A 51,529-nucleotide genomic window follows, 5' to 3' on the forward strand; every position below is an offset into this window, starting at 1 on the left:
AAACGCCGGACGGGCCGGAATGTCGCCGGAGTTGGGATGCCGCCGGTGTGGGAATGCGCCGGCGTCGAGTGTCAGCGGAAGTCGTCCACGTGGTCCTCGGCCCAGGTGGCGAACGTGCGCGCCGGGGTTCCCGTGAGTCGCTCCACCGTGGTGGTGATCTCCGGAGGTACGTCGACGGTGGCCGCGAAGACCTTGAGCAGGCCGGCGAGCATGTGGGGCGGGACGTGCGGGAAGAGTTCGGGGCCTGCCTGGTCCGGGGGGACCTCGACGAAGTCGAGTGGGCGGCCGAGGGCCTGGCCGAGGGCCGCGATCTGTTCGCCGTTGCTGATCGACTCGGGGCCGGTGAGACGGTGGGCGAGGCCTTCGTGGCCGTCGTCGAGGAGGACGCGTTCGGCGACGGCGGCGATGTCGTCCTCGTGGATGGGGGCGGTGCGGCCGTTGGCGAAGACACCGCGGACCGTGCTCCCGGTGCGGATCTGCGGGGCCCACTGGAAGGCGTTGGCGGCGAAGGCGTTGGGGCGCAGGAAGGTCCAGGCGAGGCCGCTGTCGCGGATGTGCTGTTCGGCGGTGGCGTGGACGATGTGGATGGGGTGGGTCTCGTCGTCGGAACTGCCCTTGATGATCCCGGAGGAGAGCAGGACGACGTGCCGTACGCCGGCCCGGCGGGCGGTGTCGAGGAGGCCGGGGTCGGTGGCGTGGGCGTAGACGAAGAGTCGGGTGACTCCGGTGAACAGGGTTGCGGGGTCGTCGAGTTGGAAGCGCACGGTCTCGGCCCGAGCGGGCAGGCCGGCCCGCTCGGGGTCGCGGGTCAGGGCCCGTACGGGGCTGTCCGCGGCGACGAGTCGGTGGGCGAGGGCGCGGCCGACGTTGCCGGTGGCGCCGATCACTGCGATCACGAGGAGTCCTCCTGGGGGCTGACCGTCCTTGGCGGCATCGAGCCTAGGAAGGTCGGTCAGCCCGCCGCATCGTCGGCAGGGAGGATCACCCCGGGTTGCGATTATGCCTCCCGTACCCGCAACGCCCGCTCCAGGTCGTCGAGTTGGTCGACGAGCTTGCGGCGCAGGGACGGGGTGAGGTCGGCGGCGCGGAGGCATTCCTCGCCGAGGCGGAGGGTTTCGGGGTCGACGGCGTGGGTGGGGAAGGCCCAGCGGCCGGCGGCGTCGGCCATGGCGGGGCCGCGGCGGGCGGCGAGGGCTACCGCGTCCTCGTAGAAGCGAGGCACGTACTCGCTCACCAGGTCGGCCTGTTCGGGTTGCCAGAAGCCCTGGGCCGTGGCGGTGAAGAGGTAGTTGGAGAGGTCGTCCGTGGTGAACATCGCGTCCCAGGCCGTGCGTTTGGCCTCGGGGTCGGGGAGGGCGGCGCGGCAGCGGGCGGCGCCTTCCTGGCCGGTGGCGGACGGGTCGCGTTCCAACTCGGCGGCGATCGCGGGCTCGTCGGTGGCGCCGAGGACGGCGAGGCGGGCCAAGACGCGCCAGCGCAGCTCGGGGTCGAGTTCCGGGCCGCCGGGGACGGTGCCTTCAACGAGCCAGGCGGCGATGGTGTCGGGGTGGGCGGCGACGTCGATGAAGTGGCGTACGGCGATGAGGCGCAGGCCGGGGTTGGAGCCGTCCTCGGTGCGGCGGATGAGGTCGCGGCACAGGGCGGTGAGGGTGGCGAGGGCGACCGGGCGGGCCTCGGGGGTGAGGTAGCGGTCGGTGACCTGGGCGGAGGCGAAGGCGAGGACGCCCTGGACGAGGGCTAGGTCCGTCTCGTGCGGGAGGTGGGCGCGGGCGGCGTCCAGGTAGGCGGAGGCGGGGAGTTGGCCGTCGCGCACGCTGTCGCGCAGGGCGTTCCAGACGACCGCGCGGGTGAGGGGGTCGGGGAGGCCGGAGAGGCTGGTACGGACGGTTTCCAGGGACTCGGCGTCGAAGCGGATCTTGGCGTAGGTGTAGTCGCCGTCGTTGAGGAGGACGAGGGCGGGGCGGGGGCCCATGGTGCTGGTGATGCTGCCGCCGGGGGTGGCGGCGAGGTCCTTCTCGATACGGCCGCGCAGGACCAGGCGGCTCGCGTCGTGCAGGTCGTGGTCGTAGAGGCCGATGGTGATGCGGTGCGGGCGGGTGCCGCCGGTTGATACGAGGGTGCTGAGGTGGGTGAGTCCGTCGTGGTCCAGGGAGGGGTCGCGCTTGGACAGGGCTCCCGGGCTGCCCTCGTGCCGGATGGTGTAACTCCAGTGGCCGTCACCGGCGTCGACTTCGGGGGTGAGCGTGTCCACGCCCGTCGTGCGCAGCCAAGCGTCCGCCCACGCGTGGACGTCGCGTTCGGTGCCCGAGGCGAGGGAGTCGATGAAGTCGGCGAGGGTGGCGTTGCCGAACTTGTGGCGGGCGAAGTGGGTGTTGATGCCGGCGAGGAAGTCCTTCTCGCCGAGCCAGGCCACCAACTGCCGTAGCGCGGAAGCCCCCTTGGCGTACGAGATGCCGTCGAAGTTGAGGAGGGCGGAGGCGGTGTCGTCGACGTTCTCCGGGGCCACGGGGTGGGTCGAGGGGCGCTGGTCGGCGTCGTAGCCCCAGGCCTTGCGGACGACTCCGAAGTCGGTCCAGGTGTCGGTGAAGCGGGTGGCCTCGGTGAGGGTCTGGTAGCCCATGTACTCGGCGAAGGACTCGTTCAGCCAGATGTCGTCCCACCACTGGAGGGTGACGAGGTCGCCGAACCACATGTGGGCCATCTCGTGGGCGATGACCATGCCGCGGGTCTGCCGCTCGGTGTCGGTGACGGCGGAGCGGTAGATGAACTCGTCGCGGAAGGTGACGAGGCCGGGGTTTTCCATGGCGCCCGCGTTGAACTCGGGGACGAAGGCCTGGTCGTAGGAGTCGAAGGGGTAGGGCTCCTCGAACTTCTCGTGGTAGCGGTCGTAGCACTGGCGGGTGATGTCGAGGATCTCGTCGGCGTCCGCGTCGAGGTGGGGGGCCAGCGAGCGGCGGCAGTGGATGCCGAAGGGCAGGCCGCGGTGTTCGGTGCGCACCGAGTGCCAGGGACCGGCGGCCACGGCTACGAGGTAGGTCGAGATGAGGGGGGTGGGGGCAGCCTGCCAGCGGCCTTCGCCGAGGTGTTCGGTGATGCCGTTGGCGAGGACGGTCCAGCCTTCGGGGGCCGTGACGGTGAGGTCGAAGACGGCCTTGAGGTCGGGCTGGTCGAAGGCGGCGAAGACGCGCTGGACGTCCTCCATGAAGAGCTGGGTGTAGAGGTAGGTCTCGCCGTCGGTGGGGTCCGTGAAGCGGTGCATGCCCTCGCCGGTGCGGGAGTAGCGCATGCTCGCGTCGACGCGCAGTTCGTGCTCGCCGGCGGTGAGGCCGGGCAGCGGGAGCCGGTTCTCGACGAGTTGTTCCGGGTCGAGGGGGTGGCCGTCGAGGGTGACGGAACGCAGCTCGGCGGGCTTGAGCTCGACGAAGGTGTCGGTGCCTGCTTGATCCCCGCGAACGGTGAACGCGATGACGGTGCGGGAGTCGAAGGTGTCTTCGCCCGTCGTCAGATCGAGTTCGATCGTGTAGCGGTGGACGTCGAGGAGCCTGGCACGGGTCTGCGCTTCGTCGCGCGTCAGTACGGACATGGTGGACATGCTGCCTGATGGCACTGACATGGCACAGAGCAGGTCGCGTACGCGGCTTATGTCCGGTCGGGCGCGGGGGCGGATGCCGATGTGGATGCGGGTGTTGATGCGGATGCGGGTGCGGGTGCGGTGTTCTGGGCGTCGCGCCGGCAGGGCACGCGCGCGTCCGGGTGGGGTAGCGCGGGGCGGGGTTCCCGGGGGTCCTTGAGGAGGGCGCGGAGTTCGCGGACCTCCTGTTCGAGGGCCTGGTGGCGCCGGTGGGCTTCGTAGAGGTAGCGGACCTTGGTGCGCAGGGTCCAGGGGTCGACGGGTTTGGTGACGAGGTCGGCGACGCCCAGGGCGAAGGCGGCGGCGGTCAGTTCGGGGTCGAGGCCGAAGCCGGTGAGGAGGATGACGGGGATGTGCTGGGTCTGTTCGAGGCGGCGCAGATAGCGGACGACGTCGAGGCCGCTGACGCCGGGCATGCGCACGTCGAGCAGGAGGAGGCCGACCCGGCCGCGGAGCACCTGCTTGAGCGCCTCGTCGCCGCTGGTGGCGCGGGCGAGCGGACAGTCCAGCGGGGCCAGGGCACTCTCCAGCGCGTACAGCGTGTCCTCATGGTCGTCGACGATGAGGATCTTGGCATCCGACGGCATGGCCCGACGTCCCTCCCGCGTGGGACAACCAGCTTATGGCGCAGGCGCTGACGGGGCGTGCCCGTCGGCTGACATGGAGTGCACAAGGAGCGCACAGCGCAGCATGGCTCCGAACTCGCCCCGCTGTCACGCCCCTTGCGGGACCCGGGAGGTCAGTTCGCCGTGGGTGAACCGCCGTTCACGGCGTCCTCGGCGATGCGCTCGTGGTGCCGGATCACCTCGGCGATGATGAAATTCAGGAACTTCTCAGCGAACGCCGGGTCCAGCTTGGCGCTTTCGGCCAGCGCGCGGAGGCGTTCGATCTGGCGGGCCTCGCGGGCCGGGTCGGCGGGCGGCAGCCGGTGGGTGGCCTTGAGGAAGCCGACCTGCTGGGTGGCCTTGAAGCGTTCGGCGAGCATGTGGACGACGGCCGCGTCGATGTTGTCGATGCTGTCGCGCAGCCGGGCGAGCTCCTCGCGCACGGCGGGGTCGACGTCACCGGTTCCATTGGTGCTGGTGGTCATGGGCGACCACCCTACGTGGCGTGCGACCACTCGATCATCGGCCCCTGTGTGGGGTGCGGCTATGTGGCGTGCGGTCATTCGACGATCGGGCCTGCGTGATGTGCGGCCATATGGTCGTCGACCCCTATGTGGTGTGCGACCACTCGATCGTCGGCCCTATGTGGCGTGCGGCCACGCGATCGTCGGCCCTACGTGGTGTGCGGCCACTCGATGATCGGTGGATCGGCCGGGTCGGGGACCTGGTCGCTCCAGCCGCCGGGGACGGTGCGGCCCTGTTGGGCGCGGAAGCGGACGGGGGGCATGCCGACGCGGCGGGTGAACAGGCGGGAGAAGTAGGCGGGGTCGTCGTAGCCGACGCGGCGGGCGACGGCGGCGACCGGGAGTTCGGTGGCGGCGAGGAGTTCCTTGGCGCGGCCCAGGCGGATGCCGAGGAGGTAGTCCTTGGGGCTGCATCCGGCGCCTCGGCGGACGGCGGCGCGCAGGGCGGCGGGGGTCATGCCGTGCCGGGTCGCGTGGTCGGCGACGGTCAGCGGCAGACAGGCGTCCCGGGCGAGGGCCTGGAGGACCGGGTCGCCGTCGGGGGCGAGATCGGCGCGGGCGCGGCGCAGGGCGACCAGGAGTTCGTGGACGGCCGCGCCGGTCTCCACCTCCAGGAGCGGGTTGCCGCGCCGCGCGGCGCGCGCCATCCGCCCGATGACCGCGCGGGGACCGGCCGCGTCCGAGAGGGGCACCACGGGCCGTTCCGGCTCGATGTAGCCGAGTTCGGTGTACGTCGTCGTCGCGGGCCCGGTGAAGTCGACGAACCCCTCGTCCCAGCCGGCGCCGGCGTCGGGCGCGTAGTGGTGCGGGACTCCGGGGGTGAGCCACAGCAGCGCGGGCGCGGTGACGGTCGTACGGCGGCCGTCGGGGGCCAGGTACCAGCCGCCGCCCGCGCTGATCACGACGGCCACGTGGTGGTCGAGGGTGCGGGGGCCGACGGTGGGCAGGGCGCCGTACTGGAGGCCCACGCCGAGGCAGGCGAGGCCGAGGCGGTGATGGGCGGGTGTGGGGGTGAAGAAACGCATCCAGGTGTGGTACATCGACGCCCCCTCACACAGTGTTCGGTCCGCTCGGTCCAAGTAACGGTGATCCTTGTCCGTGACTCCTCCCCGGCGTAAACACCGGGACTTCTCGCTATGCCGGTTGGGCGTCGCGACGGACCAGCCCGGCCCGTAGAACGTTCAGGGCGCCCACCGTGTCAGCGTGCGCGCTGTGGCCGCACGAGACGCAGTGGAACTTCTCCTGGGTGGGCCGGTTCTCCGCCGAGACATGCCCGCAGGTGGGGCAGGTCCGGGAGGTGTTGCGGGGGTCCACAGCGATCACTTCCCGTCCGGCGCTCTCAGCCTTGGCGTGCAGGATCGTCAGGAACACCCCCCATCCGGCATCCGAGATCGAGTGGTTCAACCCGGCTTTGGCAGCAGCCCCGTTGGGCAGGAAGCCGCCCGGCCGGTCAGGGTCCGGCTTCGGGGTGGGGGCCTTGACCATATTGCGGATCTTGAGGTCTTCGTGCGCGATGAAGTCGTGCTCACGGACCAGAGCGAGAGCGGTCTTGTGCGCGTGGTCGAGCCGCTGGAGACGTACCTTGCGGTGGAGTTGGGCGACCTTCTCCACGGCACGCCGGTGGTTGGCTGTGCGCTTGTCCCGGCGAACCCGGGGGAAGCGGGACAGTGCCTGCTGTGCGGCTTCGAGCTTCGCGGCAGCGCGACGTCCGTACCGGGGATTCGGCACGAACTCACCGCCCGAGTCGGCGAGGAAGTTGGCTATGCCCATGTCGATACCGACCGCGCTGCCGGTCGGCGGCAGCGGCTCGGGCTGGACCTGCTCGGCGGTCAGCACGACATACCAGTGCCTGCCCTCGCGCTTGACGCTGACGGTCTTGACCGTGCCGGCCACCGGCCGGTGCTGGTTGACCTTGACGTGTCCGATGCCCTGGAAACGGACCCGGGTCACGGGGTCGTGTGGGGTGGAGTTCCAGCGGCAGCCGTCACCGTCTTTGGGGAAGCCCACCGTGTCGAACGAGTTCACCCCTCGAAAACGCGGATACCCGGGCGCATCACCGGACTTGACCCGGCGGAAGAACGCCGCGAACGCCTTGTCCAGACGGCGCAAGGTGGCCTGCTGCGAAGAGAACGACCAGCGGCCCTGACGCTCCGGGTCAAACGCCCGGATCTCCTTGAGCTGCGCGGACTGCTGCCCGTATGTGATGCCCGTCTTCGAGGCATGCCGGTAGGCGTCGCGCCGTTCCTGCAACGCCCCGTTGTAGAGGGAGCAGTGTTCCCGCAGCATCTCGCCGAGCGCGGCCTGCTGGCCCACGGTGGGCCGGATGAGGAACTTGTACGCACGGATCATCCGGCCCACCCCCCTTCGGCTGAGTTCGCTTGATCATAATACACTTGGCGAATGTCACCACGCTGGGAACCAGACCCCGATGTCCGTAGGGGAAATCATGTCGAGTACCACCTGCATGCCCACTTGGTATTCGTCACCAAATACCGGCGCGAGGTCTTCAACGACGAGATGCTGACGCGCTGCGAGGCGATCATGCGGGACGTGTGCGAGAGCTTCGGCGCGGAGCTGGCCGAGTTCAACGGCGAAGGCGATCACACCCACCTGCTGGTGCACTACCCACCGAAGATCGCCCTGTCCAAGCTGGTCAACAGCCTCAAGGGGGTCAGCTCCCGCTACCTGCGCGCCGAGTACACCGGGCGGATCAACCGCATCGGCACGGGGTCGGTGTTCTGGGCACCCTCGTACTTCGTGGGGTCGTGCGGCGGCGCACCACTGAGCATCGTCAAGGACTACATCGAGAACCAGAAGCGCCCCGCCTGACCACCACCGCCGAGACACGGAGAACTCCGGCGCTACACACCTCCGGGCCGAGGATCGCATTCCCGCCCGGCCTGAAGGCCGGGATTCCTGCGAAGATCAAGGGATGGACGTGATCGGCGCCAAGGGGTGAGAGTCGGGGCATGAGCGAGTTCACCGTGGGCGACAGGGACTTTCTGCTGGACGGGCGGCCGGTGCGGCTGCTGTCCGGGGCACTGCACTACTTCCGGGTGCACGAGGCGAGTTGGGGGCACCGGCTGGCGATGCTCCGCGCGATGGGCCTCAACTGCGTGGAGACGTACGTCCCGTGGAACCTGCACGAGCCGGCGCCGGGCGACTTCCGGAACGTGGCGGCGCTGGGCAGGTTCCTGGACGCGGCGCGGGAGGCGGGCCTGTGGGCGATCGTGCGCCCGGGGCCGTACATCTGCGCGGAGTGGGAGAACGGCGGACTGCCGCACTGGCTGACCGGCGAACTGGGGGCACGCGCGCGTACGCGTGACGCACGTTTCCTGGGCCACCTGGAGCGCTGGTTCCGGGAGTTGCTGCCCGAGGTCGTGTCCCGGCAGCTGGACCGCGGCGGCCCGGTGATCATGGTGCAGATCGAGAACGAGTACGGGAGTTACGGCTCCGACGCGGTGTATCTGCGGCGCGTGGAGGAGCTGTTGCGCGACCAGGGGGTCACGGTCCCGCTGTTCACCTCGGACGGTCCCGAGGACTTCATGCTGAACGGCGGTTCGGTCCCCGGTGTCCTCGCGACGGTGAATTTCGGGTCCCACGCGCGCGTGGCCTTCGAGACGCTTCGAAGGCACCGCACCGAAGGCCCGTTGATGTGCATGGAGTTCTGGTGCGGCTGGTTCGACCACTGGGGCGGCGAGCACGTCGTACGCGATGCCGGGGACGCGGCGGACGCGCTGCGCGAAATCCTGGAGTGCGGTGCTTCGGTCAACCTCTACATGGCGCACGGCGGCACCAACTTCGCCGGCTGGGCGGGCGCCAACCGGGGCGGCGGTGCCCTGCACGAGGGCCCGTTGGAGCCCGATGTGACGTCGTACGACTACGACGCGCCGATCGACGAGTACGGGCGCCCCACGGACAAGTTCTGGCGCTTCCGCGAGGTACTGGCCGGGTACGCGGACGGCCCGCTGCCCGAACTCCCGCCCGCACCGGACGTGTTGGGCGCCCCGGCCGAGGTGAGCCTGACCGGCTGGACGTCCCTGGCCGACGTACTGGAGGCACGCGGCGGTCCGGAGACCGAGGGCCCCGTGCCGCCGAGCTTCGAGGAACTGGACGTGGACCGCGGAATCGTCCGCTACGAAGTGACCGTTCCGGGACCGCGCGCGCCCTGTCCGCTCACCGCGCGCGGGCTGCGGGACCTCGCGGTGGTGTACGTCGACGGAGAGCGGGCCGGGGTCCTCACGGAGGGCGACGAGCAGCTCAAGGAGCCCGTCGCCGGGCACGCGCGTGTGCAGTTGTGGGTGGAGTCCCTGGGGAGGGTCAATTACGGGCCGCGGCTCGGGGAGGCGAAGGGGATCACCGGGGGGCTGTTGCACGAGCGGCAGTATCTGCACGACGTACGCGCGCGTGGGCTGCGGTTGGACGCGCTGGACGACGTCACGGGGGTGCCGTCGCGGGAGCTGCCGTCGGACGGCTCCCCCGGGCTGTACCGGGGCACCGTCGAGGTACGGGGTGTCGGGGACGCCCTGCTCGAACTGCCGGGCTGGACACGGGGGTTCGTATGGATCAACGGGTTCAATCTCGGGCGGTACTGGTCGGCCGGACCGCAACGGGAATTGTACGTCCCCGGTGCCGTCCTGCGGGAGGGCGTGAACGAGGTGTGGGTGCTGGAGCTTCAGGAGGCGCCGTTCGCCGGTGAGTCCGTCGTCCTGCGTGGTCACCGGGAGACGGGGGCGGACCCGATCTCGACGACACGGGCCCAGTCGGGCGGTGTGTCCGGCACGTAGTCGGGGTCGTCCTCGGCGTACGACCCGCCGTCGTGCCGGCGCGGGAACAGCCCGACCACCGTCCGGCACGGCGGTCGGGACTCCGGCCAGGGTGTCTGACCGTCGGTGAGGACGACGACGGCGTCGGGCCGGCCGCGCAGGGCCTTGGCGAAGCCGGTGCGCAGGTCTGTGCCGCCGCCGCCCAGCAGCTCGATGCCCTCGGCGCGGCACAGCGGTTGCGCGACCCGGGCCGCCGCGTCGCAGGACACCACGGAGACCAGGTCGCGGCGCCCGCCCACGGCCCGTGAGATCGCGGCGACTTCGAGGAGCGCACTGCCCAACTCGGCGTCGCTGACCGACCTGGAGGTGTCGATGACCACACACACCCGGGGCGGTCGGCGGCGCAGGCTCGGCAGCACGATGCCGGGCAGCGACACCGAGCGGCGCGAGGGCCTGCCGTAGGTGTAGTCCTCGCCCACACCCGGAGCGGAGACCGCCGAGCGGACCGCCGCGCCCAGCAACTCCCGCCACGGCTGCGGCGGATGGAACGCGTCCTCCGCCCACCGCCGCCACCCGCTGGGGGTGCTGCCCGGGCGGCCCTTGATGGCCTGCGCCACCCGGAAGCGGACGGCGTCGCGCTGCTGCTCGCTGAGCCCGTGCGCGCCGTCCGGCCCCAACTCCCAACCCCGGTCGAGGCCGTCGGCACCGCTGCCGCAGTCCAGCCACGCCAACTCCTGGGTGCGCGGACCGAGTTGGAACCAGCGCAGGTAGTCCTCCATCAGGTTCCCGGCGGGCAGCCCCAACGTCTCCGGCCGGACCGCGCCTTCGGGGGTGACCAGGCCGTCGCCGTACGCGTCGTCGTTGATCTCCATGTCGGCGGCGATGTTCATCCGCAACCGCTCCCCCGGGCCGGTCAGTTCGCGCTCGCGGGCGACGCGGTCGCTGCGGCCGTGGTGGTCGCGGAGGAGATGGGACACCTCGTGGACCCAGACGCCGGCCAGGTCCTCGACCGACATCCGGTCCACGAAACCCGGCGAGACATAGCAGCGCCAGTGCCGGTCGACGGCCATCGTCGGGACCTGCCGCGACTCGACCGTGTGGAGGGCGAACAGGGCCGTGGCGAGGTAGGGGCGGGCGCGGGCGGCGTAGAGCCGGGCGGCGAAGAGCTTGTCGAGGTCGAGAGTGCCCACCCCATTGGCTTCGGACGTGTTCATCGGTGGGCCTTCGCTGCCTCGGCGGCGCGGTCCGCCCGCTGCGACAGGGTGACGACTCCGGCGAGTTGCTCGATGGCCGGGGGTACGTCCCAGTCCTCGCGGCGCAGCGAGGCGAGGGTGGTCGCGGGCACGACGACCAGGTCCGGGGCGCCGGTCTCCAACGCCCGGACCAGCAGCGCCCAGGCCGCGTCCCAGCGGGCCCGGTCGGGACGGTTGCGGACCGCGGCCACCACGCCGTCGAGCACGGCCTGGCGCAGATCCCCGCGCGCGGGCAGCTCACCGGCCGTCGGGTCGGCGAGGAAGATCTCCGGGTCGGGAAGGTCCATCCGGTCCACATTGGCGAGCAGTTCCAGGCCGGGGCCGTCCCCCACCGTGCCCCTGACCAGCAGGGACAGCACCTCCCGGGAGGAACCGGCCGCCGTCGCGAACGCGATCAGGCTCATCGCCATCTCCCAACTCCGGGGCGAGGGCCAGGCACCGCCGCGCCGCGTCTCGCTGCTGGGCAGTTGGTGGACCAGCTTGGGCCGCCCGGTGAGCAACCCGCACACCGCGCGGCGCGCGAAGTCCACGGCCTCGGGCAGCTTCTCCGGGTCGAGCCGCGGCAGGGTCGCCCGGGGCCAGGTGCCACCGAGGCCGCGTACGACGACCTCGTGGTCGTGCGTCCACTGAAGGTGCACGAAGCGGTTCGCGAGCGGCGGGCTCAGCTCCCAGCCGTCGGCCGCCGAGGACCGCGGGTTGGCGGCGGCCACGATCCGCACCCCGGGCGGCAGCCGCAGCGCGCCGATCCGCCGCTCCAGCACCAGCCGCAGCAGCGCGGCCTGCACGGCGGGCGGCGCGGTGGACAACTCGTCCAGGAACAACAGCCCCCGTCCCGCCCGCACGAGCCGTACGGCCCAGTCCGGCGGGGCCATCGGAACGCCCTGCTCGGCGGGATCGTCGCCCACGACGGGCAGCCCGGAGAAGTCGGACGGTTCGTGGACGCTGGCGATCACCGTGGTCAGCGGCAGGTCCAGGGCGGCGGCGAGTTGGGTGAGGGCGGCCGTCTTGCCGATACCCGGCTCGCCCCAGAGCAGGACGGGAAGGTCGGCGGCGACGGCCAGAGTCAGGGCCTCCAGTTGGGTGTCGGGACGGGGTTCGGTGGTGGTGTCGCGCAGGAGGGTCAACAGGTCCTCGGCGACGTCGAGTTGGGCGGGTGAGGGGATGGGGTCGGCGGGGTTGAGGGCGGCGTACAGGGTGCGTGTGGGCATATGTGGTCACCTTTGGGGTCGAGTTGGGGTGAGGTGAGGCGTGCGTGGGTGAGGGCGGGGGCCGAAGGCCCTTGCGGTCAGCGGCTGGTGGTGCGGCGGGGCCGAAGTCCCGTGCGGTCAGCGGCCGGTGGTGCGACGGGGGCGGGGCTTCCGAGGGTGCGGACGTCCCGAGAAGAAGTGGCCGGACCGTGGGCCGGGTTCGGCCAGGCCCGCCCTGAACAGCCCGTACCTGAGCCGCCGTTCGGCCGCCGCCTGGAGTTCGTCCCGCAACGCGCCACCGCGCAGCACCGCGTCCGGACCGAGCAGTCCTTCTACGACGGCCAGCGCGCCGGCGGTGTCGCCGTGGATGAGGCGTTCGCGCACGCCGGTGAGGCAGTCCGGGCGGCGGTGGGCCTCGTCGATGACCTGGAGGCAGGGCAGCGGGGTGCCGGTCAGCGCGACCAGCAGTTCCTCGCGACGGATCTCGGCCGGATCGTGGTCCAGGGGTGCGAGTACGCCGTCGACCAGGCCGATCCGGTGCTGGGCGCCCCGGCATTCGATCAGGTGCGGTTGGCCTCCCTGTTCCGGCACCGGCGTGGAACCGTCCGACCGGGGGCGATCCGGTACGAGGGCGGCGGCGACCAGTGGATGCAGGTGGTCGGCGTCGATCGCGCCGGTGCGGAGCAGTTCCAGGTCGGGCAGGGTCCAGGTCGCCGCGTAGGGGAGGACCGGCAGGGCGGTGGCGGTGCCGTCCGTCGGTGCCGGTGCGATCCGCAGGGTGCCCGGGACCGGATCCAGGGTCAGGAGGAACCGGTGCCGGGACCCGAACCGCACGACGACCGGACCGGCGCCGCGCCCCTCGGCGCGGAGCACGATCGCCGCCTCCGCGGCCCACCGGTCGACGGCGCAGTTCCGCACGTCGGGCACCCTGTGCAGGTCCGCGATCGGCGGAGGTTCGACACCGGGTGGCCGATCGGAACCGGACCGGTCCCGCAGCTCACTGCTCCTCCCCGCGTCCCACAGATGTCGGTGCAGGTCGAGGCGGAACCAACGGCTGGGCCGGGGATGCGGATGCCGACGGGCGTCGGCGGCACGGCGGGTGCCGTCCCACAGCGCGAGGCTGATCCGCTGGCCGCCGTCCGCCCAGGCAGGTGGAGTCCGGACCACCAGATGCGGCGGGCCCGTGGCATCGTCGTCGCCATCGTCGCCGTAGCGGGCCAGGGTGAGGGTCAGTCCCGGGCGCAGCAGGCCGTCCGGCGCGATCCTCGGCAGATGCCATCGGAGCAGGTCAGGGGCGAGTCGGCGGAGATCGGCGCGGACCTTGGCGGCCAGTTCCCGGCCGTGGGTGCGCGCTACGGACCGTAGATCGAGATCGAGGTCCACGCCCGCGGCGGCGCAGGCGCCCGCCCAGTCCCCGGCACGCCGACGGGCCGTGGCGGTCTCGATCATGGAGGGCGGCACGGCGAACTCGCGCACGCGCAGCCAGAAGGAAAGTCGGGAATCCCCGTTCGCGGTGTGAGGGAGCATCAGCGCTCACCTTGCGCGGACGGGACCCCCGATCTCTGTACGGAGTGAACCATCGTCGTCGTCATCGCGGGGAGCATAACCTTCCCGGCCGCGATCTGTCAGGGGTATTTCAGGGGCGTGCGTTCGTGCGCATCGGCATACAGTGGATGCGGGTTCAGGGCGTCTCTGGGGGTTGTGGACGTGGCGGACGACGGACCGGTCGAGCACGGCTACCCGCACCTCGATACGGTGCGGGACGCCATCACCGCGCTCTACAAGCGGTTGTCCTACGACACCGTCCAGACGTTCGCGACCAGCGTGGCCCCCGTCGACGTGGCGTTCGGCGACACGGACGACCTGCATCTCGGCGCGCAGCGGGTGGCCCGCGAGATGGTCCGGCACTACCGGCTCCCGGACGCGCGGCCGATCATCAGCTTCCGTGAGATGACACATGCGGCGAACGTCGAACTCACCGCAGGGCCCGAGTACTTCATCGAGTTGAACGACCGGTTCCGCACCCATCGGCGGGACATCGGCGCGGCTCTCGCGCACGAGGTGATGCACGTGTATCTGCACCGCCTGGACCTGTCCTTCCCCGGCACCCGCGAGAACGAGATCCTCACGGACACGGCGGCGACGTATCTGGGGGCGGGGTGGCTGTTGCTGGACGCGTACCGGGAGGACGCGGCGTCCTCGCAGAAACTCGGCTATCTCACCCCGGAGGAGTTCGGATACGTCCTCGCCAAGCGGGCCCTGGTCTTCGGCGAGGATCCCTCCGTGTGGTTCACCAGCCCGCAGGCCTACACGGCGTACGTCAAGGGCATGGCCCAGGCCCGGCGTGACGAGCAGCAGCCGCCGTTGACTGCGGCGGGGTGGGCTGGGCGTCGCCGGTACGCCCATGACCGGCGGCACGCACCCGGACCGGGTTCTCCGTCAGGCGTGCCGTACGCCTTCAGCGGGGACCAGGGTGGCAGCCTTCGGGTGTCCTTCCCGTGCCCTACGTGTCATCAGCGCATCCGGGTGCCGGTGCGGGGGCGGGTACGGGCGAGGTGTTCGCTGTGCCGGACGGTACTGGAATGCGACACATAGCTTGAAGTGCCGGGTGTGCTCCGGGTGTTGACGCGGCCGAGCGGCGTCGCAGTGAGCGTCCTTGGGGGCTCCGCCCCCAGCCCCCCGGGCCTATGCCCACCCACCGCCCGTGCGGGTCGGCTGAGAAGTGGCCCAAGAAACACCCTCTCCGCCTACACCCCGTAAACCGCCCCCGGAATCCCCGCCTCCGCAAGGAGTTTCACCACCGTCTCCCCCACTTCCCCCACCCCCCACCGCGCCCCCTTCTCCGCACTGGGCCCCGCCCGCCACCCCTCCATCACGGTGATCCGCCCGCCCTCAGCCTCGAAAACCCGCCCGGTGACCCCGGCCCCCTCCCCTGACCCGAGCCACACCACCAACGGCGAGACATTCTCCGGCGCCATCACATCGAACCCGGAGTCGGGCGCGGCCATGGTCTCCGCGAAGGTGTGTTCCGTCATGCGGGTCCGTGCCGCGGGGGCGATCGCGTTGACCTGGACACCGTAGCGGGCGAGTTCGGCCGCCGCGACCAGGGTCAGGCCGATGATGCCGGCCTTGGCGGCGCTGTAGTTGCCCTGCCCGACAGAGCCCAACAGCCCTGCCCCGCTACTGGTGTTGATGATCCGGGCGACCGGAGTACGGCCGGCTTTCGTCTCCGCCCGCCAGTGCGCCGCCGCGTGTTTCAGCGGCAGGAAGTGCCCCTTCAGATGGACCCGCATCACCGCGTCCCAGTCGTCCTCGTCGAGGTTGACGAGCATCCGGTCGCGCAGGTAACCCGCGTTGTTCACAAGGGTGTCGAGCCGGCCGTAGGTCTCCAGGGCGGTGGACACGAGGGACGCGGCACCGTCGGCCGTGGCGATGTCCCCGCCGTGGGCCACCGCCTCGCCGCCCGCCGCGCGGATCTCGGCGACGACCTGCGCGGCCGGGCTGTCGGGGTCCGGGGTGCCGTCGAGGCCGACGCCGAGGTCGTTGACGACGACCCGGGCGCCCTCGGCGGCGAAGGCGAGGGCGTGGGCGCGGCCGAGACCCCGCCCCGCGCCGGTGACGACGACAACCCGCCCATCACAGATTCCGCTCATGTCGATCACCCTTCAACTCACTTACCCTTATTGGCAGTTGCCGCGTCCAGGAACGCCGGTCGCTCCCCGCCCCCGTGCACCAGAAGGCTCGCCCCGCTGATGTAGGCGGCGGCGGGGGAGGCCAGAAAGACCGCTGCCGCGCCGATGTCGGAGGGGTCGGCGAGCCGGCCGAGCGGGACGGTTCGGGAGACGGCGTCGATGGCGTCCTCACCGCCGTAGTGGAGGTGGGCCAGTTCCGTGCGGACCATGCCGACGACGAGCGTGTTGACCCGGATGTCCGGCGCCCACTCCACCGCCATCGAACGGGCCAGGTTCTCCAACCCGGCCTTGGCCGCCCCGTACGCCGCCGAACCGGGCGAGGGCCGGCTGCCGCTGACGCTGCCGATCATCACGACCGAGCCCTTGGCCCGCTTGAGGTGTTCGTACGCGGCGAGGGAGGTCGTGAGCGGGGCGAGAAGGTTCAACTCGATGATCCGCGCGTGCCGTTCGGCCTCCGCGTCGACGAGTGGGCGGTACGGCGCGCCGCCCGCGTTGTTGACGAGTACGTCGAGTCGGGGCAGCTCGGCGAAGAACTCCCGTACGGCGTCCGGGTCGCGCAGGTCGAGGGGCCTGAACTCGGTTCCCTTGACCGGGTCTTCGGGCGGTCGGCGCGCACAGGTCAGCACCTCGGCACCGGCCTCGACGAAGGCCCGTGCGATACCGGCGCCGACGCCTCGGGTGCCACCGGTGACGAGGACGGTTCTGTCGGCGAGCGGGGCGTCGCGCGAGTTGTCCACAGGGCGATCGTCGGCAGGGTGGTTATCCACAGGGCCTCCCGCTCGGATTCTCCGGCTGCTAGCTTCGAAGCCTCGCACCTAACAAATGTTTGGTGGAAAGGTAGCTGATGCGTCCATGGGTGTCTCCACCTCGCCCTCGAAAAAGGGGCCCGAAAAAAATGGCGTCGCCGTCGTCACGGTCGACTACCCGCCGGTGAACGCGCTGCCGGTGGACGGCTGGTTCGCCCTGGCCGACGCCGTGCGCACGGCCGGGCGCGACCCGGACGTCCGCTGTGTGGTGCTGGCTGCCGAGGGGCGGGGCTTCAACGCGGGCGTGGACATCAAGGAGATACAGGCGCGCGGGCAGTCGGCCCTGGTCGGGGTCAACCGGGGCTGTTTCGAGGCGTTCGCGGCGGTGTACGAGTGCGAGGTGCCGGTCGTCGCGGCCGTGCAGGGTTTCTGCCTCGGCGGGGGCATCGGGCTGGTCGGCAACGCGGATGTGATCGTGGCGAGCGAGGACGCCACCTTCGGCCTGCCCGAGCTGGACCGGGGCGCGCTGGGCGCCGCCACACATCTGGCCCGGCTGGTCCCCCAGCACCTGATGCGCGCCCTGTACTACACCTCACGCACGGCGACAGCGGCCGAGCTGCACGCGCACGGCTCGGTGTGGCGGGTCGTACCGCGCGCCGAACTCCTCCCCGCAGCCCTGGAGTTGGCGACCGAGATAGCCGCCAAGGACGGCGAGCTGATCCGCCTCGCCAAGTCCGCGATCAACGGCATCGACCCCGTCGACGTCCGCCGCAGCTACCGCTTCGAGCAGGGCTTCACCTACGAGGCCAACGTCAGCGGCGTGGCCGACCGGGTCCGCGACACCTTCGGAAAGCCCGAAGTGACCGGCGAGAAGGCAAGGAAGGGGGCGTAGGTGACCGACAAGACGATGACGGCCGACGAGGTCGTCGCCCGGCTGCACAGCGGCATGACCCTCGGCATCGGCGGCTGGGGCTCGCGCCGCAAACCCATGGCCCTGGTACGGGCGTTGCTCCGCTCGGACCTCACCGACCTCACCGTCGTCTCGTACGGCGGCCCGGACGTCGGCATGCTCGCGGCGGCCGGCCGCATCCGCAAGCTGGTGGCCGCCTTCGTCACGCTCGACTCGATCCCCCTCGAACCGCACTACCGCGCGGCACGCGAGAGCGGAGCCTTCGAGCTGATGGAGGTCGACGAGGGCATGTTCATGTGGGGCCTGCGCGCCGCCGCGAACCGGCTGCCGTTCCTGCCGGTGCGCGCGGGGATCGGTTCGGACGTGATGCGGGTCAACCCCGGCCTGCGGACGGTCACTTCGCCGTACGACGACGGGGAGACGTTCGTCGCGATGCCCGCGTTGCGGCTGGACGCGGCCCTGGTGCACGTCAACCGCGCCGACCGGCTGGGCAACGGGCAGTACCTGGGCCCGGACCCGTACTTCGACGACCTGTTCTGCGAGGCGGCGGACGCGGCCTACGTCTCCTGCGAACGGATCGTGGACACGGCCGAGTTGACGAAGGAGGCGCCGCCGCAGTCCCTGCTCGTGAAGCGGCTGAGCGTGACCGGAGTCGTCGAGGCCCCCGGCGGCGCCCACTTCACCCCGTGCGCTCCCGACCACGGCAGGGACGAGGCCTTCCAGCGGCTGTACGCGACGACACCCTGGGCGGAGTTCGCCGAGCGCTTCCTGGCCGGTGACGAAGAGGCCTACCGGTCGGCAGTGCGCAACTGGCAGGAGGAGCAAGGGTGATGGACGTATCGCGTAGGGACGTACCGCGGATGGACGTACGGCGTTCCGAATACTGCGTGATCGCCTGCGCGGAGGCGTGGCGTGACGCGGGTGAGATCTTGGCCAGCCCGATGGGCCTGATCCCCTCCGTCGGGGCCCGGCTGGCCCGGCTCACCTTCGCGCCGGATCTCCTGCTCACCGACGGCGAGGCGATGCTCGTCCGTCCGGACGGGACACCGGAGGGCTGGTTGCCGTACCGGCAGCACCTCGCCCTGGTGTCCGGTGGGCGGCGGCACGTGATGATGGGCGCGAGCCAGATCGACCGGTACGGCAACCAGAACATCTCGTGCGTCGGCGACTGGGCGCGGCCGAAGCGGCAGTTGCTCGGGGTGCGCGGGGCGCCGATCAACACCCTGAACAATCCGACGAGTTACTGGATACCGCGGCACTCCCGGCGGGTGTTCGTGGAGAAGGTCGACATGGTGTGCGGGGTGGGCTACGACCGGGTCGCCGAGCATCCGGGGACGGCCCGCTTCCACCGTATCCCCCGGGTCGTCTCCGACCTCGGTGTCTTCGACTTCGCGACCCCCGACCGCTCGATGCGGCTGGCCTCGCTGCATCCGGGGGTGAGTGTGGAGCAGGTGCGGGAGGCGACCGGCTTCGAGCTGACCGTCCCGGACGAGGTGCCGTCGACCCGTGAACCCACCCCGGACGAGTTGCGGCTGATCCGTGAAGTGATCGACCCGGCCGACACCCGGCTCAGAGAAGTGAGTTCGTGATGGAGACCGCGCTGACCCGGCTGGTCGGGGTCCGGCATCCGATCGTGCAGACGGGCATGGGGTGGGTGGCGGGACCGCGCCTGGTGTCGGCCACGGCGAACGCGGGCGCGCTGGGCATCCTGGCCTCCGCGACCATGACCACCGACCGGCTCCGGGACGCGGTCCGCGAGGTCAAGTCCCGTACGCGGGAGCCGTTCGGGGTGAATCTGCGCGCGGACGCGACCGACGCCGGCGACCGGGTGCGGATCATCATCGAGGAGGGAGTACGGGTCGCGTCCTTCGCGCTCGCGCCGTCCGCCGAGCTGATCGCGGAGTTGAAGGAGGCGGGCGTGGTCGTGATCCCGTCGATCGGGGCGCGGCGGCACGCGGAGAAGGTCGCGGCGTGGGGCGCGGACGCGGTGATCGTGCAGGGCGGGGAGGGCGGCGGGCACACCGGGGAAGTGGCGACGACGGTGTTGTTGCCGCAGGTCGTGGACGCGGTGGACATACCGGTCGTGGCGGCCGGCGGCTTCTTCGACGGGCGGGGGCTGGTCGCGGCCCTTGCCTACGGGGCGGCGGGCGTCGCCATGGGCACCCGCTTCCTCCTCACCTCGGACTCGACGGTCCCGGACGCGGTGAAGGCGGCGTATCTGGCGGCGACGGTCAAGGACGTGACGGTCACGAGGGCGGTCGACGGCCTGCCGCACCGCATGCTCCGTACGGAACTGGTCGACGCCCTGGAGAACTCCGGCCGTACGAGAACCCTGTTCCAGGCGGTACGCCGGGCGGCGGGCTTCCGCCGGCTGTCCGGACTGACCTGGCGCCGGATGATCCGCGACGGCCTCGCCATGAAGCACGGCAAGGAGCTGACCTGGAGCCAGGTCCTGTTGGCCGCGAACACGCCGATGCTGCTCAAGGCGTCGATGGTGGACGGTCGGACGGACCTCGGGGTGATGGCGTCCGGGCAGGTGGCAGGGGTGATCGAGGACTTGCTGTCGTGCGCGGAGCTGGTGGCGCGGGTGATGAAGCAGGCCGACGAGGCGCTGTGGACGCTGGTCCGGGCCGACGCCTGAACTGAGGGGGCGGGGGCAGGTGGCAGGTGGCAGGGGCGGGGGGTGCCCCTAATCTCTTCGGTCAAGCCGTCTGGGCGTCCGCGGGAGTCCCCGGTGCGAGCTTCAGTTGTCCGTGGCTGTGTCGGCCCCGGTGTATTCGTAGATCCAGCCGGCGGGAGCATCGGGGGAACGGACGGGTGTGTAGATGTGCCGGGCGGCAGGGTTCCAAGGTCTCTGTCCCCGGCCGCCGCGAGCACGGAGGCGTGAAGGTGGAAGCGCGTCTTGATCGAGCTGGACGATCTTGGTCCGTCCGTTGAACGGGCCGCCGGTCAGCTTGATGCCGACGGTGTTGTTGACCACTTCGCCGGCCAGCCAGCGGCGGATGACTTTCATGTGCTCGGAATCCTCGGCCCCCATCTCCGAAGCTGATCACGCGCCTGTCCGGAGGACAAGGAGGTCTCAAGTCGCCGCGGCGGGCTGGGGTTCGTAGAAGGTGCCGTCGCGGAGCATTGCGAAGAGGACGTCGGCTCGTCGTCTGGCGAGGCGGAGCAGGGCCTGGGTGTGGTGCTTGCCCTGAGCGATCTTCTTGTCGTAGTAGGCCCGCGATGCCGGGTCGCCCAGGGCGGCGTAGGCGGCGAGGTGGCCTGCGGTCGGGAAGGTGCTGCCGTCGCCGACCTCGATCAGGATCCGTGCTCCGGTCCTGACGCCCCCCCCGGATCATCAACAACAGGAGGGGGAGGGCCCCCGGGGGCGCAGGCAGCTAGGGCGTGGCCCGGGTCGGTCAGAGCCGTTCGATGATCGTCACGTTGGCCTGGCCGCCGCCCTCGCACATGGTCTGGAGGCCGAACCGGCCGCCGGTGCGCTCCAGTTCGTGCAGGAGGGTGGTCATGAGCTTGACGCCGGTCGCGCCGAGGGGATGGCCGAGGGCGATCGCGCCGCCGTTGACGTTGACCTTCTCCGGGTCGGCGCCCGTCTCCTTCAGCCAGGCGAGGACGACGGGTGCGAAGGCCTCGTTGATCTCGACGAGGTCGATCGCGTCGATGGACAGGCCGGTCTTCTTCAACGCGTGGGCGGTGGCCGGGATGGGTGCCGAGAGCATGCGGATCGGATCCTCGCCCCGGACGGAGAGGTGGTGGACGCGGGCGCGGGGCGTCAACCCGTGCTCCCGCACCGCCCGTTCCGAGGCGAGCAGCATCGCCGCCGCGCCGTCGGAGACCTGGGAGGAGCAGGCGGCGGTGATGGTGCCGCCGTCGACGACCGGTTTCAGGCCGGCCATCTTCTCCAGCGAGGTGTCCCGGCGCGGGCCCTCGTCGACCGCGACCGCGCCGTAGGCCACCGTCTCCCGTTCGAAGCGGCCCTCGTCGATCGCGCGCAGGGCACGCCGGTGCGAGCGGAGGGCGAACTCCTCCTGGTCCTGCCTGCTGATCCCCCACTTCGCGGCGATCATCTCGGCCCCGGCGAACTGGTTGACGGGCCGCGTCCCGTACCGCGCGCGCCAGCCCTCGCTGCCCGCGAAAGGACCGTCCGTGAGTCCCAGCGGCAGGGCGGCCTGGCGGGAGGCGAAGGCGATGGGGATGAGGGACATGTTCTGGACGCCGCCCGCGACGACGAGGTCCTGGGTGCCGGACAGGACGCCCTGCGCCGCGAAGTGCACGGCCTGCTGCGAGGACCCGCACTGCCGGTCCACCGTCACGCCCGGCACCTCCTCGGGGAGCCCGGCCGCCAGCCAGGCGGTCCGCGCGATGTCCCCGGCCTGCGGCCCGACCGCGTCCAGGCATCCGAAGACGACGTCCTCCACGGCGGCGGGATCGATCCCCGAGCGCGCGACCAACTCCTTGAGCACATGCGCCCCGAGGTCGGCCGGATGCACCCCGCTCAGCCCTCCCCCGCGCCGCCCGACGGGCGTACGGACCGCTTCGACGATATAGGCCTCGGCCATGTCAACTCCCCATACAGACACGTGAGTTATGTGCGTACGGCGATCCCGTCCAGCACCATCGACAGGTACTGCCGCGCGATCTCCTCCGCGCTGTGCTGTCCACCCGGCCGGTACCAGGACGCGGCGACCCACACCGTGTCGCGGACGAACCGATAGGTGAGCCGGACGTCGAGGTCGGCGCGGAAGACCTGGGCGGCGACCCCGCGCTCCAGCGTGGACAGCCACGCCTTCTCGAACTTGCGCTGCGACTCGGCGAGGAACGCGAACCGCTCCTGCGCGACCAGGTGCTTGCTCTCCTTCTGGTAGATCGCGACGGCGGCACGATGCCGGTCGATCTCCCGGAACGACTCGGTGACCAGGGCCTCCAGCGTCTCGCGCGGGCTCAACTCGGCGTCCAGGACGGTGTCGTAGCCGCCCCACAGCTCGTCGAGGAAGGTCCGCAGGATCTCCTCCAGCATCGATTCCTTGGAGTCGAAGTGGTAGTAGAGGCTGCCCGCGAGCATGCCCGCGTGGTCGGCGATCTTCCGTACGGTGGTGGCGTTGTACCCCTGCTCGGCGAAGACCTCGGCCGCCGTGTCGAGGAGTTCACGACGGCGGGCCGGAGCGGCGGTCACCGGGGGTTTCTTCTTGGTCGGCACGGACCCATTGTCGTGCCCCGGCCCCGGCTTCCCGTGCGGCCCCTCGCCCACGCCCTCCCGCCGCTAAGCATGCTGGCTGCTCACGGAGACGACCTCGCCGGTCATGTAGGACGAGTAGTCCGAGGCCAGGAACACGATCACGTTGGCCACCTCCCAGGGCTCCGCGTACCGCCCGAAGGCCTCGCGCGCGGTGAGTTCGGCGAGCAGCTCGGGCGTCGTGACCTTCACCAGGTGCGGGTGCATGGCGAGGCTCGGCGAGACCGCGTTCACCCGCACCCCGTACTCGGCGGCCTCGATCGCCGCGCACCGGGTCAGCGCCATCACGCCCGCCTTGGCCGCCGCGTAGTGCGCCTGCCCGGCCTGGGCACGCCAGCCGACGACGGAGGCGTTGTTGACGATCACCCCGCCGCCGCTCTCGCGCATCGCGCGCAGGGCGGCCCGGGTGCACCGGAACGTGCCGTTCAATGTCACGTCCAGCACCTTCGACCACTGCTCGTCGGTCATGTCGACGAGGTCCGAAGTCCCGCCCAGGCCCGCGTTGTTGACGACGACGTCCAGCCGCCCGTGCGCGGCGACGGCCGCGTCGAACAACCCCTGCACCTGCGCCTCGTCGGTGACATCGCACGGCAGCGCGGCGACCGACTCCGACCCGAACTCCCCGGCCAACTCGGCCTCGTACTCCTTCAGCCGTCGCGCGTGCGCGTCGCTGATCAGCACGCGCGCACCCTCCTGGAGGAAGCGGCGTGCGGTGGCCCCGCCGATCCCCGCGCCGGCGGCGGCGGTGACGACGGCGGTGCGTCCCTTCAGCAGCCCGTGCCCGGGGACGTATGCCGGACTCTCGACGCCTGTCATGGGCCCACGCTAACCTACCAAACACTTGTTAGGGAAGAACTGCCGAAGACTCAAAGGCTCTTGGGGAAGGACTCCCGCCGATGGACCTCGACTTCACTCCCGCCCAGGAGGCGTTCCGCGCCGAGGCCCGCTCCTGGCTGCACGCACACGTACCGGCCGCGCCCCTCCCCTCCCTGGAGACCGAGGCGGGCTTCGCCGCGCACCGCGCCTGGGAGGCCCAACTCGCCGCGGACCGTTGGTCGGTGGTGTCCTGGCCGGAGGAGTACGGCGGCCGGGGCGTGGACCTCGTGCGGTGGCTGGTCTTCGAGGAGGAGTACTACGCGGCGGGCGCACCGGGCCGGGTCGGCCAGAACGGCATCAACCTGCTGGCCCCGACCCTCTTCGACCACGGCACGCGCGAGCAACGCGCGCGCGTGCTGCCCCCGATGGCGACCGGCGAGGTGGTGTGGGCGCAGGCGTGGTCGGAGCCGGAGGCGGGATCCGACCTGGCCTCGCTCACCTCGCGCGCGGTGCGCACGGGCGGAGGCTGGCTGCTGAGCGGCCAGAAGACATGGTCGTCGCGGGCGGCCTTCGCGGACCGCGCGTTCGGCCTGTTCCGCAGCGAGCCGAACACCCCGAAGCCCCAACAGGGCCTGACCTACCTGATGTTCGACCTGCGCGCACCCGGCGTCACGGTCCGCCCGATCGGCCGCCTGGACGGCAAACCGGCGTTCGCGGAGCTGTTCCTGGACGAGGTGTTCGTCCCCGACGACGACGTGATCGGCGAGCCGGGCCAGGGCTGGCGGGTCGCCATGTCGACCGCGGGCAACGAACGCGGACTCACCCTCCGCTCCCCCGGCCGCTTCCTCGCCGCCGCCGACCGCCTGCTCAACCTCTGGCAGGCGCAAGGAAGTTCACCCACGACCAGGGACCGGGTGGCCGACGCCGTGATCGGCGCCCGCGCCTACCAGCTCTTCACCTACGCCAACGCCTCCCGTTTCCTGGACGGCGAGTCCATCGGCCCGGAGTCCAGCCTGAACAAGATCTTCTGGTCCGAGTACGACATCGCGCTGCACGAGACGGCACTCGAACTGCTCGGCGAGGAGGGCGAGTTGGCGGACACGGACTGGGCCGAGGGCTATGTCTTCTCTCTCGCGGGCCCCATCTACGCCGGTACGAACGAGATCCAGCGCGACATCATCGCCGAGCGCCTGCTCGGCCTGCCGAAGGGCCGCCGCTGATGCGCTTCCTCCTCGACCCCGAACAGCGGGCGTTCGCCGACTCGTTGAACGCGATGCTGACGGCGGCGGACACTCCGTCGGTCGTACGGTCCTGGAGCCGCGGCGAGCATGCGAGCGGGCGGGCGCTGTGGCGCCGTATCGCTGAAGCCGGGGTGTTCGCGCTGGCGGTGCCCGAGGCGTACGAAGGGTTGGGACCCCGGCCGGTCGAACTCGCCGTGGCGTTCGTGGAGTTGGGGCGGCACGCGGTTCCGGGGCCGCTCGTGGAGACGGTCATGGCGGCCGCGCTGTTGACCGAACCCGGCTCGGCCAAGCGCCTGTTGCCCGCGCTGGCCTCGGGCGAGGTGATGGCCACGGCGGCGCCGACGGGATCGTACGCACTGGACGGTGACGTGGCGACGACGCGCCTGAGCTGGGACGGGGACGGGAACGGACTGCGGATGGCCCCTGGGCACGGGCCGGTGCGCACATCTCTGGACCCAGCACGCCGACTCACCCACCTCCTCCCCGGCGGTGAACTCCTCACCCCGGACCCGCCCTTGGTCCATGCCCTCACCTGGGCGCGTCTCGCCACCGCCGCTCAGGCCCTCGGCGTCGGACTCGCGCTGCTCGACAGGACGGTCACCTACGTCAAGCAGCGCACCCAATTCGGTGTCCCCATCGGCTCGTTCCAGGCGGTCAAGCATCAACTGGCCGATGCGAAGATCGCGTTGGAGTTCGCGCGGCCGATGGTCTTCGGCGCCGCGCTCACCATGACGGAGGCGGACGTGGCCGCGGCCAAGGTCATGGCGTGCGAGGCGGCGTACCGGACCGCCCGCACGGCTCTTCAACTCCACGGCGCGATCGGTTACACCGCCGAGTACGACCTGTCGCTGTGGCTGACCAAGGCCCGTGCTCTGCGCACGAGTTGGGGCAGCCCGGACGCATGCAGGGCGGCCGTACTCAGCGTTCCCGGTGACGTCAGTGCTGATGGTCGCCGCTCGTGAGTTCCTTGTACTCCTCCGTCGTCGGCTTCGGGATGCGGGCCTCGGATCCGAACATCGCCTTGGCGAGCCGGGCCCGTACCCGCTGCCCGCCCTTGACCTGCCGCTCTACGCCGTTCGCGTCGACGAGCGGGCCGATCGCGTACGGCGGTTCCTGTTCGTGCTGGGTGAGCCTGAACCGCTCGCCGGGGGCGAGGGGTTCATGGACCTCGACGTACTCGCCGTGCGGCAGCATTTTGATGAGGCCGGACTCGCGGCCGTGCAACACCTTGTCCTTGTCCCGGCGTTGGAGCCCCAGGCAGACGCGTTTGGTGATCAGGAACGCGGCGACCGGCATGAGGAAGAAGGAGACCCGTACGAACCAGGTGATCGCGTTGATCGATAGGTTCAGATGCATGGCCACGACGTCGTTGCCGCCGCCGATCAGCAGCACCGCGTACAGGCTGAGCCAGGCCACTCCGAGTCCGGTGCGCACAGGCATGTTGCGTGGCCGGTCCAGGATGTGGTGTTCGCGTTTGTCGCCGGTGATCCAGGCCTCGATGAACGGGTAGGCGCCGATGGCGGCGAGGATCAGCGGGAAGAGCGTGAAGGGGATGAAGACGCCCAACTCCAGTGTGTGGCCCCAGGCGTTGATCTCCCATCCCGGCATCACCCGGATCAGTCCCTCGGAGAAGCCGAGGTACCAGTCGGGCTGGGCGCCGGTCGTCACCAGGTCCGGCCGGTACGGTCCGAAGGCCCATACGGGGTTGATGCTGGCGATCCCGCCCATGATCGCGAGGACGCCGAAGACGAGGAAGAAGAAGCCGCCGGCCTTGGCCATGTAGACGGGCAGGAAGGGCATGCCGACCACGCTCTTCTGGTTCCGTCCGGCGCCGGGGTACTGCGTGTGCTTGTGGTAGAAGACCAGGATCAGGTGCGCGACCACCAGGCCCAGCATGATCCCCGGCAGCAGCAGGACATGGATCGGGAAGAGCCGCGAGATGATGTCGTGCCCCGGGAACTCCCCGCCGAACAGGAACATCGACATGTACGTGCCGACGATCGGCACGGACAGCATCGCGCCGTCCGCGAAGCGGATGCCGGTGCCGGACAGCAGGTCGTCGGGGAGCGAGTAGCCGGTCAGTCCGGTGAGGATGCCGAGGAACAACAGGGTCCAGCCGAACACCCAGTTGAGCTCGCGCGGCTTGCGGAACGCGCCGGTGAAGAACACCCGCATCATGTGGATGAGCATGCCGGCGATGAAGACGACGGCGGCCCAGTGGTGGATCTGCCGGATCAGCAGCCCGCCGCGCACGTCGAAGCTGATGTCGAGCGTGGACTCGAAGGCCCGGGTCATCGGGATGCCGTTCAACGGCGCGTACGAACCGTGGTAGATGACCTCGACGCCGCTGGGCTCGAAGAACAGGGTGAGATAGATGCCGGTGAGGATCAGGATGAGGAAGCTGTAGAGGCAGATCTCCCCCAGCATGAACGACCAGTGGTCCGGGAAGACCTTGCGCATATTGGACTTGGCGAGCGCGTACAGCCCGAGCCGCCCGTCCGCCCAGTCGGCGAGCTTCTCCCCTTTGCCGGCCTCGCTCGGCCGTCCGGTGCCCACCGCTCCGTTCACCGATCGTGTGCCGTCCATACGCTGGCCGCCCTCCCCGTCGGATCACCCCACAGGGTGCCACGAGGTCCGGGCTAAGCCAACGGTGCGTCAGCAGGCAATGACAGCCCGATCGCGGCGGTACGACCCCGGGCGTGCAGCACCGCGTCCTCGGCGCCCAACTGCACGGCGTCGTAAGGCCCGAGGGTCAACCCGGCCACTTCGGCAGCCCCGTCGAGCGCCACGACCAGAGCACCCCCGCCCAGCCGCAACCGCCCCCGCACGACAGCCACCGTAGGAACAACAGCCGTAGAGACCGCGCCCCGGCGCCACATGACGTTGAGGTTGACGACAGGACCGTCCAGCAACCTGCAGTCGGTCGGTACGTCACCCCTGAAGTCCCGTGGTTCGTAACGAGTGTTGACCAGCCACCGTTCGCCACCCACCGTCAGATCCATGCCCGCGCCCTCGACGACGGTGAGGGTCCGGTCGACGTCCGGGAAGGCCGAGAACGGCCCGTCCGCGCCGACCTCGGCCAGGCTCACCCGCCACGCGAAGTCGTCCATGCCCGCCCCCTCGGGCCAGGCGGCGATCTCCCGCGTCACACCGCCACCGTTCTTCCAGGGCACGGCAGTTCGCGCCGAGGCGGGCAGGAACTGGATCACTGGACGATCCCCCGCTCCTGGGCGGCCGCGAGCCACTGCGGGAACTCGCCCATCAGCCGGTCGTACAGCTCGTCGTCGGACATCTTCCGGGGATCCGAACCGGCCGGGAAGAAGCCTGCGTTGTCGATCACCCGCTTCTGCGGCACCGCCAACTCGTCCAGCCTGCGCAGGAATTCGAACTGCTTACTCCGCGCCTTGCCGAATCCGACGAACTGCCAGAACAGCGGAAGCCTCGCCGCCTTGCACAAGTACCGTTCCGCGGCGGCCTTGTTGCTGGGGCCGCCGTCGGTCTGGAAGACGACGAAGGCCGGGTCCTTCGCGCCACTGTCGAGGTAGTGGTCGATGACGGCATCCATGGCCAGGTGGTAGCTGGTCTGCCCCATGTGCCCGAGCCCGGAGACGATCCGCTCGATCCGCCCCTGGTGGTCGTCCAGGGCGATGTCCGTGACGGCGTCGATGTCCGTCGAGAAGAAGACGACCGGCACAGTCCCGTCGTCGTCCAGGTGCGCCGACAGCCCGAGCACCCGGTCCGCGAGCGCCTGCACACTGCCGTTCTTGTAATACGGCCTCATGGACCCCGAATAGTCGACCACGAGATAGACGGCCGCCCGCTGCCCGTCCAGCCCGTGCTTGCGCAGCGAGACCCCGGCGCTCTTGTACAGGCTGACCAGCGCGGGTGCGGTCTCCTCGACCTTGCTGAGCGAGATCGCGGCCACAGGGGCTCCCTTCGGATCAAGGCGAAAAGGCAGAGATTACGCCACGACGGTGCCACGAGAGCAATGTCCTCCCAAGCCCGGAATAACGGACGTAACCGCCCCTACGCTGGAGCCCATGAAACGCGTCGGCGTCCTGATCCTCGCCGCCGTACCCGTCGTCCTCGCAGCGACGGCCTACGGCTCCTCTCCCACCGCCCATGACGACCCGCGGCCCGGGCCCCCGTCGGCCGCGTCGCAGCGGAGAGCACCCGAGGGACTGGCTGCGCCGACCATGAAGAACCTCGCGCAGAAGCTCGTCGCCAGCGCCGAGAACTCCACCCTCGACTGGCACAGCGCGTACGCCTACGTCCAGGACATCGGTGACGGACAGGGCTACACCGCGGGCATCATCGGCTTCTGCACCGGCACCCACGACCTGCTCGTCCTGGTCGAGCACTACACCGCGGCCCACCCCGACAACGGCCTCGCCCGCTACCTCCCCGCCCTGCGCAAGGTCGACGGCACGGCCTCCCACGCGGGCCTGGACCCCGGCTTCCCGGCCGCCTGGCGCACCGAGGCGAAGGTCCCGGCCTTCCAGGCGGCGCAGGACGCGGAGCGCGACCGCATCTACTTCGACCCGGCGGTCAGCACCGCCAAGCGCGACGGCCTGGGCCTGCTCGGCCAGTTCATCTACTACGACGCGATCGTCTTCCACGGCCCGGGCACGGACGGCTTCTACGGCATCCGGGAGCGCGCGATGCGGCAGGCCAAGACCCCGGCCGAAGGCGGCTCCGAGAAGGCCTACTTGAGCGCCTTCCTCGACGTCCGGCGCGCCACGATGCGGGCCGAGCATCCCGGCATCGACACCTCCCGCATCGACACGGCCCAGCGGAAGTTCCTGAAGGAGGGGAACCTGGAGCTGCGGACGCCGTTGGTGTGGAAGGTGTACGGGGAGACGTACAAGGTGCCGTAGGGGGGGCGGGAGTTGGGCCCGAACATGCGGCGGCGCCTGCCGGGTCCGGTCGGGGACAAGGCAAGCGCCGTCGGGGGGTCTGAGGGTCTCCCCTCAGATGACCCGCCCGTACGCCTTTGTACGGGACGTCTTTTGATGAACCGTCAGACGGCGAACCGTCGGACCATGAACCGTCAGACCATCAACGCCCGGTCCGTCGGCCGGATCGGCGCCGGCAGTTCGCTCGCGCCGGTCAGGAAGCGGTCGACGCCGCGCGCGGCCGAGCGGCCCTCCGCGATCGCCCACACGATGAGGGACTGGCCGCGGCCCGCGTCACCGGCGACGAACACGCCGGGGACGTTGGTCTGGAAGTCGGCGTCGCGGGCGATGTTGCCGCGCTCGTCGAGGCCCAGGGCGAACTGGTCGATGAGGCCGTTCTGGCGGTCGGGGCCGGTGAACCCCATGGCCAGCGTGACCAGTTGGGCCGGGATCCTGCGCTCGGTGCCCGGCTTCTGGGTCAGCTTGCCCTCGACGAACTCGACCTCGACGAGGTGCAGCCACTGGACGTTGCCGTCCTCGTCGCCCTCGAAGTGGGTGGTGTTGACGGAGTAGACCCGCTCACCGCCCTCCTCGTGCGCGGAGGTCACCTTGTAGAGCATCGGGAAGGTCGGCCAGGGCTGCGCGACCGCGTTCCGCTCGTCGCCCGGCCGGGGCATGATCTCCAACTGCGTGACGGAGGCGGCCCCTTGGCGGTGTGCCGTACCGACACAGTCCGCGCCGGTGTCGCCGCCGCCGATGACGACGACGTGCTTGCCCTCGGCCGAGATCGGGGCGGTGACGTAGTCGCCTTCCTGGACCTTGTTGGACAGGGGCAGGTACTCCATCGCCTGGTAGACGCCGGTCAACTCCCGTCCGGGGACGGGGAGATCACGCGCGGTGGTGGAGCCGGCGGCGATGACGACCGCGTCGTAGCGCTTGCGCAGGTCGGTGGCCTTGAGGTCGATGCCGATCTCGATGCCGGTGCGGAAGCGGGTGCCCTCCGCGCGCATCTGCTCGATACGGCGGTTGATGTGCCGCTTCTCCATCTTGAACTCGGGGATGCCGTACCGGAGAAGGCCGCCGATGCGGTCCGCGCGCTCGTAGACGGCGACGGTGTGGCCGGCCCGCGTGAGCTGCTGGGCGGCGGCAAGGCCCGCCGGGCCCGAGCCGATGACCGCGACGGTCTTGCCGGAGAGGCGCTCGGGGGCCTGCGGGGCGACATCGCCCGTCTCCCACGCCTTGTCGATGATGGAGACCTCGACGTTCTTGATGGTGACCGGCGGCTGGTTGATGCCCAGCACACAGGCCGCCTCGCACGGCGCGGGGCACAACCGCCCGGTGAATTCAGGGAAGTTGTTCGTCGCGTGCAGACGCTCCGACGCGGCCGTCCAGTCCTCGCGGTAGGCGTAGTCGTTCCACTCGGGGATGAGGTTCCCCAGCGGACAGCCGTTGTGGCAGAACGGGATGCCGCAGTCCATGCACCGGCCGGCCTGCTTGCCGATGATCGGCAGCAGCGAACCGGGGACGTAGACCTCGTTCCAGTCCTTCAGACGGACGTCCACGGGGCGGGACTTGGCGACCTCGCGCCCGTGGTTCAGAAAGCCCTTCGGGTCAGCCATTGATCGCCGCCTCCATCATCTTCTCGGTGATCTCGGTCTCGGAGAGACCCGCTTGCTCAGCGGCGTCCTTGGCGGCGAGCACTGCCTTGTAGGCGCTGGGGATGATCTTGCTGAAGCGCTCCACGGACACGGTCCATTCGGCGAGCAGCTTCTCGGCGACCGTGGAAGCGGTCTCCTCGGCGTGCCGGCGCACCACGTCGTGCAGCCACTGCTTGTCGTCCTCGTCCAACTCGTGGACGGCGCCCGCGTTTCCGACGTTCACGTTGTCGGGGTTCAGGTCGATGACGTAGGCGATGCCGCCGGACATGCCCGCCGCGAAGTTGCGGCCGGTCTCGCCCAGGACGACCGCCCGGCCGCCGGTCATGTACTCGCAGCCGTGGTCGCCCACACCCTCGGAGACCACCGTGGCACCGGAGTTGCGGACACAGAACCGCTCGCCGGTACGCCCGCGCAGGAACAGCTCGCCGCCGGTCGCGCCGTAGGCGATGGTGTTGCCCGCGATGGTGGAGAACTCGGCGAGGTGGTCGGCGCCCCGGTCGGGACGGACGATGACCCGGCCGCCCGAAAGGCCCTTGCCCACATAGTCGTTGGCGTCGCCCTCCAGGCGCAGCGTGACACCGCGCGGGAGGAAGGCGCCGAAGGACTGGCCGGCGCTGCCGGTGAAGGTGATGTCGATGGTGTCGTCGGGCAGGCCCGCGCCGCCGAACTTCTTCGTCACCTCGTGGCCGAGCATCGTGCCGACCGTGCGGTTGATGTTGCGGATCGCGACCTGCGCGCGGACCGGCTGGGCGTCGGTGGCGCTGGACGCGGCGAGGGCATCGGCGGCGAGCTTGATCAGCTCGTTGTCGAGCGCCTTCTCCAGGCCGTGGTCCTGCTTGATGACCTGGTGGAGGGCGGCGCCGTCCGGGAGTTCGGGGACGTAGAACAGCGGGGCGAGGTCCAGGCCCTGCGCCTTCCAGTGGTCCACAGCGCGCTCGACGTCGAGCGTTCCGGCCTTGCCGACGGCTTCCTCGATGGTGCGGAAGCCCAGCTCGGCGAGGATCTCGCGGACCTCTTCGGCGATGAACTGGAAGAAGTTCACGACGTATTCGGCCTTGCCCGCGAACCGGTCGCGCAGCACCGGGTTCTGGGTGGCGATGCCGACCGGGCAGGTGTCGAGGTGGCAGACGCGCATCATGACGCAGCCGGAGACGACGAGCGGCGCGGTCGCGAAACCGAACTCCTCGGCGCCGAGCAGCGCGGCGATGACGACGTCACGGCCGGTCTTCAGCTGGCCGTCGGTCTGAACGACGATCCGGTCGCGCAGGCCATTCAAAAGGAGCGTCTGCTGGGTCTCGGCGAGCCCCAACTCCCAAGGTCCGCCGGCGTGCTTGAGAGACGTCAGCGGGGACGCGCCCGTACCGCCGTCGTGGCCGGAGATGAGCACGACGTCCGCGTGCGCCTTGGACACACCCGCGGCGACCGTGCCGACACCGACCTCCGAGACCAGCTTCACGTGAATCCGCGCCTGCGGGTTCGCGTTCTTCAGGTCGTGGATCAGCTGGGCGAGGTCCTCGATGGAGTAGATGTCGTGGTGCGGCGGCGGCGAGATGAGCCCGACACCGGGGGTCGAGTGACGCGTCTTGGCGACCCACGGGTAGACCTTGTGGCCGGGCAGCTGGCCGCCCTCGCCGGGCTTGGCGCCCTGGGCCATCTTGATCTGGATGTCGTCCGCGTTGACCAGGTACTCGGAGGTGACGCCGAAGCGGCCGGAGGCGACCTGCTTGATGGCGCTGCGCCGGGCCGGGTCGTAGAGCCGGTCCGCGTCCTCGCCGCCCTCACCGGTGTTGGACTTGCCGCCCAGCTGGTTCATGGCGATGGCGAGGGTCTCGTGCGCCTCCAGGGAGATGGAGCCGTACGACATGGCGCCGGTGGAGAAACGCTTGACGATCTCGGAGACGGGCTCGACCTCGTCGATGGAGATCGAGGGCCGGTCCGACTTGAAGCCGAACAGCCCGCGCAACGTCATCAGCCGCTCGGACTGCTCGTTCACGCGGTCCGTGTACTTCTTGAAGATGTCGTAGCGGTTGGTGCGCGTCGAGTGCTGGAGGCGGAAGACCGTCTCCGGGTCGAACAGGTGCGGCTCGCCCTCGCGGCGCCACTGGTACTCGCCGCCTATGTCGAGGGCGCGGTGCGCGGGCGCGATGCCGCTCGCCGGGTACGCCTTCGCGTGCCGGGCGGCGACCTCCTTGGCGATGACGTCGATGCCGACGCCGCCGATCTTGGTGGCCGTACCGCTGAAGTAGGCGTTGACGAACTGCTCGTCCAGGCCGACCGCTTCGAAGACCTGGGCGCCCCGGTAGGAGGCGACCGTCGAGATGCCCATCTTGGACATGACCTTGAGGACGCCCTTGCCGAGCGCGTAGATCAGGTTGCGGATGGCCTGCTCGGCCTCGATGTCGGTGAGGAAGGTGCCCGCGCGGACGAGGTCCTCGACGGACTCCATCGCCAGGTACGGGTTGACGGCCGCGGCGCCGAAGCCGATGAGCAGGGCGACGTGGTGGACCTCGCGCACGTCACCGGCCTCCACGAGCAGGCCCACCTGGGTGCGCTGCTTGGTGCGGATGAGGTGGTGGTGGACGGCGGCGGTGAGCAGCAGCGAGGGGATCGGCGCGTGCTCGGCGTCGGAGTGCCGGTCCGAGAGGACGATCAGGCGGGCGCCGTTCTCGATCGCGGCGTCGGCCTCGGTGCAGATCTCGGCGAGGCGGGCGGCGAGGGCGTCGCCGCCGCCGGAGACCCGGTACAGGCCGGAGAGGGTCGCGGCCTTCATGCCGGGCATGTCGCCGTCGGCGTTGATGTGGATGAGCTTGGCCAGCTCGTCGTTGTCGATCACCGGGAAGGGCAGGGTGACGCTACGACAGGACGCGGCCGTCGGCTCCAGCAGGTTGCTCGCGGGGCCGAGGGACGAGCGCAGGGAGGTCACGAGCTCTTCCCTGATGGCGTCCAGCGGCGGGTTGGTGACCTGCGCGAACAGCTGGGTGAAGTAGTCGAAGAGCAGCCGCGGGCGGGCGGAGAGCGCGGCGATCGGCGAGTCGGTGCCCATCGAACCGATGGGCTCGGCACCGGCCTTGGCCATCGGCGCGAGGATGACGCGCAGCTCTTCCTCGGTGTAGCCGAAGGTCTGCTGGCGGCGGGTGACCGAGGCGTGGGTGTGCACGATGTGCTCACGCTCGGGCAGGTCGGACAGCTCGATCTCGCCGGCTTCGAGCCAGTCGGCGTACGGCTTCTCGGCGGCGAGGCCGGCCTTGATCTCGTCGTCCTCGATGATGCGGTGCTCGGCGGTGTCCACGAGGAACATGCGGCCGGGCTGGAGGCGGCCCTTGCGGACGACCTTCGCGGGGTCGATGTCGAGGACGCCGACCTCGGAGCCGAGGACGACGAGGCCCTCGTCGGTGACCCAGTAGCGGCCGGGGCGCAGGCCGTTGCGGTCGAGGACCGCGCCGACCTGGGTGCCGTCGGTGAAGGTGACGCAGGCCGGGCCGTCCCAGGGCTCCATCATCGTGGCGTGGAACTGGTAGAAGGCGCGGCGGGCCGGGTCCATGGAGTCGTGGTTCTCCCACGCCTCCGGGATCATCATCAGCACGGAGTGCGGCAGCGACCGCCCACCGAGGTGGAGCAGTTCGAGCACCTCGTCGAAGGACGCGGAGTCGGAGGCCTCGGGCGTGCAGATCGGGAAGATCCGGTCGATCTTCTCCTGGTCTCCGAAGAGGTCGGAGGCGATCTGGGACTCGCGGGCCGCCATCCAGTTGCGGTTGCCCTTGACCGTGTTGATCTCGCCGTTGTGCGCGACGAAGCGGTACGGGTGGGCGAGCGGCCACGACGGGAAGGTGTTCGTGGAGAACCGGGAGTGCACGAGCGCGATCGCGGAGGCGAAGCGGCGGTCGGACAGGTCCGGGAAGAAGGGCTCCAGCTGACCGGTGGTGAGCATGCCCTTGTAGACGATGGTCCGCGCGGACAGCGAGGGGAAGTAGACGCCGGCCTCGCGCTCGGCGCGCTTGCGCAGCGCGAAGGCCTTGCGGTCGAGGTCGATGCCCTGGGTCTGCCCGTCGCTCACGAAGACCTGACGGAACAGCGGCATGGTGGAGCGGGCCGTAGCACCAAGGAGTTCGGGCGCGGTCGGAACCTCACGCCACCCGAGAACCGTGAGGCCTTCTTCTACGGCGATCGTCTCAACCTGCGAGACGATCGCGTCGGCGCCGTCCTCGGGCAGGAAGGCGATGCCGACCGCGTATCCACCGGCGGCGGGGAGGTCGAATCCGGCCACCTCGCGGAAGAAGGCGTCCGGCACCTGGGACAGGATGCCCGCGCCGTCGCCGGAGTCGGGCTCGGCACCGGTGGCACCGCGGTGCTCCAGGTTGCGCAGCACGGTGAGCGCCTGCTCGACCAGCGCGTGGCTCGCCTCGCCGGTGAGGGTGGCCACGAAGCCGACGCCACAGGCGTCGTGCTCGTTGCGGGGGTCGTACATACCCTGCGCGGCAGGGCGAGCATCCATGAAGGACCAGTTCTGGCCATTCGCGGTGTGCTGGGACGGCTGGCGCGGCGTACGCATCGGCTCTCCCGTCGTCGTCGTGGCATATGCATGGGCATAGGGACGACGTTGGCCCTCTGCGGGTAAGCGCAAAATTTCGTGCAGGTTACATGATGGAACGGTTCTCGGGAACCGGATACTCCGTTCCAACATGCGGACGCCACGGGGTCGCGGCGGTGCACCGCACAAGCGGTGGAGGTGAAGGGGACCAAAGCGGACAGATCGATGTCCGTCGGTCCATGGCAGAGGGAGCGTCGTAGCCCATCCCGCGGGTGCGCCGCGAGCGTCATTGCCCACAGCGCTTACGGCTCATGCCCAGTGGTTAAGCGTTCGAAACCAGCGAGTAACGGCTACTTATGCGACCCAGCGCATAAGTGCGCGTCGAGCTATCCTACGACCGTTCCGAACAAGGTGCCCAGGGCGTACGTCACACCGGCCGCCGCACCCCCCAGCGCGAGCTGCCGCAGCCCGCTGAACCACCAGGTCCGCGCGGTCACCCGGGCCACCACGGCACCGCACCCGAACAGCCCGACGAACGCGAGCATCAGCGCCGGCCACAGCGCGGTCGCCCCGAGCAGGAACGGCAGCACGGGAAGCAGCGCACCCAGCGCGAACGCCCCGAAGGACGAGACGGCGGCGAGGAGCGGCGAGGGCAGATCACCGGGGTCGATCCCCAGCTCCTCCCGGGCATGTATCTCCAGAGCCTGCTCGGGATCGCGCGAAAGCTGCCGGGCGACTTCACGGGCGAGCGCGGGCTCGACCCCGCGGGACACATACAGAGAGGCGAGCTCCCCTTCCTCGTCCTCCGGGTGCTTGCGCAGCTCGCGCCGCTCGACCTCCAACTCGGCCTCGACCAGCTCGCGCTGGGAGGCGACGGAGGTGTACTCGCCGGCCGCCATGGAGAAGGCACCGGCGGCGAGCCCGGCCAGCCCGGTGATGACGACGGTCTGATGACTGACGGCGCCGCCGACGACACCGGTCATCAGGGCGAGGTTGGAGACGAGACCGTCCATGGCGCCGAACACGGCGGGGCGCAGCCAACCGCCGTTCACATCACGGTGGGTGTGATTGTCGCGGTGCGCCTCATGGAGCGTCGCTTCGGTCTCGATGATGGCCATGCGGTGATCCCCCTGGAGGCTGAGAGTCAGCTGACGGATAGCTGACAGGCAGCTAAGGCGAGGCTAACTTTAGACATGTTCCACTCTTCGACAACACTCAACATACGCCTTTCATTTCCCGCCCTCCAGCAAGGAAAGGCTGCGCTAACCTGCACCTTTACCCTCGAACGCTCATCCGTGCGGTTCGCCAATCAAATGTCGACCGGGTGACGCTGCACTCCGTCAGGCTCTGCCGAAGGCCTCCCGTGGGACAAATCCGCAAAGGGTTCCGCGCCCTGAGGCGCTCTGAGGGAACCCCGTAGGAGAGGCCGCGTATGGCATCGATCGCCTGCATTCCCCCGGTCCCGGCGCCCAAGAACGCCACCGAACTCCGCGAACGAGCGCGCGGCGCGCTGCTCGGCCTGGCGGTAGGGGACGCCCTCGGGGCACCAGCGGAAAACATGAAGCCTTCGGAGATCCGCGCCCGCTGGGGCCGCATCACGGGCTACGTCGCGGAGAACCCGGCCGGCACGGACGACACGGAGTACGCGATCTTTTCGGGCCTCCTCCTGGCCCGCCACGGCTCGGCGCTCACGCCGACCCACGTGGAGGCGGCCTGGCACGAGTGGATCGCGGACCGCGACGAGGGCCCGTTCCGGGGAGCGGGCTTCAGCGAACGCGGCACCCTGGAGAACCTCCGCCGGGGCCTGGCCGCCCCCATCTCGGCACAACACCGCCACGCCTGGAGCGACGGCCTGGCGATGCGCGCGGCCCCCTTCGGCGTCTTCGCGGCGGGCCGCCCGGCGGAAGCGGCCCGTCTCGTCGCGATCGACGGTTCGGTGAGCCACGAGGGCGAGGGCATCTACGGCGGCCAGGCGGTCGCGGCGGGTGTGGCGGCGGCGATGGCGGGAGCGCCGACGATCGCGGTGGTGGCATCAGCCCTGGCGGTAGTCCCGGACGACTCCTGGACGGCCCGCTCCCTACGCCGAGCGGTGGCGGTGGCCCACCGAGGCGAACGAGCGGTCCGCTCCGCGGTGGTCATCGGCGGCTACCCGTGGACCGACCTGGCCCCCGAGGCGGTGGCGCTGGCCTTCGGCGCATACGCGGCGGCGGACGGCGACTTCGTGGAGTCGGTCCTCACCGCGGTGAACATGGGGCGGGATGCGGATACGACGGCTGCGGTGGCGGGGGCGTTGGCGGGCGCGACCCGGGGCGCGTCGTCGATCCCGCCCGACTGGGCGTCGGCGATCGGTCCCGCGCGGGGGAGTTGCCTGCCGGCGATGGCTGGTCATCATGTGCTGGATATCGCGGAGTTGCTGGTTCCGGGGGAGGGCGGGAAGTGGGGCACGGGGGGCGTGGTCCGACGGGCTCAACGGGAGCAGCGGGAGTACGTACTGGCTGCGGATGAGGACGAGGTGCAGCTGTGAGGCGTGAGGAGAGCGAGAGCGAGGGCGACGGGGTGGCGCAGGACGCGCAACGGACTGAACCTGCGGTCGCTGGGGGCGAGTTCGCCGGGCGTCCCGCATCGGGCCCCCATCTCCACCCCAAGCTGCTTCAACTCGCAGCCGCCGAAGGCGAATCCACCCCGCAACAACCACCGACACCCGCCAACGGCGAACCCACCCCACAAGGACCACCCGCCTCCAGCCCTCGTCTCCACTCCAACCTGCTCCACCTCACGTCCGACCAAGGCGAATCCATCCCACTCGACCCCGCAGCCGCCAACGGCGATTCCGCCCCACAGGGGCCACCCGCACCCGACGACGAAAGTTGTACGGGCGGTGCGGGTGGGAGCACAAAGGCCGATGGCGAAGCCGAGGCCGTCAAAAAGGCCCGCCGTATCGAGGGGCTGCTCCTCGGGCTAGCCGCAGGTGATGCCGCCGGTTGGCCCGCCGCACGGCACCGCGCCGCCCGCATGCCCGAGTGGACCCGCCGCCTCACCCGCGAGCTGGACACCTTCGCCGAACAGAACGCGACCACCACCCTCCCTGTCCCCATCGCCCTGAACCAACCCCCCGAACCCCTACGCCTGGGCCCCTCCGACGACGCCGAATGGGCAGCGTTCGCCGCAGAAGCCGTACTGAGAGCCGGCGACGACACAGTCCTCGGCGACCTGAGCCGCGAGCGCCGCACCCGCGCCGCGATCGACCTCACCTGGAACGCCATCGCCAGCGAGGTCGCCGCCGCGGCGGACCGCGCCCCGGAGGTCGAATCCGCCGTACTCCCCCTCCGCGCCCGTATCTCGGTAAGAGCCGGCCTGGGAAACCTCGCCGCCGGCCTACGCCCACCCGCCACCGGCCACGACAACCCCCACTACTTCGACGACGCTGCCTGCGTAAGAGCCTGCGTACTGGCAGTAGCGCACCCCGGAGACCCCCAACGCGCCGCCGCCCTCGCCGAGTTCGACGCCCACTACACCCAGGACGGCGACGGAGTCCACGGCGCCAGAGCCATGGCCGCAGCCCTCTCCCTCGCCCTGATCGGCGCGGACGTGGACGACTGCGTGGCAGCCGCACTCGCCGAACTCCCCGAAGCCACCGAGATCGGCCGCAACGCCCGCCACGCCCTGAAGTTGGCCCAGGACAGCGAGAACGCCTTCGCCCTGATCCCCCTCCTGGAACACCAGATCGTCGACCACGTCTACAGCTACGGCATCGCGGCCGCCGAAACAGTCCCCGTAGCCCTGGCCCTGGCAACAGCAGCCCGCGGCCGTATCGCGGAAGCGGTCCCCGCCGCAGCCTGCCTCTCCCGGGTAGCCGACTCGGCCCCGGCCCTGGCAGGCGCCCTCACCGGAGCACTGAGCGGCGGCCAGGCGATCCCATCGACCTGGCGGGAAGCCTGCCGCACCCTCTCCGGCTGCGCGCTCCCCCGCCTCACCGGCACCGACCTCGTAGAACTCGCCGAACTCCTGGAAGCCACACAACCGGCGTCACCAGGAGGATGATTCGGTGCATGGCACTTAAAAACCCCAAAGAATCCAAACAACTCAAACAACCTAAAAAACCCAAAGAAACCGAAACCAGCCTCGAAGAGAGGATCACCGGAGCCCTGGTGGGCGCCGCCGTCGGCGACGCCCTCGGCGGCCCCGTAGAGGGCTACTCCCCCGACCAGATCCTCGAACGCCACGCCGGCCGCGTCCACGGCATCGTCGGCCCCTGGAACGGCGAAGCCTGGCGCACCGCCCGCCCCATCGCCCCGTACCACAAGGGCGACGGCCACGTCACCGACGACACCTTGATGACCCACGCTCTCGTACGGGTCTACGCCCAGGTCCGCGACCATCTCGACGCCTACTCCATCGCCGACCACCTCGTCCCGGACCTGATGCAAAACCCGCGCTGGATCCCGGAGTTGGAGACGGAAGCCATCCCCCTCCACCGCATCTTCCTCGCCGAGAAATGGCTCGCGACCCGCCTCCACTACGGCCACATCGACCCCCGCGAGGCAGGCGTCGGCAACATCGTCAACTGCGGTGCCGCGATGTACATGGCCCCGGTCGGCCTGGTCAACGCGGCCCATCCGACGGCCGCTTACGCCGAGGCCCTGGACATCGCGGGCGCACACCAGTCGTCGTACGGCCGCGAAGCAGCCGGTGTCTTCGCGGCGGCGGTGGCCGCAGCCTGCGTCCCGGGCGCGACCCCCGACTCGGTCGTGACCGCCTGCCTCGCCCTGGCGAAGGACGGCACCCGCACCGCCATCGAGCAGGTCTGCGAAGTGGCCGCCCGCTACTCGGACTTCGAGTCGGCCCTGGTCCCCCTGCGGGAGGCGATCGCACCGTACGACACGGTCGGCCCCGACTACCGCGCCCCCTCCCTGGACGCCCGCCGCCCCTCCCGCACCAAGGCGATCGAGGAACTCCCCGTCGCGCTCGGCATGTTGGTGGTCTCCGGCGGCGACTACCGCCACGCGGTGCTGGGTTCGGTGAACTACGGCCGAGACTGCGACTCGATCGCGACGATGGCCGGCGCGGTGGCCGGCGCCCTCGGCTCCACGGTCCCGCAGGACTGGTCGAAGACGGTCGCGGAAGCCAGCCGCCTGGACCTCTGGGAACCAGCCACGACCCTCACCGCCGTCACCCGCGAGCTCTTCGAACGGGACGTCCTCCGACGCCGGGCCCACGAGGCGGCGTTCACCGAGATCGGAGGGCTGCGGTGCTCCGACTGACCTGGGTCCAGCCGGAGGACCTGCTCGGCCACGAGCTGCGCCAGGCCGCCCAGGACGGACGCGAACCATCCGCGATCGCGGCGCGCTGGCGGGCGGCGGGCGGTGCGGAAGCCCCGGAACGGGCGGGCGCGTCACCCCAACCCCCCACCCGCTACCTCCGGTTGCTCGCCGAGGACCTGCTGGACGAACTGGCCGACCTGCCCAGCAAGTTGGCGGACCAGGAACCCACCGACCTGGCACGCATCAAATCCCTCTGCCCCAACTGGCCCTCCCCACAAGCCACTTCACCACATCTCCCGCCCCGTCCGGCCCGCCTCCAGGCCGCCTGGCTGGGCCGCGCCGTCGGCTGCCTCCTCGGCAAACCCGTCGAGAAGCTCCCCCTCGACGGCATCCGCCAACTCGCCCGCGCCACCGGCAACTGGCCCCTCAACACCTACTTCACCGCCCGTGGCGTCCCCGCCGAACTCCTCGCCGCCCACCCCTGGAACCGCCGCTCCGCCCTCACCTCCCTGGCCGAGAACATCGACGGCATGCCCGAGGACGACGACCTCAACTACCCCCTGTTGAACCTCCTGTTGCTACAGCGCCACGGCAAGGACTTCACCACCGCCGACGTGGCGAAGCTCTGGCTCGACGAACTCCCGGCAGGCCGCACCTTCACCGCCGAACGCATCGCCTACCGCAACCTCCTCACCGGCCTGGAACCCCCGCGAACGGCCCGCCACCGCAACCCGTTCCGCGAATGGATCGGCGCCCTGATCCGCGCCGACGTGCACGGCTGGACCAACCCCGGAAACCCGGCAGCCGCAGCCGAACAGGCCCACCGCGACGCCACGTTGACCCACACCGCGAACGGCGTCTACGCGGCGATGTTCACGGCGGCCACCATCGCCACCGCGACCACCGGCACCCACGACATCCACACCTGCCTCCGCACCGGCCTGACGGTCGTCCCACCCAACTCCCGCCTGGCCAAGGCGATCCGGCACGCCCTCCAACTGGCGAGGAAACACCGGGACTTCGACACCGTCGTGGACGAACTCCACGCCACCTACTCCCCCACCCACCACTGGGTCCACGCGATCCCCAACACCGCCCTGATCGCCGCCGCCCTCATCCACGCGGACGGCGACTTCACCGGCTCCATCTGCCGCGCGGTGTCCGGAGGTTGGGACACCGACTCGAACGGCGCGACGGTCGGCGGCATCGCCGCCCTCCTCTCGGACACCGCGCTCCCCGACCGCTGGACGACCCCCCTCAAGAACCGACTCGCCACCTCCGTAGGCGACTTCAACGGCATCGGCTTCGACACCCTCGCCCGGCTCACCCATCAGGAGACCGCCCGCCCATGACCCTCATCGCCGTGCTCGGCAGCACGAACATGGACCTCGTCGCCTACGTCGAGAAGGCCCCGCAGCGCGGAGAGACCGTGACGGGACGGGAGTTCCGCACGATCCCCGGCGGCAAGGGCGCCAACCAGGCGATCGCCGCGGCCCATGCGGGCGGCGACGTCACCATCATCAGCGCGGTCGGCAACGACGCCTACGGCGCCCAACTCCGGTCCACCTTCGAGCTCCCCCACTCTCGACTGCGCTCGACCGGGGGGACCCCCATCGGCGTCGACACCGACCATCTGCGCACCGTCGAGGACCCGTCCGGCACCGCGCACATCGTCGTGGACGACGAGGGCGGCAACGCGATCGTCGTCATCCCCGCCGCCAACGGCACCGTCGACCACCTCGCCCCCGGCGACGAGGGCATGATCGCCACGGCCGACGCCCTGCTCCTCCAACTGGAGATCCCGCTGACCGGAGTGCTCGCGGGCGCGGAGGCGGCCCGCCGTCACGGCGTCCGTACGATCCTCACCCCCGCGCCCGCCCAGCCCCTGCCGCCCCAACTCCTCGCCGCCGTCGACCTGTTGATCCCGAACGAGCACGAGGCCACCGCCCTCACCGGCCGCACCGACCCACGCGAAGCCGCCGCGGCCCTGCTCGACCAGGTACCCGAGGTGATCGTCACCCTGGGCGCGGCGGGCAGCCTGTACGCGGCCCGGGGCGCCGAACCACTCACCGTCCCCGCACCTCAAGTGACCGCCGTGGACTCGACCGGCGCGGGCGACACCTTCGTCGGCGCACTCGCGGTGGCGCTCGCCGAGGGCCGCCCGATGCGGGACGCGCTGGCCTGGGCGGCAGCGGCTGCGGCCCTGTCCGTGCAGCGGCCCGGTGCGACGGCGTCGATGCCGTTCCGCGCGGAGATCGACAAGCAGTACGCCTCATGACCGGGACGACGACCACAACTCCCCTGTCCGGCCTGCGCGTTCTCGACCTCGCGACGCTCTTCGCCGGACCCCTCGCCGCCACCATGCTCGGCGACTTCGGCGCCGAGGTCATCAAGGTCGAGCACCCGACCAAGCCCGACCCGTCCCGGGGTCACGGCCCCTCGAAGGACGGCATCGGCCTCTGGTGGAAACTCCTCGGCCGCAACAAGCGCACGATCACCCTCGACCTGTCGAAACCGGGCGGGCGCGACACCCTGCTCCGGCTCGCCGCGACCGCCGACGTGATCATCGAGAACTTCCGCCCCGGCACCCTGGAGAAATGGGATCTCGGCTGGGCCGAACTCTCCGCCGCCAACCCGCAGTTGGTGCTCGCCCGGGTCACCGCGTTCGGCCAGTTCGGCCCCTACGCGCACCGCCCCGGCTTCGGCACCCTCGCCGAGGCCATGAGCGGTTTCGCCGCGATCACCGGCGAACCGGACGCGCCCCCGACGCTCCCGCCGTTCGGCCTCGCCGACTCGATCGCGGGCCTGGCGACGGCGTACGCCGTGATGACGGCCCTCGCCGCCCGCGACCGCACGGGCGAGGGCCAGGTCGTCGACATGGCGATCATCGAACCGATCCTCACCGCGCTGGGCCCCCAGCCCCTCTGGTACGACCAGCTCGGCCACGTCCAGCCGCGCACCGGCAACCGCTCCCAGAACAACGCCCCGCGCAACACCTACCGTACGGCGGACGGCAGTTGGGTCGCCGTCTCCACCTCGGCCCAGTCGATCGCCGAGCGCGTGATGCGCCTGGTCGGCCGCCCGGAACTGGTCGACGAACCCTGGTTCGCGACGGGCGCGGACCGGGCCCGGCACGCCGACATCCTCGACGCGGCGGTCGGCGACTGGATCGCGCAACGCACCCGCACGGAGGTCCTGGCCGCCTTCGAGAAGGCGGAGGCGGCGGTCGCCCCCATCCAGGACGTACGGGACGTCATGACGGACCCCCAGTACCAGGCCCTCGACACGATCACCACCGTCGACGACCCCGAACTCGGCCCCCTCCGCATGCAGAACGTCCTCTTCCGCCTCTCCGCCACCCCCGGCGCCATCCGCTGGACCGGCCGCCCCCACGGCGCGGACACAGACACGGTCCTGTCCGAACTCGGCCTGACCGACACCGAGTTGACCACGCTCCGCCAGGAGGGCGCCCTGTGACACCGCACCCCCTGACCTGGCTCTACGTCCCCGGCGACCGCCCCCCGGTTGTCACAAAGGCCCTCGCCGCCGGCGCCGACGTGGTCGTCGTCGACCTGGAGGACGCGGTAGCCCCGGACCGCAAGGCCTACGCCCGCGCGGCCACGGCGGAGCTTCTCTCGGAGCCCCAACTCAACGTCCACGTACGCGTGAACGCCCTGGACACCCCCTGGGCGGCCGACGACCTCCGCACCCTCACACCCCTCCCGGGCGTGTCCGGCCTACGGCTCCCGAAGGTCACGTCCGCCGAGGACGTCGTAGCCGTAGCGGAAAAGGCCCGCGACCTCCCCCTGTACACCCTCCTGGAGACGGCCCTCGGCATCGAGCGGGCCTTCTCGATCGCCGCCGCGCACTCCTCCGTACACGGCATCGCGCTCGGCGAGGCGGACCTACGGGCCGACCTGGGCGTACGCGACGACGCCGGCCTGGACTGGTCCCGCTCCCGGGTGATCGTCGCCGCCCGGGCGGCAGATCTGCCTCCACCGCCCCAGTCCGTCCACCCGGACATCCGCGACCTGGAGGGCCTGGCCGCGTCCTGCGCCCACGGCCGCGCCCTCGGCTTCCTGGGCCGCGCGGCGATCCACCCCCGTCAACTCCCGGTCATCGAGAGCGCGTTCCTCCCGACGAGCGAGGAGATCGAACAGGCCGAGACGATCGTCAAGGCGGCCATGCAGGAGGAGGGCGCGCAGGCGCTGCCCGACGGGCGGTTCATCGACGCGGCGGTGGTGGCGGCGGCGCAGCGAACACTCACGTTGGCGCGCCGCACCTGAACGCGATGAGGGCGCCCTGTGAAACACAGGGCGCCCTCATCGTCGTAGAACCGGCCGTCAGCCCTTCTTGGCCGACTCGGCCTCGTCTTTCTTCACGTCCGCTTCGTTCTCTACGTCCGCTTCCTTGGCGTCCGCGTCTTTCTTCGGCTCCTCTTCCGAGGTCGCCGCGCTGTCGTCACCATCGGTCTCACCGCCGGAGGCATCCGCGTCCGCGTTGGCCTCCGTGTCCGGTTCGACGACCTCTTCGCGGCCCGGGCGCTTCTTCGCCGAGATCACGAAGTACGTGACCGCGAGCAGGAAGACGATCATCGCGGTCCAGTCGTTCAACCGGAGGCCGAGGATGTGGTGGGCGTCGTCGACGCGCATGTACTCGATCCAGCCGCGGCCGACGCAGTACGCGGCGACGTACAGCGCGAACGCCCGGCCGTGGCCCAGCTTGAAGCGGCGGTCGGCCCAGATGACGAGGAAGCCGACACCGATGCACCACAGCGACTCGTACAGGAAGGTCGGCTGGTAGTAGCCGGGGACGCGGCCGTCCGTCGAGGACGTGATGTGCAGCGCCCAGGGGAGGTGCGTCTCGCGGCCGTACAGCTCCTGGTTGAACCAGTTGCCCCAGCGGCCGATGGCCTGGGCGAAGGCGATGCCGGGGGCGAGGGCGTCGGCCCAGGCGGGCAGCGGGATGCCACGGCGGCGGCAGCCGATCCAGGCACCCACCGCACCGAGGGCGATCGCGCCCCAGATGCCGAGGCCGCCCTGCCACACCTTGAAGGCGTCCACCCAGTCGCGGCCCTCGCTGAAGTACAGCTCGTAGTCCGTGATCACGTGGTACAGGCGACCGCCGACGAGGCCGAACGGCACGGCCCAGACAGCGATGTCGGCCACCGTCCCGACCTTGCCGCCGCGGGCGACCCAGCGTTTGTTGCCGAGCCAGACGGCGACGAAGACGCCGATGATGATGCAGAACGCGTAGCCGCGCAGCGGAATGGGGCCGAGGTGGTAGACCCCGCGCGACGGGCTGGGAATGTAGGCAAGTTCCATGGCAGGGTCGACGCTACCGTGCCGGACCGCGACCACGGCAAGCGGCCCGGCTACGGCTCCATAACGGGCCGGTATGAAAACCGGCCCGCCCGCTTACCCCTTGTTGGCCGCCTGGACCAGCTGCTTCAGCTTCGCCGGGGTCATCGTCTGGTCCGCGTAGATGTTCTTGCCGTCGAAGAGGACGGTCGGGGTGCCGGTGAATCCGCCGGCCTGGAACGCGGCGGCGGACTTCGTGACCCAGCTGTCGTGCGTACCGCTGTTGACGCACTTCTGGAAGGCGGACGTGTCGAGGCCCTTCACCTTGCCCGCCAGCTCGATCAGCTTGGCGTTGCTCGCGTAGGCGTCGTCCGTCTCCTTGGGCTGGTTCTCGTACAGCACGTCGTGGAAGTCGCGGAACTTTCCGGCGTCCTGGGCGCAGGCCGCCGCGTTGGCCGCGCGCTTGGAGCCGCTGCCGCCGAGGTTGCCGTCGATGATCGTGACCAGGTGGTACTGCACCTTGAGCTGCCCGGAGTCGGTCAGCTCGTGGAGTGTGGAGCGGTACGCCGTCTCGAAGGCCTGGCAGGCCGGGCAGCGGAAGTCCTCCCACACCGTGAGCGTCGGCTTGGCGCTGTCCTTGCCGACCTGGATCGCCAGGCTGTCCTTGCCGGTCGCCCCGGAGGGCGCGACGACCGGACCCGCCTTGCTGCTGCCGCTGTCGTCCTTGCCGTGGTTCGCGGCGAGGACGCCGACCACCGATGCAAGACCCAGCACGCAGACGACGCTCGCGGCCACGATCAGCGTGCGCCGCCGCCTCTCCGCGGTCTTCTGCTTCTCACGCTCGACCGCCAGCCGCTCGCGGGCGGTGCGCTTTCCGTCACGGTTCTTCTCGCTCACACCCGCAGAACGAACCGGGGAGGCGCAGCGCGCCTCCCCGGTCCCAGGTCCACCCATACGAGGGACCCGTTGTTCTGTTATTCCGGTTGTTCCGTGACGCCCGGCGCGCTGTTACGCCTGTCCGCGCACGCCCTTCGCCAGTTCACCGGCAAGCGTGCGGACCGCCTCGACGCCGGCCGCGTCGTCCGGCGCGTCCAGCATCCCCTTGACGAAGGCCGAGCCGACGATCACGCCGTCCGCGAAGCGGGCCACCTCGGCGGCCTGCTGGGCGTTCGAGACCCCGAGCCCGACGCACACGGGCGTGTCGGTGGTGGCCCGGGTGCGCTCGACGAGGTCCTGCGCCTGCGCGCCCACCGACGCGCGGGTGCCGGTGACGCCCATCAGGGAGGCGGCGTAGACGAAGCCGGTGCCGACCTTGGTGATCTCGGCGAGGCGGGCGTCCTTGCTGCTGGGCGCGACCACGAAGACCGTGGCGAGCCCGTGCTTCTCCGCGTGCTCCCTCCACAGCCCCGCCTCCTGCACGGGCAGGTCGGGCAGGATGCACCCGGCGCCGCCCGCCTCGGCCAGCTCGGCGGTGAAGCGCTCGACTCCGTAGCGGTCGATCGGGTTCCAGTACGTCATGACGAGTACCGGCTTGCCGGTCGCCGCGTGCGTCTCGCGGACCGTGCGCATGACGTCCGCGATCTTGACGCCGCCGCGCAGGGCGATGTCGTCGGCGGTCTGGATGACGGGACCGTCGAGGACGGGGTCGCTGTGCGGCAGACCCACCTCGACGATGTCCGCGCCGCCGTCGAAGGCCGCCTTGATCGCCTCGATACCGCCGTCCACGGTCGGGAACCCGGCCGGGAGATAGGCGATGAGCGCGGCCCGTCCCTCGGCCTTCGCGGCGGCGAGGGTGTCGGACAGCAGCTGAATGTTCCCGCTCACTTGGCGTCCCCCTCGATCTCGGCGGTGTCGGCCGCGTTGGCCGCGACCTCGGCGTCCGTGTCGTACAGGCCGAAGTACCGCGCGGCCGTGTCCATGTCCTTGTCGCCGCGCCCGGACAGGTTGACGACGATCAGCCCGTCCTTGCCCAGCTCCTTGCCGACCTCCAGCGCACCCGCGAGCGCGTGGGCACTCTCAATCGCCGGGATGATGCCCTCCGTGCGCGACAGCAGACGCAGGGCCTGCATCGCCGCGTCGTCGGTGACCGCGCGGTACTCGCCGCGGCCACTGTCCTTGAGGTAGGAGTGCTCGGGGCCGATGCCCGGGTAGTCCAGACCGGCCGAGATCGAGTACGGCTCGGTGATCTGGCCCTCCTCGTCCTGGAGGACGTAGGACCGCGAACCGTGCAGGATCCCCGGCTCACCGGCGGTCAGCGTGGCCGCGTGCTCGCCCGTCTCGACGCCGTGCCCGGCGGGCTCGCAGCCGATGAGGCGTACGTCCGCGTCCGGGATGAAGGCGTGGAACAGGCCGATGGCGTTCGAACCGCCGCCGACACAGGCGATCGCCGCGTCGGGAAGGCGTCCGGCGCGCTCCAGGATCTGGCGGCGGGCCTCGACGCCGATCACGCGGTGGAAATCGCGGACCATGGCCGGGAAGGGGTGCGGGCCGGCGACCGTACCGAAGAGGTAGTGCGTGCGGTCGACGTTCGCGACCCAGTCGCGGAACGCCTCGTTGATCGCGTCCTTGAGGGTGCGGCTGCCGGACTTCACGGCGATGACCTCGGCGCCGAGCATGCGCATCCGGGCCACGTTCAGCGCCTGGCGCTGGGTGTCGATCTCGCCCATGTAGATGGTGCATTCGAGGCCGAACAGCGCGCAGGCGGTGGCCGTCGCGACGCCGTGCTGGCCGGCGCCGGTCTCCGCGATGACCCTGGTCTTGCCCATGCGCTTGGTGAGCAGGGCCTGGCCGAGGACGTTGTTGATCTTGTGCGAGCCGGTGTGGTTCAGGTCCTCGCGCTTGAGGAAGATCCTCGCGCCGCCCGCGTGCTCCGCGAAGCGGGGCACCTCGGTGAACGCGCTTGGCCTGCCGGTGTAGTTGAGGAGGAGGTCGTCCAACTCGCGGGCGAACTCGGGGTCGTGCTTGGCCTTGTCGTACTCGACGGCCACCTCGTCCACGGCGGCGACGAGGGCCTCCGGGATGAACTTGCCGCCGAAGGCGCCGAAGTAGCCCTCGGCGCTGGGGATTTGACCGTCGGGGTCTGGGATGAAGAACTCGCTGGGCATGCGGAAACCTCACGGTGAGTGTGTGGGATGACACTAAGCGCCGTGGGGGCGAGGGTTGTTCAGATGGCTGCGGGTCCGTTGTGGCTGGTCGCGCAGTTCCTCGCGCCCCTAAAAGCCTGGTGCCATCGCATGCCGTTCACTTGCCCCGGCTCATCTCCGATGACGTACCGCACTCTGCGGCCGTGCACCCTGCGTGCGGGTGCACGGCAACCACGGGGACGGCAGCCGCGCGCCAGGCGGGCGTACCGGTCCGTGGGTGTCAGCGTGAGCGTCATCGGAGGAAACCCTACCGGCCGATCAGCTACGGCCGTGTCGCAGTGCGGGGTGTTCCCCCGCCGCCACCAGATCCGAGACCGCCGACTTGGGGTCGCGGCCGGTGACCAGGGACTCACCGACCAGGACCGCGTCGGCGCCTGCGTTGGCGTAGGCGATGAGGTCGTGGGGGCCGCGGACGCCGGACTCGGCGATCTTGACGATGTGGGCCGGGATCTCGGGAGCGACGCGCTCGAAGGTGCCGCGGTCGACCTCGAGGGTCTTGAGGTTGCGGGCGTTGACGCCGATGATCTTCGCTCCGGCGTCGACCGCGCGGTCGACCTCGTCCTCGTCGTGGACCTCGACGATCGGCGTGAGGCCGATCGACTCGGCACGCTCGATGAGGGACTCCAGGGCGGGCTGGTCCAGGGCCGCGACGATCAGCAGGGCGAGGTCGGCGCCGTAGGCCCGGGCCTCCCAGAGCTGGTACGACGTGACGATGAAGTCCTTGCGGAGGACCGGGATGTCCACGCGGGCGCGGACGGCCTCCAGGTCGGCCAGGGAGCCGCCGAAGCGGCGCTGTTCGGTGAGGACGGAGATGACGGCGGCGCCGCCCGCCTCGTAGTCGGCGGCGAGGCCCGCCGGGTCGGCGATCGCGGCCAGCGCGCCCTTGGAGGGGCTGGAGCGCTTGACCTCGCAGATGACCTTGACGCCGTCACCGCGCAGCGCGGCGACACCGTCCTTGGCCGCGGGAGCCTTCGCCGCGCGCTCCTTGAGCTCGTCGAGGCTGACGCGCGCCTGCCGTTCCGCCAGGTCGGCACGGACTCCGTCGATGATCTCGTCGAGCACACTCACGCGAGCGGCCCCCTTCCGGACGGTGGAAAAGCCATGGTCACATCTGACCTCGATGGTATCCGGAGGAAGGCGTAGCCCTCGCATCCGGTTGACGCCGGTCCCACTACCTGGACATCCGTCGATTGATCAAGGGTGTAGCCAGCCACCGAACGGCAGGTTCCGGACAACCGTGAAGACCAGCACCAACGCGCCCAGAGTCCACAGCTGGACCCTGCCGAGCTCGATCCGCGCGGACCGGCCGCGCGCCGCACGGACCACCCAGACGGTCCATACGACCGTGAAGGCCAGATAGCCCACTACGGCGATCGCGTTGTCCTGGAGCGCGGCGAGGAAGTCGCCGTGGATGAACTCGTGCGCGCTGCGCAGGCCGCCGCAGCCGGGGCAGTACAGGCCCGTGAGGGCGTACAGCGGGCAGACGGGGTAGTGGCCCGGCTGGTTCGGGTCGACCGTGCCGACGTAGGCGAAGGCTCCGGCTACGGCCGCGAGGACTCCGGCGGGCACGGCGACGCGGTTCAGCACGGAGGCGGAACCGGGGGCGCGTGTCTTCGGCACGCTCTGGCTGTCGGCGTTCACGTCTCGCATTGTGCCCCCTCGCCCTTTCGTGCGGCACGCGCGCGTGAGGGGCGGTTCCCGGTGCTCCCGGGACCGCCCCTCCACGAAGTGGTGGCTGACAGCTACTGCCTACGGCTCAGCTGTCGGCGTGCGCCGGCTTGGCGAGCAGCTCGGTCAGGTCCTTGGGACGGTCCTTGGGCATGCCCATTCCCATCGCGCTCATGACCCAGCCGACGATGCCGCCGATGACCGCGATCGCCATACCGGCCCAGAAGCCGATCGGCTGCGCCATGACCATGAAGGCGCCACCGACCAAGAAACCGATGAAGATGATGGTGGTACCGGTCCAGGCGGCCAAAGTGTGACCGTGGCTGTTGCCCGCCATGACGTGCTCCTCGTTGCTGTGTACGTGTGTGAGCAGACGCTCACGCTTCATTGTTCCGCACGCGTGCGGATGCGGTGCTTCGGGGTGGTGCCGTGTCCGCTGCGGTTCGGGAGTGCCCCGAAGGGGCGCGGGGCT

At 70.5% G+C, this 51,529-nt stretch carries 46 protein-coding genes and 1 pseudogene; 17 read left to right on the top strand and 30 right to left on the bottom strand.

The window, feature by feature from the left end:
• Positions 1–71: 71 nt before the first annotated feature.
• The 6 genes from SPR02S_RS37865 to SPR02S_RS37890 all read right to left on the bottom strand — a co-directional run bounded on the left by SPR02S_RS37865 (position 72) and on the right by SPR02S_RS37890 (position 7,109).
• Positions 72–896: an NAD(P)H-binding protein gene (locus SPR02S_RS37865; protein ID WP_019062233.1), complete on the bottom strand. Its 825-nt coding sequence runs from the start codon at positions 894–896 to the stop codon at positions 72–74.
• A 101-nt stretch (positions 897–997) separates the two neighbouring features.
• A complete protein-coding gene (gene pepN, locus SPR02S_RS37870; protein WP_019062234.1) occupies positions 998–3,592 on the bottom strand; it encodes an aminopeptidase N in 2,595 nt (864 codons plus the stop codon).
• 47 nt (positions 3,593–3,639) lie between these two features.
• Positions 3,640–4,218, bottom strand: a complete 579-nt coding sequence (locus SPR02S_RS37875; RefSeq protein WP_019062235.1) for a response regulator — start codon at positions 4,216–4,218, stop codon at positions 3,640–3,642.
• A gap of 152 nt (positions 4,219–4,370) precedes the next feature.
• On the bottom strand, positions 4,371–4,721 hold the full coding sequence (locus SPR02S_RS37880; protein WP_019062236.1) for a chorismate mutase: 351 nt from the start codon (positions 4,719–4,721) through the stop codon (positions 4,371–4,373).
• Positions 4,722–4,909: 188 nt separating this feature from the next.
• Positions 4,910–5,800 (bottom strand): helix-turn-helix domain-containing protein, encoded by an 891-nt coding sequence (locus tag SPR02S_RS37885; protein WP_019062237.1) that lies wholly within the window; start codon positions 5,798–5,800, stop codon positions 4,910–4,912.
• A gap of 94 nt (positions 5,801–5,894) precedes the next feature.
• Positions 5,895–7,109, bottom strand: coding sequence for an RNA-guided endonuclease InsQ/TnpB family protein (locus SPR02S_RS37890; protein ID WP_019062238.1), 1,215 nt, complete (start codon positions 7,107–7,109; stop codon positions 5,895–5,897).
• Positions 7,110–7,160: 51 nt separating this feature from the next.
• On the opposite strand from SPR02S_RS37890, the gene tnpA reads away from it, so the two are divergent.
• Both tnpA and SPR02S_RS37900 read left to right on the top strand, forming a co-directional pair.
• Complete coding sequence (gene tnpA, locus SPR02S_RS37895) at positions 7,161–7,589, top strand: IS200/IS605 family transposase (protein ID WP_078623117.1); 429 nt, start codon at positions 7,161–7,163, stop codon at positions 7,587–7,589.
• A gap of 140 nt (positions 7,590–7,729) precedes the next feature.
• Positions 7,730–9,547 (top strand): glycoside hydrolase family 35 protein, encoded by a 1,818-nt coding sequence (locus SPR02S_RS37900; RefSeq protein WP_019062240.1) that lies wholly within the window; start codon positions 7,730–7,732, stop codon positions 9,545–9,547.
• Here SPR02S_RS37900 and SPR02S_RS37905 read toward each other — a convergent pair.
• From SPR02S_RS37905 to SPR02S_RS37915, 3 genes are all read right to left on the bottom strand, one after another.
• Entirely contained in the window at positions 9,478–10,740 is a 1,263-nt protein-coding gene (locus tag SPR02S_RS37905; protein WP_019062241.1) for a vWA domain-containing protein, read from the bottom strand. The two genes, SPR02S_RS37900 and SPR02S_RS37905, sit on opposite strands and share 70 nt — an antisense overlap.
• Positions 10,737–11,987: an AAA family ATPase gene (locus tag SPR02S_RS37910; protein WP_019062242.1), complete on the bottom strand. Its 1,251-nt coding sequence runs from the start codon at positions 11,985–11,987 to the stop codon at positions 10,737–10,739. The genes SPR02S_RS37905 and SPR02S_RS37910 overlap by 4 nt, the downstream gene beginning before the upstream one ends.
• Positions 11,988–12,104: 117 nt before the next feature.
• Positions 12,105–13,493 (bottom strand): hypothetical protein, encoded by a 1,389-nt coding sequence (locus tag SPR02S_RS37915; RefSeq protein ID WP_019062243.1) that lies wholly within the window; start codon positions 13,491–13,493, stop codon positions 12,105–12,107.
• A 180-nt stretch (positions 13,494–13,673) separates the two neighbouring features.
• Between SPR02S_RS37915 and SPR02S_RS37920 the strand changes: the two genes are divergently transcribed.
• Positions 13,674–14,561, top strand: coding sequence for a hypothetical protein (locus SPR02S_RS37920; RefSeq protein ID WP_026151221.1), 888 nt, complete (start codon positions 13,674–13,676; stop codon positions 14,559–14,561).
• A gap of 152 nt (positions 14,562–14,713) precedes the next feature.
• Here the strand turns inward: SPR02S_RS37920 and SPR02S_RS37925 are convergent, their stop codons facing one another.
• Together SPR02S_RS37925 and SPR02S_RS37930 are read right to left on the bottom strand one after the other, a co-directional pair.
• Positions 14,714–15,619 (bottom strand): SDR family oxidoreductase, encoded by a 906-nt coding sequence (locus SPR02S_RS37925; protein ID WP_026151222.1) that lies wholly within the window; start codon positions 15,617–15,619, stop codon positions 14,714–14,716.
• A 17-nt stretch (positions 15,620–15,636) separates the two neighbouring features.
• The gene (locus SPR02S_RS37930) at positions 15,637–16,395 is read right to left on the bottom strand and encodes an SDR family oxidoreductase (protein WP_019062246.1); all 759 of its coding nucleotides are present in this window, start codon (positions 16,393–16,395) and stop codon (positions 15,637–15,639) included.
• A 115-nt stretch (positions 16,396–16,510) separates the two neighbouring features.
• On the opposite strand from SPR02S_RS37930, the gene SPR02S_RS37935 reads away from it, so the two are divergent.
• From SPR02S_RS37935 to SPR02S_RS37950, 4 genes are read left to right on the top strand one after another with little or no spacing between them, the layout of a single operon-like run.
• Positions 16,511–17,296, top strand: coding sequence for an enoyl-CoA hydratase family protein (locus tag SPR02S_RS37935; RefSeq protein ID WP_019062247.1), 786 nt, complete (start codon positions 16,511–16,513; stop codon positions 17,294–17,296).
• Positions 17,297–18,145, top strand: coding sequence for a CoA transferase subunit A (locus tag SPR02S_RS37940; protein ID WP_019062248.1), 849 nt, complete (start codon positions 17,297–17,299; stop codon positions 18,143–18,145).
• Positions 18,146–18,174: 29 nt separating this feature from the next.
• Positions 18,175–18,903 carry a CoA-transferase subunit beta gene (locus SPR02S_RS37945; protein WP_019062249.1) on the top strand — a complete coding sequence of 243 codons (729 nt, stop codon included), beginning with the start codon at positions 18,175–18,177 and terminating at the stop codon, positions 18,901–18,903.
• Entirely contained in the window at positions 18,903–19,955 is a 1,053-nt protein-coding gene (locus SPR02S_RS37950) for an NAD(P)H-dependent flavin oxidoreductase (protein WP_019062250.1), read from the top strand. Before SPR02S_RS37945 ends, SPR02S_RS37950 begins: the two co-directional genes overlap by 1 nt.
• 102 nt (positions 19,956–20,057) lie before the next feature.
• Here the strand turns inward: SPR02S_RS37950 and SPR02S_RS37955 are convergent, their stop codons facing one another.
• The 5 genes and pseudogenes from SPR02S_RS37955 to SPR02S_RS37970 all read right to left on the bottom strand — a co-directional run bounded on the left by SPR02S_RS37955 (position 20,058) and on the right by SPR02S_RS37970 (position 23,363).
• On the bottom strand, positions 20,058–20,327 hold the full coding sequence (locus SPR02S_RS37955) for a DUF8847 domain-containing protein (protein WP_019062251.1): 270 nt from the start codon (positions 20,325–20,327) through the stop codon (positions 20,058–20,060).
• Between the two features lie 66 nt (positions 20,328–20,393).
• Positions 20,394–20,648, bottom strand: a pseudogene (locus SPR02S_RS60855) (transposase); the annotation flags it as partial.
• A 67-nt stretch (positions 20,649–20,715) separates the two neighbouring features.
• Positions 20,716–21,873 carry an acetyl-CoA C-acetyltransferase gene (locus SPR02S_RS37960; RefSeq protein WP_019062252.1) on the bottom strand — a complete coding sequence of 386 codons (1,158 nt, stop codon included), beginning with the start codon at positions 21,871–21,873 and terminating at the stop codon, positions 20,716–20,718.
• Positions 21,874–21,899: 26 nt separating this feature from the next.
• On the bottom strand, positions 21,900–22,511 hold the full coding sequence (locus tag SPR02S_RS37965; protein WP_019062253.1) for a TetR/AcrR family transcriptional regulator: 612 nt from the start codon (positions 22,509–22,511) through the stop codon (positions 21,900–21,902).
• Between the two features lie 63 nt (positions 22,512–22,574).
• Entirely contained in the window at positions 22,575–23,363 is a 789-nt protein-coding gene (locus SPR02S_RS37970; RefSeq protein ID WP_019062254.1) for an SDR family oxidoreductase, read from the bottom strand.
• 80 nt (positions 23,364–23,443) lie between these two features.
• Here SPR02S_RS37970 and SPR02S_RS37975 point away from each other — a divergent pair, with 80 nt between their 5' ends.
• A complete protein-coding gene (locus SPR02S_RS37975; protein ID WP_019062255.1) occupies positions 23,444–24,583 on the top strand; it encodes an acyl-CoA dehydrogenase family protein in 1,140 nt (379 codons plus the stop codon).
• Positions 24,583–25,566 carry an acyl-CoA dehydrogenase family protein gene (locus SPR02S_RS37980; protein WP_019062256.1) on the top strand — a complete coding sequence of 328 codons (984 nt, stop codon included), beginning with the start codon at positions 24,583–24,585 and terminating at the stop codon, positions 25,564–25,566. Before SPR02S_RS37975 ends, SPR02S_RS37980 begins: the two co-directional genes overlap by 1 nt.
• Here SPR02S_RS37980 and qcrB read toward each other — a convergent pair.
• From qcrB to SPR02S_RS37995, 3 genes are read right to left on the bottom strand one after another with little or no spacing between them, the layout of a single operon-like run.
• Positions 25,541–27,190: a cytochrome bc1 complex cytochrome b subunit gene (qcrB, locus tag SPR02S_RS37985; protein WP_019062257.1), complete on the bottom strand. Its 1,650-nt coding sequence runs from the start codon at positions 27,188–27,190 to the stop codon at positions 25,541–25,543. The two genes, SPR02S_RS37980 and qcrB, sit on opposite strands and share 26 nt — an antisense overlap.
• A 53-nt stretch (positions 27,191–27,243) precedes the next feature.
• Positions 27,244–27,813 carry a HutD/Ves family protein gene (locus SPR02S_RS37990; protein WP_019062258.1) on the bottom strand — a complete coding sequence of 190 codons (570 nt, stop codon included), beginning with the start codon at positions 27,811–27,813 and terminating at the stop codon, positions 27,244–27,246.
• Positions 27,810–28,529, bottom strand: a complete 720-nt coding sequence (locus tag SPR02S_RS37995) for a vWA domain-containing protein (protein ID WP_019062259.1) — start codon at positions 28,527–28,529, stop codon at positions 27,810–27,812. The genes SPR02S_RS37990 and SPR02S_RS37995 overlap by 4 nt, the downstream gene beginning before the upstream one ends.
• Before the next feature lie 115 nt (positions 28,530–28,644).
• Here SPR02S_RS37995 and SPR02S_RS38000 point away from each other — a divergent pair, with 115 nt between their 5' ends.
• Positions 28,645–29,481 carry a chitosanase gene (locus tag SPR02S_RS38000; RefSeq protein ID WP_019062260.1) on the top strand — a complete coding sequence of 279 codons (837 nt, stop codon included), beginning with the start codon at positions 28,645–28,647 and terminating at the stop codon, positions 29,479–29,481.
• A 173-nt stretch (positions 29,482–29,654) separates the two neighbouring features.
• On the opposite strand, the gene SPR02S_RS38005 is transcribed toward SPR02S_RS38000, so the two are convergent.
• The 3 genes from SPR02S_RS38005 to SPR02S_RS38015 all read right to left on the bottom strand — a co-directional run bounded on the left by SPR02S_RS38005 (position 29,655) and on the right by SPR02S_RS38015 (position 36,803).
• Positions 29,655–31,118, bottom strand: a complete 1,464-nt coding sequence (locus SPR02S_RS38005) for a glutamate synthase subunit beta (protein WP_019062261.1) — start codon at positions 31,116–31,118, stop codon at positions 29,655–29,657.
• Positions 31,111–35,706 (bottom strand): glutamate synthase large subunit, encoded by a 4,596-nt coding sequence (gene gltB / locus SPR02S_RS38010; RefSeq protein WP_078623119.1) that lies wholly within the window; start codon positions 35,704–35,706, stop codon positions 31,111–31,113. Before gltB ends, SPR02S_RS38005 begins: the two co-directional genes overlap by 8 nt.
• 365 nt (positions 35,707–36,071) lie before the next feature.
• Positions 36,072–36,803, bottom strand: coding sequence for a VIT1/CCC1 transporter family protein (locus SPR02S_RS38015; RefSeq protein ID WP_019062263.1), 732 nt, complete (start codon positions 36,801–36,803; stop codon positions 36,072–36,074).
• A gap of 314 nt (positions 36,804–37,117) precedes the next feature.
• Here SPR02S_RS38015 and SPR02S_RS38020 point away from each other — a divergent pair, with 314 nt between their 5' ends.
• The 7 genes from SPR02S_RS38020 (at position 37,118) to SPR02S_RS38050 (ending at position 45,232) form a co-directional block, all read left to right on the top strand.
• Entirely contained in the window at positions 37,118–38,209 is a 1,092-nt protein-coding gene (locus SPR02S_RS38020) for an ADP-ribosylglycohydrolase family protein (RefSeq protein WP_019062264.1), read from the top strand.
• Between the two features lie 272 nt (positions 38,210–38,481).
• Positions 38,482–39,726: an ADP-ribosylglycohydrolase family protein gene (locus tag SPR02S_RS38025; protein WP_245607686.1), complete on the top strand. Its 1,245-nt coding sequence runs from the start codon at positions 38,482–38,484 to the stop codon at positions 39,724–39,726.
• A gap of 8 nt (positions 39,727–39,734) precedes the next feature.
• The gene (locus SPR02S_RS38030) at positions 39,735–40,946 is read left to right on the top strand and encodes an ADP-ribosylglycohydrolase family protein (protein ID WP_078623120.1); all 1,212 of its coding nucleotides are present in this window, start codon (positions 39,735–39,737) and stop codon (positions 40,944–40,946) included.
• Positions 40,934–42,298: an ADP-ribosylglycohydrolase family protein gene (locus tag SPR02S_RS38035; RefSeq protein WP_019062267.1), complete on the top strand. Its 1,365-nt coding sequence runs from the start codon at positions 40,934–40,936 to the stop codon at positions 42,296–42,298. Before SPR02S_RS38030 ends, SPR02S_RS38035 begins: the two co-directional genes overlap by 13 nt.
• A complete protein-coding gene (locus SPR02S_RS38040; RefSeq protein WP_019062268.1) occupies positions 42,295–43,224 on the top strand; it encodes a ribokinase in 930 nt (309 codons plus the stop codon). Before SPR02S_RS38035 ends, SPR02S_RS38040 begins: the two co-directional genes overlap by 4 nt.
• Positions 43,221–44,423 carry a CaiB/BaiF CoA transferase family protein gene (locus SPR02S_RS38045; protein ID WP_019062269.1) on the top strand — a complete coding sequence of 401 codons (1,203 nt, stop codon included), beginning with the start codon at positions 43,221–43,223 and terminating at the stop codon, positions 44,421–44,423. The genes SPR02S_RS38040 and SPR02S_RS38045 overlap by 4 nt, the downstream gene beginning before the upstream one ends.
• Positions 44,420–45,232 (top strand): HpcH/HpaI aldolase/citrate lyase family protein, encoded by an 813-nt coding sequence (locus SPR02S_RS38050; RefSeq protein ID WP_019062270.1) that lies wholly within the window; start codon positions 44,420–44,422, stop codon positions 45,230–45,232. Before SPR02S_RS38045 ends, SPR02S_RS38050 begins: the two co-directional genes overlap by 4 nt.
• Before the next feature lie 57 nt (positions 45,233–45,289).
• On the opposite strand, the gene lgt is transcribed toward SPR02S_RS38050, so the two are convergent.
• The 8 genes from lgt to SPR02S_RS38085 all read right to left on the bottom strand — a co-directional run bounded on the left by lgt (position 45,290) and on the right by SPR02S_RS38085 (position 51,394).
• Complete coding sequence (lgt, locus tag SPR02S_RS38055; protein WP_026151223.1) at positions 45,290–46,270, bottom strand: prolipoprotein diacylglyceryl transferase; 981 nt, start codon at positions 46,268–46,270, stop codon at positions 45,290–45,292.
• Between the two features lie 93 nt (positions 46,271–46,363).
• On the bottom strand, positions 46,364–47,143 hold the full coding sequence (locus SPR02S_RS38060) for a DsbA family protein (protein ID WP_019062272.1): 780 nt from the start codon (positions 47,141–47,143) through the stop codon (positions 46,364–46,366).
• Positions 47,144–47,254: 111 nt separating this feature from the next.
• Complete coding sequence (trpA, locus tag SPR02S_RS38065; RefSeq protein ID WP_019062273.1) at positions 47,255–48,070, bottom strand: tryptophan synthase subunit alpha; 816 nt, start codon at positions 48,068–48,070, stop codon at positions 47,255–47,257.
• Complete coding sequence (trpB, locus tag SPR02S_RS38070; protein WP_019062274.1) at positions 48,067–49,350, bottom strand: tryptophan synthase subunit beta; 1,284 nt, start codon at positions 49,348–49,350, stop codon at positions 48,067–48,069. The genes trpA and trpB overlap by 4 nt, the downstream gene beginning before the upstream one ends.
• 59 nt (positions 49,351–49,409) lie before the next feature.
• On the bottom strand, positions 49,410–49,625 hold the full coding sequence (gene trpM / locus SPR02S_RS66285; RefSeq protein ID WP_078623121.1) for a tryptophan biosynthesis modulator TrpM: 216 nt from the start codon (positions 49,623–49,625) through the stop codon (positions 49,410–49,412).
• A gap of 22 nt (positions 49,626–49,647) precedes the next feature.
• Entirely contained in the window at positions 49,648–50,457 is an 810-nt protein-coding gene (gene trpC / locus SPR02S_RS38075) for an indole-3-glycerol phosphate synthase TrpC (protein WP_019062275.1), read from the bottom strand.
• A gap of 126 nt (positions 50,458–50,583) precedes the next feature.
• Entirely contained in the window at positions 50,584–51,039 is a 456-nt protein-coding gene (locus tag SPR02S_RS38080; protein ID WP_019062276.1) for a DUF2752 domain-containing protein, read from the bottom strand.
• Between the two features lie 106 nt (positions 51,040–51,145).
• Positions 51,146–51,394 carry an HGxxPAAW family protein gene (locus SPR02S_RS38085; protein ID WP_043258776.1) on the bottom strand — a complete coding sequence of 83 codons (249 nt, stop codon included), beginning with the start codon at positions 51,392–51,394 and terminating at the stop codon, positions 51,146–51,148.
• Positions 51,395–51,529 lie beyond the last annotated feature (135 nt).

The organism is Streptomyces prunicolor NBRC 13075 (assembly GCF_000367365.1).
In the GTDB taxonomy this organism is placed as follows: Bacteria; Actinomycetota; Actinomycetes; order Streptomycetales; family Streptomycetaceae; genus Streptomyces; species Streptomyces prunicolor.

What these genes read in the sequence shown, in the direction of transcription:
- SPR02S_RS37925 (WP_026151222.1), bottom strand. Translation starts at nt 15,619, where the DNA reads ATGAGCGGAATCTGTGATGGGCGGGTTGTCGTCGTCACCGGCGCGGGG.
- pepN (WP_019062234.1), bottom strand. Translation starts at nt 3,592, where the DNA reads ATGTCCACCATGTCCGTACTGACGCGCGACGAAGCGCAGACCCGTGCC.
- SPR02S_RS37980 (WP_019062256.1), top strand. Translation starts at nt 24,583, where the DNA reads ATGCGCTTCCTCCTCGACCCCGAACAGCGGGCGTTCGCCGACTCGTTG.
- SPR02S_RS37975 (WP_019062255.1), top strand. Translation starts at nt 23,444, where the DNA reads ATGGACCTCGACTTCACTCCCGCCCAGGAGGCGTTCCGCGCCGAGGCC.
- SPR02S_RS37880 (WP_019062236.1), bottom strand. Translation starts at nt 4,721, where the DNA reads ATGACCACCAGCACCAATGGAACCGGTGACGTCGACCCCGCCGTGCGC.
- SPR02S_RS37890 (WP_019062238.1), bottom strand. Translation starts at nt 7,109, where the DNA reads ATGATCCGTGCGTACAAGTTCCTCATCCGGCCCACCGTGGGCCAGCAG.
- SPR02S_RS37950 (WP_019062250.1), top strand. Translation starts at nt 18,903, where the DNA reads ATGGAGACCGCGCTGACCCGGCTGGTCGGGGTCCGGCATCCGATCGTG.
- SPR02S_RS38000 (WP_019062260.1), top strand. Translation starts at nt 28,645, where the DNA reads ATGAAACGCGTCGGCGTCCTGATCCTCGCCGCCGTACCCGTCGTCCTC.
- SPR02S_RS38020 (WP_019062264.1), top strand. Translation starts at nt 37,118, where the DNA reads ATGGCATCGATCGCCTGCATTCCCCCGGTCCCGGCGCCCAAGAACGCC.
- SPR02S_RS37900 (WP_019062240.1), top strand. Translation starts at nt 7,730, where the DNA reads ATGAGCGAGTTCACCGTGGGCGACAGGGACTTTCTGCTGGACGGGCGG.
- SPR02S_RS37935 (WP_019062247.1), top strand. Translation starts at nt 16,511, where the DNA reads ATGGGTGTCTCCACCTCGCCCTCGAAAAAGGGGCCCGAAAAAAATGGC.
- SPR02S_RS38045 (WP_019062269.1), top strand. Translation starts at nt 43,221, where the DNA reads ATGACCGGGACGACGACCACAACTCCCCTGTCCGGCCTGCGCGTTCTC.
- SPR02S_RS38040 (WP_019062268.1), top strand. Translation starts at nt 42,295, where the DNA reads ATGACCCTCATCGCCGTGCTCGGCAGCACGAACATGGACCTCGTCGCC.
- SPR02S_RS37945 (WP_019062249.1), top strand. Translation starts at nt 18,175, where the DNA reads ATGGACGTACGGCGTTCCGAATACTGCGTGATCGCCTGCGCGGAGGCG.
- qcrB (WP_019062257.1), bottom strand. Translation starts at nt 27,190, where the DNA reads ATGGACGGCACACGATCGGTGAACGGAGCGGTGGGCACCGGACGGCCG.
- gltB (WP_078623119.1), bottom strand. Translation starts at nt 35,706, where the DNA reads ATGCGTACGCCGCGCCAGCCGTCCCAGCACACCGCGAATGGCCAGAAC.
- SPR02S_RS38005 (WP_019062261.1), bottom strand. Translation starts at nt 31,118, where the DNA reads ATGGCTGACCCGAAGGGCTTTCTGAACCACGGGCGCGAGGTCGCCAAG.
- SPR02S_RS38085 (WP_043258776.1), bottom strand. Translation starts at nt 51,394, where the DNA reads ATGGCGGGCAACAGCCACGGTCACACTTTGGCCGCCTGGACCGGTACC.
- SPR02S_RS37875 (WP_019062235.1), bottom strand. Translation starts at nt 4,218, where the DNA reads ATGCCGTCGGATGCCAAGATCCTCATCGTCGACGACCATGAGGACACG.
- SPR02S_RS37970 (WP_019062254.1), bottom strand. Translation starts at nt 23,363, where the DNA reads ATGACAGGCGTCGAGAGTCCGGCATACGTCCCCGGGCACGGGCTGCTG.
- SPR02S_RS37905 (WP_019062241.1), bottom strand. Translation starts at nt 10,740, where the DNA reads ATGAACACGTCCGAAGCCAATGGGGTGGGCACTCTCGACCTCGACAAG.
- SPR02S_RS37915 (WP_019062243.1), bottom strand. Translation starts at nt 13,493, where the DNA reads ATGCTCCCTCACACCGCGAACGGGGATTCCCGACTTTCCTTCTGGCTG.
- SPR02S_RS38030 (WP_078623120.1), top strand. Translation starts at nt 39,735, where the DNA reads ATGGCACTTAAAAACCCCAAAGAATCCAAACAACTCAAACAACCTAAA.
- SPR02S_RS38080 (WP_019062276.1), bottom strand. Translation starts at nt 51,039, where the DNA reads ATGCGAGACGTGAACGCCGACAGCCAGAGCGTGCCGAAGACACGCGCC.
- SPR02S_RS37955 (WP_019062251.1), bottom strand. Translation starts at nt 20,327, where the DNA reads ATGAAAGTCATCCGCCGCTGGCTGGCCGGCGAAGTGGTCAACAACACC.
- tnpA (WP_078623117.1), top strand. Translation starts at nt 7,161, where the DNA reads ATGTCACCACGCTGGGAACCAGACCCCGATGTCCGTAGGGGAAATCAT.
- trpB (WP_019062274.1), bottom strand. Translation starts at nt 49,350, where the DNA reads ATGCCCAGCGAGTTCTTCATCCCAGACCCCGACGGTCAAATCCCCAGC.
- SPR02S_RS37960 (WP_019062252.1), bottom strand. Translation starts at nt 21,873, where the DNA reads ATGGCCGAGGCCTATATCGTCGAAGCGGTCCGTACGCCCGTCGGGCGG.
- SPR02S_RS37910 (WP_019062242.1), bottom strand. Translation starts at nt 11,987, where the DNA reads ATGCCCACACGCACCCTGTACGCCGCCCTCAACCCCGCCGACCCCATC.
- lgt (WP_026151223.1), bottom strand. Translation starts at nt 46,270, where the DNA reads ATGGAACTTGCCTACATTCCCAGCCCGTCGCGCGGGGTCTACCACCTC.
- trpM (WP_078623121.1), bottom strand. Translation starts at nt 49,625, where the DNA reads ATGACGCTCACGCTGACACCCACGGACCGGTACGCCCGCCTGGCGCGC.
- SPR02S_RS38015 (WP_019062263.1), bottom strand. Translation starts at nt 36,803, where the DNA reads ATGGCCATCATCGAGACCGAAGCGACGCTCCATGAGGCGCACCGCGAC.
- SPR02S_RS37885 (WP_019062237.1), bottom strand. Translation starts at nt 5,800, where the DNA reads ATGTACCACACCTGGATGCGTTTCTTCACCCCCACACCCGCCCATCAC.